The organism is Alteromonas sp. ABV4_150 (assembly GCF_056311745.1).
In genome coordinates this window covers 1,614,803-1,671,958 of sequence record NZ_CM149971.1, presented here as the reverse complement: position 1 = coordinate 1,671,958, position 57,156 = coordinate 1,614,803, and the positions used below count along the sequence as shown (strand labels likewise).

Here is a 57,156-nt window from a genome sequence, read left to right as displayed (position 1 = left end):
ATTGAAGCGTATAAGAACAAGCCGCGTAATACATACGAGTACCGCGACCTTATGAACGATTCAAAGACCGAGCTAAAAACCGACGACGAGGACAAAGATGACGAATAAGTTATCTTTGACCCGCTTGCTGCAGAGCTCTCATGCTCTGCTTGCAAGTGTTGGTGGATTGTCTATTGCGGCTGCGCTAATCGTTAGCGCAATGTCGTTCAGCACAACAGCCCAAGCGCATCAAATAAAAGCAGCGATAACAACGGTACTGTTCAACCCTAGAACGGAAAATATTGAAGTGATGCACCGCTTTAATTTGCATGATGCTGAGCACGCGGTTAAAGCCTTGTTCGATAAGCATGCAGATATTATGGATGACGTTAAAACGCAGCAACAATTTGCTGATTACGTTGCAAAGCATTTTGCGATTTTAAATGCGGCAGGCGAATCGTTAAAGCTTGCTGATGTGGGCTTTGAAGTTGAGGGTAAACATTTTTGGGTTTATCAGGAAACTGCTGAACCGCCCGTGCTAGATGGCATTAAAATTCGCCACGATGCATTACGCGACCTATGGCCGAAGCAAGTAAATACGCTAAATGTAGAAGGCAAGGGCGATATCAAAACCCTCACCTTTGCTGATAGTGTAAACCTACTTGAAGTGAGTTTTAAGGGTCAACATAGCGACCACTATTAGTATTTGGCAGTTTAAAGTTAATAAAAGCCCACCGGCTTTCATTGTTGAATGACTATGAAAAGCCGGTGGGCTTTTTTGTATTTGAGGGTGATCTAAAAATATGTAGCGTGAGACCGAAGTCTTATAGTCATAGCTTAAAGTATGCTCTACCTTATCAGTAGATAAATACGTTACTGACACCTGGTTAATGAGGTATATCATGACTAATAGCGCTGCTGCACCGTTGCCTTCACAGGTCAATAAAAACCAATCAAGAAGCGAGCGTCGCGCAAGAAAAATGCGTACTGCCAAAGCAGCAGAGCGCGCTGAGCGAGAGGCAAATGCAGAACTTACACTAGATACTAACTTATCAAGTGATAAAACTAGCAATGCGTTCGCTGATAAGAAAAATATTATGTGGGTGCTGTTGAGCGGTGCCATGGCACTGACATTTATCGTAATGTTATTTCTGCCCGATACCGGCATGGGCGGGGGCCTAATATCTACTTATTCTGCAATGCTATGGTGCGGATTCTTTGGTGCTGCGCTTTGGCGTTACAGAACAGCAAGCGGATGGGCTGGGTTTGCTTATGGAAGCGTCATAGGTCTAGTGCTTCAATTTATTTCACAGTTCATTTAAGTAATTAGCACTGTATGAGCCGCCCCCATATGCAGTGCTACACCTTACTTCTAAATCTCTGTCTTGCTGTAAACCACTTCGCTTCAACTTTAAGTAGCTTATAGCTATATACCCGATCCAGTCACCCCACTTAAATGTATAAAGGGTCAGAGTACTTTTTTAGTTATGCTTTAAGCGATACAAATTCGTGCCTCTATACGTCTTTAATAAAACAGAGTGAAACTATGGCAGAGAAGCCAAATAAATCCCCTAAATCGCCAATCCGTTTGAGTAAAGCAGTGCCGTCCTCTCGCATATCTCGTATAGGTCGCTTAGGCTCGTTAGCTGGGAGAATTGCAGGCAATGTGGTTTCCCAAGGCGCTGGCCAGCTACTAAAAGGTGAGAAGCCGGTCCTATCTTCACTGCTTTTAACACCAAAGAACATTTCAAATATCGCTGATCAGCTTGCCAGCATGCGTGGCGCAGCAATGAAGCTTGGGCAACTTATTTCTATGGATGCGGGAGATTTTTTACCTGAAGAACTTGCCGCTATTTTAGGGCGGCTGCGAGATGACGCCGACCCTATGCCCAAGGACCAACTAATAACCACGCTAAATCAATCTTGGGGCGAAAAATGGCAGGGTGACTTATTGTATTTTTCTTTTGCCCCCGTTGCCGCAGCTTCTATAGGCCAAGTTCATAAAGTTATTACTATGGACGGTAAAATGTTAGCGGTGAAAGTGCAGTACCCTGGCGTGAAAAAGAGTATTGATAGCGATGTGGATAATGTGGCAACGCTTATAAAGCTTACTGGCTTGGTGCCCAAGTCATTAGACATAGGCCCACTATTGCAGGAAGCGAAAGCGCAGCTTCACCAAGAAGCTGATTACGAACGAGAAGCCGATATGCTAAATCGTTACCGCAACCTAGTTGAGGCCGCTGATATCCAAGGGGAAGAACAAAGCGCGTTTATTATTCCAAAGACCTATGCGCCACTTACCACAAGCACGGTATTAGCCATGGACTATATCGAAGCGAAAGATTTGGATGTGCTAATTGATGAGCCTCAAGAAGTTCGAGATGCCGTGATGACAGCGTTAATGACGTTGTTTTTTAATGAAGTTTTCCACTTTAAGCTGCTGCAAAGCGACCCTAACTTAGCCAACTATCAGTTTAAACCTGATACCAAGGAAATCGTGCTGCTAGATTTTGGCGCTACTCGCGAAGTGCCTGAAAATATATCTCAGCAATACCACACTTTACTTAAGAGCGCCGCAGACAATGATAAAGCACTGATGCAGCAAGCTGCATACAATATCGGGCTTATTGATGACAGTCATTCTAAAATGCAAGTTGATGCAGTCATAGCTATAGGCATGGAAGCCTGCGAAGCTGTTCGTTTTGAGGGTGCTTATGACTTTGGGAAAAGTGATTTAATCGCAAGACTTCACGAAAAAGGAATGGCGCTTACAATGGAACATAACTTTTGGCACACACCACCGGTCGATGCGCTCTTTATACATAGAAAGCTCGGAGGTTTATTTTTGTTAGCGAAGCGGTTGCAAGCTAAAGTGGATATGCGCAAAGCAGCTGGCGACTGGCTTTCCTCTTAACAATGTTGAGTTTCATCTTATAATGGATCCTACCGCGCCCCATGCAATTAGCTTGAGAGTGAGATTATCCCTAAGGGGCGAAAAACCAGCTGGATGCCTTCGCCTTATTGGTGCACCTCTTATGGCACTGAGCTGGTAGTATTGCGATAGATTGCGTTGCGTTTAGTAAGGCAGTTCCATACTAAACGGTAGGGCCATCTGCTCTTTACTTTTCGGCGGGTTGCCTATCATCTCATCGTACGGTGTATCGTGCTTCATTACAGCCTGCTGGACACGACAATGGGCAAATGCTTCACGTATGTGCCCGGCACTAAAAAAGCGCATAGGCTTGTCTGTGTTGTCGTAAAGCATACCGCTTTGGTTATCGATAGTAAGATAAACTAAATACACGTTCATTTCATAAGACTGAACTTCTAAGTAATCGATAACCGTCGGTGACTCTTCAATATTCCGAAAATAAAACTTACGCATTTTTCTACCTCATGAAATCAACGTGCGCATTACGCTCACCCTGCTTTGTAGTATTTGCGTCAAATATAGGCTGGGTGAAGTAATGACTGTTATACGCTATGCGAGGTTTTCAGGTTCATTTACAAGATGAAGCGGAGGACGGTGATTTTTATGTCGAACTGCATTGGCTAAAACCAACAACGAAACAATAGAAGAAACGGTATACACCAGAGCAGCCAACCCCATTCCTGTTGCAATCCATAGGAGTGGAAATACCAGTAATCGAGGCCCTTCTACGGCAAGTGCAACTTTTGCTCTCGATAGAATAAAGCCATTTTGAATGCCCATAACGACCACGGTTACCACAGCAATAAGTTGATGCTCCATTGATAGGCTATGCATATTTAAAAATAGGTAAAACATTACTCCTACTGCAATAATATATTGTATTGCAGTGTACCGTTTAACAGCTCGGTGTAACTTTGGGTGATATGTTCTGAATTTACTCACGCTTACTATCCTACAAGGGCATATCTAGGTAACACTGGGATCTAAGGACTCAAAATGTTAGTTAATTACTGTAAATAGCAGTGCTCTAGCATTTGCTTTTTAATGATTAATCAACACATTAGTACACAAAACCCCAAATGTTAAACAATTGTTTTAAAAATTACTCTCATATTTACATTCTATGGCGACTTGGAAAGTCTAGAAAATGAGGAATTTCCACTAATTTTTGGAGGAAAACAAATCGGAAAGTGTCTTTTCAACGTTAAAATCTGTTCAAAATAAGGAAATTAGATTTTGAGGGAACATTTCTCTTGATTGATTTTCTAATTTTGGGTGTTATCTCTGGTAGTATTACCGAAAGGATATTTTTGTAGCGGAGTCATTATGAGCGAATCGTCAGAAAAGAAATCGTTGGGCCCACATTTTATTATTGTCGGCATTCTTCTTATCGTTATTCTGGCTGTAGTTTTTTGGCCAAGCGAAGAAGAGCCTGAGCCAGTCATTACACCCGAGCCTGAGATGACTGAACCTGAAGTCACAGCGCCGAATGAACCGGAGGTTTTTGAACCCACGCAGCCTGCTCCAACTGTTGAACTTGAAGAAAAAGACGACGTTGAACCATTGCCAGAACCTGTTGAACCAGAACCACTGGATACAAGCGACCCTGCAGTCAAAGCCTCATTAATTGAGAGTTCATCTGCAGACGAAGAAATCGTAAATCGCATGCTGGTTAATGAAGGGCTTATTCAACGCTTTGTTGTCTCCGTAACTAATCTGGCGAACGATGAGATGGCACCAAACCATCAACTACTTACTCCGCCCGAACAAAACTTCCGAGTTTATTCTCAAGCAGGAAAACAGTGGATTGATGCTGCAAGTTATAAACGATATACGCCCTATGTAAATATGCTTGAGTCGTTTGATAACGATGCACTGCTTAATATTTACGGTATATATAAAGACGATATCCAAGCGAAATTTGCAGAAATCGGTGATCCAGACAAAGACTTTAACAGCGTACTTCTAGACGCCATCGACCAACTGCTTAATACGCCAGAAGTACCTGTTCCTGTTGAAGTATATACAGACTCTGTCGCCTATAAGTACGCAGACGATCGTTTAGAGGCCCTCAACGAGCCACAGAAGCAGCTACTGCGTACCGGACCAGACAATATGCGTCGTATTAAAGCAAAACTACGCGAACTAAAAGTCTTGGTTGAAGAACGTGGATCTAACTAGATTTCAACAGCAACTTAAGGGCACGTCTTCAAAAGCGCGCCCTTTGCCCCCCGTTGATCAATGGAACCCAGATTTTTGTGGTGATATTAATCTGACGATATCCCTCGATGGCCGGTGGTTTTACGAAGGCAGCCCTATCGGGCGAGCAAGCTTGGTCGAGCTTTTTGCTTCCGTGCTTAAGCGTGAAGGCGATAAGTACTTCTTAGTGACCCCTGTTGAGAAAGTAGGGATCACTGTCGAAGACACGCCCTTTCTCATCACTCAGTGGCATAAAGAAAAAAGTGAAAGCGGCAAGGCGACTGAAGTAGGGCAAGAAGATGAAACGGCTTGCGACAGCACCTATATATTTACCACGCAAACAGGCGACACTATTCCCTTAGAGCGCGAAGACCAGTTAGAACTTAGGGTTCCACCAAAAGCGATACAGGACCCTGAAGCAACCCCCATTCCTTACATTCGCGTTCGCAGGAACCTTTGGGCAAGGCTACATCAAAACACTTACTATCAGCTGTTAGATCAAGCCGAAGAGTCATCTGAAGGTTCAAGTACGCGATTTACTATTCAATCTAGCGGTGCCACATTTGTGTTGGGTGAAATACTTCAAACACCCTAATTCGCGTTTTTAATTATTATGCTACTTATCGTTACGCTAATAGTGTTACACAGCTATTTTGCTCCTTAAACCTGTACCTAGCATTACATGATTTATCACTATTAAAATATCATTAACAGCACTTTGTTTTGCGTTATCTCGTTGTGTGCATTACATTCGATGTAGTCTATAAAACAATCAAAAGAAGACCTACATCATGAAAAAGCCTCTGATCACCCTTGCGATTACCAGCGCATTAATCTCGTCACCTTTGTCTGCGGTTGCCGATACTCTTATACACGCGGGAAAAGTGTTTACTGGTACCTCAAAATCACTTCAAGAACAAATGACCATTGTTATTGAAGGCAACAAAATAACAGGGATAAAGGAAGGGTTTGCAAAGCCACAAGAAGGTGACACTGTCATCGACTTAAGCACTTCAACGGTTATGCCTGGCCTTATGGATATGCATGTTCATTTATCATCGCAACACGGCGGGCCGCAAACTTATCTTGAACGTTTTTCACTTAACGAAGCTGACTATGCACTACGTGCAGCAAATTACGCAGAAATAACCTTAGATGCAGGTTTTACCACAATACGTAACTTGGGTGATGGCTATAACGAGACAGTGGCTTTAAGGAATGCCATTGCTAAGGGCTATGCTACAGGACCACGCATTTACACGGTAGGTAAGTCTATTGCGACTACAGGCGGGCACGCTGACCCAAGCAATGGCATGTCTCACTTACTTCGACCAGACGTTGGCCCCAAACAAGGTGTTGTTAATGGCGAAGTGGAAGCCCGCGAGGCAGTACGAGCCCGTTACCAAGATGGTGCAGACCTAATCAAAATTACCGCAACTGGCGGCGTACTAAGCGTAGCTAAAAGCGGCCAAAACCCACAATTTATGACCGACGAATTAGAAGCAATTGTCGATACAGCAAAAGATTATGGTATGACGGTCGCTGTGCACGCCCATGGTAAAGAAGGCATGAAACGCGCAATAGAAGCAGGAGTTGACTCTATTGAGCACGGTACCTACATGGACAATGAAATTCGTAAGCTAATGAAGAAAAACGGCACCTATTATGTACCGACTATATTGGCTGGAAAGTTTGTAGCAGATAAAGCCAAGATTGATGGTTTTTTCCCTGAGCTTGTTCGCCCTAAAGCAGCAGCCATCGGTCCCTTAATTCAAAATACCTTTGAACAAGCGCACAAAGCGGGCGTAAAAATTGCTTTTGGTACAGACAGTGGTGTATCGGCCCATGGCGATAATGCACAGGAATTTTCTTTAATGGTCGAAGCGGGAATGAAGCCTGCTGACGCCCTACTCAGTGCTACCGTTAATAGCGCAGATTTACTGGGCATAAGCGACATTTTAGGTACGTTAGAACAAGGCAAGTTAGCAGACATTGTTGCTGTTCAAGGCGACCCGCTTGACGATATATCGCTGATGGAAAGCGTGTCTTTTGTGATGAAAGACGGGGTAGTTTACAAGCAGTAAAATAATAAAAGTGGTAGAGGTTACATGGCACTAGGTAAAAAAGTTAAGCACAAAACCAAAAAGCTTATCGATTCCAAACATATGTTAAAGGGCATTACCTTAGCGTCATTTTTAGAATCGACCATTGTTCCTATACCGCTTGAAGCCGTTATGGTGCCGTTAATGCAGGCTAGACGAGAGTCGCTCTGGAAAATTGCACTAATGGCCACCGTGGGCTGTGTGATTGGCGCTGTTTTTGGTTATGCGCTTGGCTATTACCTTTTCGACCTTGTTGGCCAGTGGGTTATTGATACCTTCTTCAGTCAAGATCAGTTCGACAGCGTTAAACAACAAATGCAAAATCAAGGCTTCTGGTTTGTGATGACGCTAGGCATTGCGCCTATTCCTTTTCAAGTGGCCATGTTAGCTGCTGGCGCCACCCAATACTCACTTCCGCTATTTCTTTTAGCCACGGTTATTGCCCGCGCTATTCGCTACTTTGGCCTTGCGGTAGTGGTGTATTACGCAGGTGACAAAGCCGAGCAACTTATAAAACGCTACAAGATGAAAGCCGTCTTCACTATTACGGTGGTGGTAGTTTTATTGTGGTGGCTTTCTAATATGTTCTCTTAATTGAAGAGCCTTTCGATTTAAGGATGCTAAAACTATCAAAATAGCATCAACCAAACCGTGCGAGCTCTCCGTTAGATTCTGATTTCAAATTACGCTAATAGATTTTTTGAACTTTACATTTGATAATGATTCTTATTTGCACTAATGTTATAGAAAACAGGAGGTGCTTATATGAATGTCCAACGTTTATGCCCAGTTTACAGAAAGTGGCTACAGCTAAACCCTTCAAGCGCACGAGAGCATCGCTTAGCAATGCAGGCACAAACGCAGAAAGCCCATCAACAGGGTAAGTTAGATTATGCCAGAGAGTTAGGGTATCAAACCTTTGAGGCCGCGAAGGCCATTCTTAACGCACTACAGCCTATATCCTCTCAAAGCGTCGACGCTATGCAAGAAGATATACTCGCGTTCGGCACTATGGGCATGTACTTATCTTCTTTACTTGCTCAAGAGCACAAAAAACACGAGTCTCACGCAATTTTGCAGGAGTGCCAACAGCAGCTAATTGCCATATTGCCTTTGCATGCTACTAACCCATCAGCATGCCGACTTATATCCGCCATTCAGTGCGCGCTTGAACAAACCTATGAACCTCAAATTACTAGGCAGGTTGCGTCTGCAGCCCTACATTGAATCAAAAGTTGAAGGAGCAAATGATGATGTCAAAACAAATTCCAACTGAAGACGGCTTTGTCTCTCTGAATGTAAGAGCTTCTGCACTTCAAAAAATGCTTAAAGGTGAAGTTCTGCATATGACAGACGTTCACTGCAATTGTGCTCACAGCAAACGTATGCTTCAAAACTTGCTGTTAAAAGCCGCTGCAGACAGTTCAGAACGTTAGTCTTAAACGCTAGCTAGTAAGCGTAAAATAAAGACGGGAGCAAAGCGGAACATAACTTGATAGAAGATAAGTAACTAAGTCGTTTTTATTTTCCATTTAAGCTATGAGAGGACACCGTGGAACCTTCATCTAAATGGAAAGAGATAACCGCTAGAGCGGGATATAGCGCCAAAACCGTCATGTACGTTATGCTTGGTGTCTTCATTCTTACATCTATATTTACTGTGCTTAACCGTGAAAAAGCCTCTCAGTCCAATGTCTTTCTTACACTTAAAGAGCAACCACTCGGGCAAATTTTATTGGGCATTCTTGTCCTTGGACTAGCTTGTTATGCCTGTTGGCGTTGGCTGCAGATTTTTATTACTGATAAATCGGACGACGAAAACACGTTCGTTTACATCATCAATCAGCTTTTCTATTTTGTATCGGGCGCATTTTATTTTATAGCTGCTTATGCAGGGGGTAAAACCTTATTAGAAGTACAAAGTAGCTCCTCATCTCAAGGAAGTGGAAAGAAGGTGAGTGAATTTCTAATGCAATACGAGTGGGGACTGTGGCTTGTAGCCGCGATCGGGCTTTGCATCATTATATTTGCCGTTGTGCAGTTCAAACATGCTTACACTGCAGATTTTTTAAAGAAATTTTCACTACACGCTTTAAATCAGCGCATTAGAAAGAGTGTGAAAGTAACCGGTCGCCTAGGGTATACCGCAAGAGGGGTCGTTTATTCCTTAGTAGGTGGCTTTTTTATCCTTGCCGCCATATTAAGTAATCCATCACAAGCAGGTGGATTACAAAAAGCACTAGAAACCTTAATGAAGCAGCCCTTCGGCCCTTATCTAATTGCCGCCGTCGGCGCTGGCTTTGTTATGTTTGGCCTTTATTGTGCGCTAGAAGCGAAGTACAGAAAGGTCGAGTAGGGAATGGAGGCGCTAAGAGCCGAAATTTGAATGATAGAAGGGCGTTTAAGCGCGCCCTTTTTTAATAACATATTGGTAAGGCAAGATCTCTGTTTGAGACGCTACCAACGTATGGTCCATAAAACGGCAAAAGCTGGGAATATCTCTTGCCGTTGAGGGATCATCAGCGGTGACCGATAAGGTTTCTCCATCCGCCAGCTTGCGAATATTCAAACGTACCATCATCACCGGCTCTGGGCAACGTAAGCCAAGTGCGTCTAAATGCTGACTTGCTGCGCTAAAGGCGCTATCAAAATCAGATGCCATAGCTTTCACGGTAGGCGTTGATGGCATTGATTTCATTACCAAAACCGCCTTTCTCAGTCAGATAAGCCACCACATCGGCAAGCGACACGATAGAAATTACCTGAGTACCAAAATCACGCTCCACTTCTTGAATAGCTGACAGTTCGCCATTACCGCGCTCTTGTCTGTCTAACGCGATCAACACCCCAGACAAACTGGCCTGCTGCTGTTCAATTAATGTCATCGATTCGCGAATAGCCGTACCCGCAGTGATCACATCATCCACCAGCATCACCTTGCCTTCTAGTGGGCTTCCCACCAAATTGCCACCTTCGCCATGCGTCTTCGCTTCTTTGCGGTTGAAGCAGTAAGGCACATCTAGGTTATGGCTATCGGCCAGAGCGACTGCGGTAGTTGTCGCAATAGGAATGCCTTTATAAGCGGGACCAAACAGCACGTCGAATTCCACGCCAGCATCCATTAGCGCGTCAGCGTAAAAACGCCCCAGCTTAGCCAAATCGCCGCCGCGATTAAACAAGCCTGCGTTAAAAAAGTAAGGGCTAACGCGGCCAGACTTTAAAGTAAATTCGCCAAACTTTAGTACGCCACGTTCAATGGCGAACTCGATAAAATCACGCTGAAACGCTTTCATGATGACCTCTTAAATACTAACTAATACGTAGGCGTTAAATACGCTTAATTGCCTCGCTTACGCAAGCGCCGCTTTTTGAATATCGAATAGTTCGCGTAAGCCGTGCTTACCAATTTTCAATAATTCATCAAGTTCTTCAAACGAGAAGGGTTCACCCTCAGCCGTACCTTGAACTTCAATCAGTTTACCGGTTTCGGTCATCACAATGTTCATGTCTGTTTCTGCTTCAGAGTCTTCAGTATACTCAAGATCAGCGATTGGCGTACCTTCATAAATACCCACCGAAAGTGCAGCAATCATGTGCTTAAGCGGGTTAGTTTTGATAATGCCTTTTGCACGCATATAGGTAAGCGCATCAACAAGAGCAACACATGCACCGGTAATAGATGCCGTGCGCGTACCGCCGTCAGCCTGAATGACATCACAATCTAGCGTAATTGTGTTTTCACCTAGAAGCTTTTAAATCAATTGCCGCGCGAAGTGAGCGCGCAATTAGACGTTGAATCTCTAGCGTACGACCGCCTTGCTTACCGCGGGCCGCTTCACGACCGCTACGCGTATGGGTTGCACGTGGAAGCATGCTGTACTCTGCGGTAACCCAACCTTTACCTTGGCCTTTCATAAAGCGTGGTACACCTTCTTCCACAGTCGCGTTACACAACACTTTAGTGTTACCAAACTCTACTAAAACAGAGCCTTCTGCATGGCAAGTGTACTGGCGAGTAATAGTAACAGGGCGAATTTGACTGGCGGTTCTGCCGCTTGGGCGCATAGTGTTCTCCACAACGTAAGTGCTTAAAAAAGGGTAGCGTTTAACAGTTTTTTTGCGCAATAAAGAAGCAAAAAGCTCAATTCGCGGTCAAATCCTGTCAATTCAATGTAGCTACGAAATTGCGCTTAAGTATAACGCATTACACGTGACCGTTAAAAACGAACTTTACATGTTTGCTTATTGAATTACGTAAATGTGCGCTAATATACAAAATACAAGAAAACCTGCTTTTGATATTCACGTATACAACACGACGCTCGGGTTGTTTTTGCAGGCGTTCAGTTAAATTTAAAGGATATTTATGATTTACAGCATGACAGCGTTTGCGCGCGTAGAAGCGAAAAAAGAATGGGGCTCGGCAGTATGGGAAATACGCTCAGTTAACCAACGCTTTTTAGAAACCTATTTTCGGCTACCGGAACAGTTCCGCTCACTAGAGCCGGTTTTACGTGAGCGTTTTCGTAAAAAGTTGGCGCGGGGCAAAGTAGAATGTGCACTTCGCTTTACCGCTAACGATGCTGCTGTAACCAAGTTAAGCCTAAACGAAGAATTAGCTAAGCAGGTGCTTCACGCTGCCGACTGGGTGCAGTCGCATGGTCAATCTACCGGCGTTAATCCCCTTGATGTTTTACGCTGGCCAGGAGTAATTGCTGCAGAAGAAACTGATATGGATACCATACACAGTGACGTAATGGCGGCGTTCGATCAAGCATTAAACGACTTCATTAGTGCCCGCGCTACAGAAGGCGAAGCCCTTAAAGATATGATCACGCAGCGCCTAGACGCCATTGAAGTTGAAGCGGAAAAAGTAGCCGCACGCATGCCTGAAATTATGGTGTGGCAGCGAGAAAAAGTGCAATCCCGCTTTGAAGAGGCAAAAGTAGAGCTTGATGCAGGCCGTTTTGAACAAGAAATGATCATGCTTGCGCAAAAAGTGGATGTTGCCGAAGAGCTAGATCGCCTAAACGCTCACGTTAAAGAAACGCGCAATATCCTTAAAAAGGGTGGGGCAGTGGGTCGCCGTTTAGATTTCATGATGCAGGAATTTAACCGCGAGTCGAATACCTTGGGTTCAAAATCTATCAGTACTGACATCACGCAATCGGCCGTTGAACTTAAGGTATTAATTGAGCAGATGCGTGAGCAAATTCAGAATATTGAGTAGATTTCTAAACAAAAGATTACTCATTTGGTAATGTCTAGAAAGCCCCATAATTTGTTTAAAGGTATGGGGCTTTATTTCTTCTGGAAGTAACAATATAGCTTTAGTGTCAACCACAAAGAATTCGCGTTTTAGTGTCCTTGTTTATCGGACTCTTTCGCTGGTTTTGAACTAGCTAAACACCTCAAACTGAAGAACCTTTAGTACAAAGAGGACATATTACTGTTCACTCACCCATACAATCGAGAAAGCCCTTTCTTGAAACTAGCACTATTTCTAAACTGCATTAGAAACCGCTTTCTCATAATGCATTTTAAGATTCATTTATGTACAAAGCTCGTTTGCTGGTATAAATAAAACTAAAAATAACGTGTCACAAAAGTAAACTTCCCGTCCTTTTCATAGCGAACCCTTATAGATGCCGGCATAATACAAAAACGGTGAGCGATTGCTTTAATAAACGAGGTTTTTTCACGTGCCAACCATTTACCAAGTTGCCGAGCGCGCAGGTGTTTCTCTATCAACGGTATCCCGCGTTTTAAACGGAAAAGCCTCGGTAAATAAGGTGTTGCGAGAGCGGGTGGAAAAAGCGGTTAGAGAGTTAAATTACCGTCCAAATTCCGTCGCCCGCTCATTGGCTAATAGCCGTACAGATAGTGTCGGCGTGCTTGTATCTGAGTTGAATGCTCCTTTTTTTGGCGACCTGATGCAAGCAATAGAGTTAAGGTTACGCGCTGCAGGTAAGCACGTCATTATTACGGTAGGACGTGACTGCTTAGAAACTGAAAAAGATGCGGTAGAATTCTTAATAGGCCGTAATTGCGATGCACTCATCATGTACGCCGAAGCACTGTCAGATGAATACTTATTGAAACTTAATCAGTCCAAACTTCCTATTGCTTTAGTTAACAGGCAAGTCGAGGGGCTTTCTGAAGCGTGCACTACGTTAGATAATGAAAAAGGGGGGTACCTTGCCACCCGCCACTTACTCGAATTAGGCCATAAAAACATAGCGTATATATCAGGCCCAATCGGAAAGCGCGACGCAAAGCTTCGTTTGAAAGGACACAAACGTGCGCTGTCCGAAGCTGGACTTCCAGCAAACTCCGAACTCATCTTTGAGGGAAATTACACTGAAGAAGATGGAAAGCTTGGTTTATTAGAGCTTATGGCTCGCGACCTACCATTTTCAGCATTGGTCTGTGCCAACGACTTGATTGCATCAGGCGCAATAAGCTGCGCCCGAGATTTGGGCATGAGCCTTCCTCACGACCTCTCAATTGTTGGGTTCGATGACGTTGTATTTGCACATCATGTGTACCCCCGACTTACGACGGTAAGTAACCCAGTTGCTAACATGGCCGAAATGTCAGCGAAATACATCTTGAACAAAGTCTATGGGCAATCTAGCGAAATTACGCTGAACTTTGAGCCCGAACTTATAGTTCGAGAGTCTACGATACAATATGAAGGTTAGCGTAAGCGCTTATTCATAGCAGTTTCCAAATGACAAACGGGAGTCTTTATATGTTTAGTAAGTGAAACTAACCAATGAAGCACCTTAGAAATGAAAAACTAAAATATTGAGGCTGTTCCATGTGGAACATCGCCAAATGGTGGTCTTAACCACACTACATCGAATACAGGATAAGAAAGTACTATGAAAAGTGTATTATTAAGTTGGCTGTTGCTTTGGGTCAGCGTAGGAATAGCGACAAGCGTTAGTGCCAATACAGATAGAATTCTGGTTAATCACGCTCTTGATGCGCTTCATCATAATGCCTCTATAGCTAACTTTGAATCGTATTTCAGCTTGTATCACGAAAGCGCCATCTTCATAGGCACTGATGCGTCGGAAGTTTGGAATAAAGAAACGTTTAAAGCCTATGCGAAACCTCATTTCGATAAAGGTACAGGGTGGACATATCACCCTAGAGATAGACACATCTATTTTTCGCCAGAAGGCAATACAGCTTGGTTCGATGAGTTGCTGGATAATAAAAGTTTAGGCGAAACGAGGGGGACTGGCGTTCTTATAAAAGTTGGCGATGATTGGAAGTTAACCCAATACCATCTAGCTATACCCATTCCTAATTCACTAGCTGACAGTGTTGCCGAGCAAATTAAAACCTCGAATAACGAAAAAGCCCCGCTTTAAAACGGGGCTTTCTGTTCTTTTACTTACCTATTAATTATTAGGTATTAGATTGGGTAAGCGGCTGAATCTCCATCTCAACACGACGGTTCATAGAGCGATTTGCTGCACTGTTGTTAGGCACTTTTGGCGAGTATTCACCCATGCCTACTGTTGTAATACGTGTTGGATTTACCGAATAGTTAATCAGTAAGTTTTTAACCGCACCTGCTCGACGCTCAGATAAAGACTGGTTGTACTGCTCTGAGCCCGTATCGTCAGTGTGACCTTTTATCATCAATACCGTTTTTTCATAGTTGTTTACGACTTTCGCAACATCTTGCAGGACTGGGTTGAAGTTAGGGCTAATACTAGAGCTATCGGTAGCAAAAGTAATATCACCTGGCATGATTAATCGCAGGTTATCACCCTCACGAACCACTTGAACACCAGTGTCAGAAAGCTCGCTTCGAAGTTCTTCTTCCTGTTTATCCATGTAATTACCAATTGCACCACCAGCAATAGCACCTACCGCAGCGCCCCATGCGTAGCGACTTTTATCGTTATCGCCGGTAGCTTTACCTAGCAATGCGCCTACGACTGCACCGATAGCGGCACCTTTTTGCGTATTGTTAGGGTCAGTTGCACAACCTGCCACGGTTAATGATGCAGCAATCAAACTTACAGCAAGAGTCTTTTTCATAACTTCCTCTTATTCCAATTAAAAGCCTTGTATTGAAAAGCGACAAATGTCCCTTGCCACTCTCAACAAGCTCTGTACAAAAACTTTTGTTAATTACTCAACTTATACACAAATACAGCAATTAACGTTCCACTCATAAGTTGCGAGATAGCCAATACTGTATTGATACCACTATTCATATTTTAACTTAAAAAATATTACTGTTAGATCAGTGATAAACGTCGCTACTGTCGTATCATTATTTGTTGTTCTCATTAAATTCTAAACTACACATGCTGAACGTAAGCTAAACGAAACGGTCTATTTTTGCAGAATGGGGAAAGAAAGGCGTTACAACACAGTGTAAACTCTACACTGTGTTGCCAATAAGTAACGTTTTAACCAACTGAAACAGAACGCTCAAAGAATGCATTTACATCTATTTTGTAATCTGAAGCAATGACAGCTTTCGTGATACTGACAGTTTTATCAACAGACAAGTCAATATCTTTCGGGGTTAAGTAGTGACTGTTACGAACCGAATAGAAAACCTTCACTACTGGTGTGAGAGGTGAATCTTTCTGTTCGAGCACCATGGCTAACCTTTCGTTAGAGAGTAAAACTAAGCTGCCTACAGGGTATACCCCTAGGCATTTAATAAATTGCTGAACAAGCAATTTATCAAGTCGGTCGGGCGCATCACTCATCAAGATAGAAAAGGCTTTTTGACTCGACATACCGGCCTTGTAAACTCTATCAGCAGTAAGTGCATCGTACATATCGGCGATCGCCAACATGCGTCCTGCTTGGCTAATATCATTACCTTTCGTTCCGGCAGGGTAGCCTAGTCCGTCTAAGCGTTCATGGTGCTCACTAATAGCCTGGATAAGCGGTGGCGCTATGTCAGTCTCTTTTAAGTAGTCTACGCCGTATTTCACATGTCCTTTCATAATATCCATTTCGCTATCTGTTAAACGACCTGGTTTATGAAGAATTTCATCTGGAATTTTTATCTTGCCTAGATCATGCAGAAAACCGGCGTAGGAAAGATCTTGAACCTCTTCATCTGACATGCCTAAGAATTTGCCAAAATTCGCTAGGAGGATAGCAACATTGAGGGAGTGCTCTAATAAATAATCGTCTTTTTCGCGAATTTTAGTTAAGCAAAGCAGCGCATCAGGATTTCTATCAACCGACTCCACCAGCTTGTTTGAAAATGCTTTGGGAATACTTGCATCAAAAGGCGTTTCCTTTTGAACATTTTCAAGCAAAAGCTTTTGAATCGCTTTTCCTTGTTCATGCAGTTTAGACGCCCTTGTTAATTCTTTTTCGAGGGGGACTGGATGGGGCTTCGCTGCCTCACTTGGGCTTGCTAAATAGTCTTTAACAATAGAAGAAGATGCGCGATCGCCAATTTTGAACGCTTTTTCGGTATCTATGGCAAGAGTTTTAACGCCTTGTTTTTTCAGTGTATTGACTAAATCATTTGATGTTACGCGCCCTTGGCTTTTTACCGACAAGGTACCTTTTTGCTCTAATATTTGATGAACAAACATACCCGGTATTAGCTGATCTATCGTAATTTTTTTTATCATTTCAAATGCACAACACTGTTTTCCAAACGCTATTATATTGCTGTTGGGCAACTCTTGAACTCGCAGAAGAATTAATACTCTAATTCTACCAGTATAGTGTGTAAATCTGGTATCCAACCAAATTCATTCATATTCACTCGGTAATTTTTTACTACAACGCCTTCTGCAGTTAAACGCTGTCGCTGCTCTTCTGCTTTTTCCGAACCCGCAGGAAAGGCAATCTTTCCGTCACTGCGCAATACTCTATGCCAATTACAATCTACACTTAATTCCCTTAAACACTTTCCCATCATTCTTGCTCTGCCTGGCAACCCGCACAAATCAGCAAGTAAACCGTAACTGACTACATGCCCTAAGGGGACGAAAGAAAGCGTTTTTTCTACGCGGGATTGTACTGCTTCATCTGGCATGTTGTATATTATCCTATCAGGTAAAGTTGCATGGTTAGATAAGCGATTGCGATAAATGAACGCAGTTAATATTGTAAAATAAGAGTAGAGAAATCAGGTAATGCGTCTTTATTGCCAAAAATGTAGATACCCCGAAACGACGTGTATTTGCGCCCATATTAACACTGTAGATACGTTGTTAAACATCATCATTCTCCAGCATGAAAAAGAAGCGTATCACGCGAAAAATACAGCAAGGCTAATCTCTTTGTGTATTCCAACAAGTCGTATTGTTCTTACAAGCGATGTGCAGGCCATGCAACACTTGGAAAAGGAGTGCTCGTTCGAGCATACGGCGCTGGTTTACCCCAGCGATAAAAGTATGCCGATAGAAAATACCGCCCTTACAAGGTTACACCAATTCTCTACCTTGTTGTTAATTGACGGCAGTTGGAAACAAGCTTTTGGTATGGTTAAGCAGAACCCATGGCTTACCAACTTACCCGCCTTTCACTTTACTGCGGCGCCTACGTCTAATTATGCAATCCGCCATACAAAGCTAGAGCACGCGCTCTCGACACTAGAGGCGACTGCCTATGCGATAAGTTGCTTAGAAAAAACTGACGTCTCTGCACTTCACGAAGCACAGTGTGCCTTACAAAAACATTGGAAAGGGCCAAAGTCGCATAGAAGACAAACCTAACGCTCAGAAGGCTACAGGCTTTTCTAAGGGTTCATTGGTATAAAGCCTTTGTGCTCTTTAATTAAACTTATCCAATGGCGAATAGCAGGGTATGCCGACAAGTCGAAGCCGCCTTCATGAGCGAGATGGGTATAAGCAAACAGTGAAATATCAGCGAGGCTAATGGTGTCGCCTATTAAATAAGGTGTCTTGTTAAGTTGATGCTCCATTACCTCAAGCGCTCGGTATCCACCCGCTTGCTTAGACTCATATTCCGCTTTTCTATCATCAGGTAACCCTAAATAAATATTGATGTAGCGGGCAACGGCGATATAGGGTTCGTGGCTGTACTGTTCGAAGAACTGCCACTGCAACAGTTGCGCAAAGTGGTAGGGCGAAGAGGGAATGAAGGGCGTATTAGAAGCAAGGTAATGCATGATAGCGTTCGACTCTGACAACACCCTTCCGTCATCGAGCTCAAGTATCGGAATCTTACCGTTAGGCGTCTTTTCAAGAAAGGACGGCGATCTGGTCTCTCCCTTCATAATATCAACATCAACCCATTCACAGGTTTTGCCTAACAAAGAAAGAAGGAACTCGAGTTTGTAGCAGTTTCCAGAACGTCTATCGCCATATATTCGCACAGTGGTAATCTCTTTGACTCAACTTTTCTTACCTTATCAATGCATAGCTCAAGCGACAAACATTAAAATTTCGGGGGGCTTTTAAAGTAATTCCTTTTGTAGTGTTTATTTACAATCCACCCTTAATGAAAATATGGTGAACATGACACCTAGTGATATTTCGGTAGTCGAATTATCCATTCTATTAAGAACAATAACATCCACGAGAATGGTATTAAGGCAAGGCAAGCTGCAACTCTCACTTTATCTCGCGGCGCAAATACGTGAGCTCCCATTTTAAGTACGCGCTCTTTTTCACTTTCTAGCTGCTCTATCGAAACTGCCGTTTCAGACTCTTGTAGTTTTGCGTAACGTTTTATTCCATCCTCTATGCTATCTTCAAGGTGTAAAATGGCGTCTTCTCGCTCTTTTTCCAACATATTTTTAAGCTTAATTACGGGCCAAAACAAATAAAAACCGACAACGCCGGTGAAAAAAGTGACCATTAGAACGTCAATAGAAGGGATGTCTTTTTTCAACCAGAAAATAGGAAAGATAGTGAGCGCGCCCATTGCGAATATGCTGTTAGTCGTACCCAGCTTCAGGATTGTGAGTATTGATTTTAAATGATCAATGTTAGAACCAGCATGTGGTAATACTTTGCTTGTAAGATACTTAATGTTAGACGAAATCTGGAACAAGAATAAGATTGCCAAGAACCAAAAAGGCACGGCTGTCGCGGTTAAAAATAAAACATGAATTTCTTGTTTTACCGTAATAAGACCTTCAAACATGCAATACACAATCGTGATCATGATAGAAATGATAATGGCATTAAAAATGTGATGTTTAAACTCAACAGCAAGGTCATTACGGTGCGATGAAAACTGACTGAGCTGGTTCGTTTTCACAAGGAGTGAAATCAACGTGCTTGCGACATTTTGATGCATAAGACGTAGAGCAAACCAGAAATAGCCGGTCAACAGCGACATACCAATTGCAGAATTAAAGTCTCGCTGAGCTCTCACTTCTCCCGCGTTAGGCCATTCTAAAGCTCCCGTAAAGTAATGTACTAAAAGAAGGAGCAGTGTGGCCAGTAAAGGAAAGAAACCAATAGAGGCTCCCTTGTGCATGTTAGAGTAAGGGTTGAGCTTCATTTATACAATTCGTAGAGTGCGGCAGCATTGCTATAGTAACCGCATGCTACGTTTTAATTTAATATCTTTAAAACGCATTAACGATAAGCTTTGTATGGCGGGATAGCAATAAAAATAAACGTAAGAGAATGTGAACGTTCACTTTTCGTTCGGCAATAAAAAACCCGCCAGTTGGCGGGTTTTTTTCAAAGCTGTGCTTTTTACTTGCGTAACTTCTGGATAAGACGAAGTTGTGCAATTGCTTCTGCAAGCTCGTGAGCTGCTTCTGCATAGTTAAAGTCAGCGCCTGGATTGGCGATGTGCTCTTCTGCACGTCGTTTGGCTTCTTGTGCTGCCTGCTCGTCAAGATCTTCAGCTCGAACCGCGGTATCAGCCAGTACGGTAACGTTGTCAGGTTGTACTTCTAGTACACCACCAGCAACATAAATTACTTCTTCTTCACCGTGCTGTTTAACCAAACGCACCATACCAGGTTTAATAGCAGAGATAAGTGGCGCGTGCCCTGGGTTAATACCCAATTCACCTTCGCTACCTGTCACCTGAATCGATTCAACGCGCCCTGAGAAAATCGCTTTCTCCGCGCTTACTACGTCCAAATGTACTGTCATTGCCATGTGAACCTCCTGATTAGGTACGTTAGCATGATGCTAGGCTAGCTAGTGCTAGCCCTGTCATTATGCTTTCTTGGCTTTCTCTAGCGCTTCTTCGATAGAACCAACCATGTAGAAGGCCTGCTCTGGAAGGTGATCGTACTCACCGTCTAGAATGCCTTTAAAGCCACTGATTGTGTCTTTTAGCGATACATATTTACCAGGTGCACCGGTAAATACTTCTGCCACGAAGAACGGCTGAGATAGGAAACGCTGAATCTTACGAGCACGTGATACTACTTGCTTGTCTTCTTCAGATAGTTCGTCCATACCTAGGATCGCGATGATGTCTTTCAGCTCTTTATAGCGCTGAAGAACAGTCTGTACGCCACGTGCTACGTCATAGTGCTCTTGACCGATTACTAGTGGGTCTAGCTGACGAGACGTTGAATCTAGAGGGTCTACCGCAGGGTAGATACCTAGAGACGCGATATCACGAGAAAGTACTACCGTTGCATCCAAGTGAGCAAAGGTTGTCGCTGGAGATGGATCAGTCAAGTCATCCGCAGGTACGTATACCGCTTGGATTGAAGTGATTGAACCAGTCTTCGTTGACGTAATACGTTCCTGAAGTACACCCATCTCTTCTGCAAGAGTTGGCTGGTAACCTACCGCAGACGGCATACGACCTAGAAGTGCTGATACCTCAGTACCTGCTAGGGTATAACGATAGATGTTATCCACGAAGAAAAGAACGTCACGACCTTCGTCACGGAACTTCTCAGCCATAGTTAGACCGGTTAGTGCAACACGTAGACGGTTACCCGGTGGCTCGTTCATCTGACCGTATACAAGCGATACTTTATCAAGTACGTTTGATTCGTTCATTTCGTGATAGAAGTCGTTACCCTCACGCGTACGCTCACCGACACCAGCGAATACTGAGAAACCGCTGTGCTCGATTGCGATGTTACGGATAAGTTCCATCATGTTTACGGTTTTACCTACACCCGCACCACCGAATAGACCAACTTTACCACCCTTAGCGAATGGGCAAACCAAGTCGATTACTTTGATACCAGTTTCTAGTAGTTCTACCGAGCTAGACTGATCTTCGTAGCTAGGCGCTTCACGGTGAATAGACATACGCTCTTCTTCACCAATTGGGCCTGCTTCGTCGATTGGGTTACCCAATACGTCCATGATACGACCTAGTGTCTTCGTACCAACTGGAACCATGATTGGGTTACCGGTATTTTCTACTGTAAGACCACGTTTTAGTCCGTCAGTAGTACCTAGTGCGATGCCACGAACTACACCGCCACCTAATTGCTGTTGCACTTCCAGGGTTAGACCTGACAAGTCACCTTCGGTAACTCGTAGTGCGTCATAAACTCTTGGTACCGCATCTTGTGGAAACTCAATGTCCACAACGGCGCCAATGATTTGGACGACCTTACCTTGACTCATAATTTGTCCTCGTTATCTCTTTTAAACCTTTGCCTACACCGCTGCGGCACCGCTAACAATCTCACTGATTTCTTGTGTGATTGCAGCCTGACGCGCTTTGTTATATACCAGTTGTAACTCATCAATAAGGTTACCGGCGTTGTCGGTTGCTGCCTTCATGGCAACCATTCGCGCAGCTTGTTCTGACGCCGCGTTTTCTACAACACCCTGATACACCTGAGACTCAATGTAACGAACCATTAATGCTTCCAAAATTTCTTTTGGATCTGGCTCGTAGATGTAGTCCCAACGATGTTGATATTCTTCGTCTTCTGACTTTGGCAAAGGCAATAACTGATTGATCACAGGTTTCTGTGTCATGGTGTTAACGAAGTCATTGAATACCAAGAATACTCGGTCAATTTGTCCTTCGTCGTACGCTTTAAGCATAACGCGTACAACACCCACTACATCGCTCACAGACGGCTTGTCACCTAAACCAAATTCAGCAGCAAGCAACTTGCCACCAAAGCGGTTGAAGAAACTGCACGCTTTAGAACCTAATGCAGCGAAATCCACTTCTACACCCTGTTCACGCCATTTTTTGACATCTTGGGTGACGAGCTTAAATTCATTGGTGTTCAAGCCACCACATAAGCCTCGGTCAGTGGAAATCACAATGTAACCGACGCGCTTGACTTCACGCTCTTCCAAATATGGATGGCGATATTCAAGGTTACCGTTTGCAATGTGACCAATCACTTTAAGCATATTTTGTGCATATGGACGGCCAGAAGCCATGCGTTCCTGCGCCTTTTTCATTTTAGACGCAGCAACCATTTCCATCGCACTGGTAATCTTCTGAGTATTTTTGATACTCCCAATCTTACCTTTTATTTCTTTACCGCTGGCCATGACTATCTCTCCGATTACTCAACGAAATGCGCTGGTGGTTAAACACCAGCACCATTGATTACCAAGTTTGTGTCGCTTTAAAGTTTGTTAAAGCGTCGTTCAACTTAGAGGCAATCTCGTCGTTGTAGTTACCTGATTCGTTGATAGTCTTCATAAGGTCAGCGTGTTCGCTGTTCATGTAAGAGTGAAGAGCAGCTTCAAAATCTAGGATTTTGTTAAGCTCGATACCCTTAAGGAAACCTTTTTCTACCGCGAACAGAGATACACCCATATCAGCAATTGAAAGTGGTGCGTACTGCTTCTGCTTCATTAGCTCAGTTACGCGCTCACCGTGCTCAAGTTGCTCACGAGTTGCGTCATCAAGGTCAGAAGCAAACTGCGAGAACGCCGCAAGTTCACGATACTGAGCTAGGGCTAGACGGATACCGCCACCCAACTTCTTGATGATTTTAGTCTGTGCAGCACCACCAACACGAGATACCGAGATACCAGCGTTAACCGCTGGACGGATACCTGCGTTAAACAAGTCAGTTTCTAGGAAGATCTGACCGTCGGTAATTGAGATTACGTTAGTTGGTACGAATGCAGATACGTCACCAGCTTGCGTTTCGATAATTGGAAGCGCAGTCAATGAACCTGTCTTACCTTTCACTTCGCCGTTTGTGTAACGCTCAACGTATTGTTCGTTTACACGTGCAGCACGCTCTAGTAGACGTGAGTGAAGATAGAATACGTCACCTGGGTAAGCTTCACGGCCTGGTGGACGCTTAAGTAGTAGTGAGATTTGACGATAAGCAACAGCTTGCTTAGACAAATCATCATATACGATTAGCGCGTCTTCACCGCGGTCACGGAAGAATTCACCCATAGTACAACCAGAGTAAGGCGCTAGGTATTGAAGCGCAGCAGACTCAGATGCAGACGCTGCAACCACGATAGTGTGGTCAAGTGCACCGTGCTCTTCTAGTTTACGTACTACGTTAGCGATAGTAGATGCTTTCTGACCAACCGCAACGTACACACATTTAATGCCTGTACCTTTTTGGTTGATGATAGCGTCAACAGCCATTGCTGTTTTACCACACTGACGGTCACCGATGATAAGCTCACGCTGACCACGACCTACTGGGATCATAGCGTCAACTGACTTATAACCAGTTTGTACTGGCTGGTCTACCGATTGACGCTCGATTACGCCAGGTGCAATTTTTTCAACTGGCTCGAAACCAGCTGCGTCAATTGCGCCTTTACCATCAATAGGCTCACCTAGTGTGTTTACAACACGACCAAGAAGTGCGTTACCTACTGGTACTTCAAGAATACGGCCAGTAGATTGTACTTTATCGCCTTCTTTAAGGTCCGCATAAGGACCCATAACAACTGCACCTACAGAGTCTCGCTCAAGGTTTAGTGCAATTGCGTAACGGCTTCCAGGAAGCTCAATCATTTCACCCTGCATTACATCTGCAAGGCCATGAATGCGGATAATACCGTCAGTTACTGCGACGATAGTACCTTCATTACGTGCTTCACTGCTTACATTGAACTGTTCAATTCTTTTCTTGATCAGTTCAGCAATTTCAGTGGAATTAAGTTGCATGCTCTTATCCCCGTTATGCTTGCAACGCGTCTGCTAGACGGTTCAATTTCGACTTTACGGAACCATCAATTACTGTATCGCCGGCATTTATTACCATTCCAGCGATCAGGGCAGGGTCCACGTTACAATTAAGCTTCACTTTACGTGCCAAACGTTTTTCCAAAGATGCTACCAATTCATTTGTTTGGGCATCGGTCAGCGTAGATGCTGAGGTTACGTCCACTTCTACTTCTTTGTCGTAATCTGCTTTAAATGCATCGAACAAAGTAGAAATTTCAGGCAACGCGGCTAAACGTTTATTTTCAGCCAAAACCTTTACTAGATTTTGGCCGTGTTCGTCGAGTTGCTCACCGCACACATTATTAAAAATGTCGGCAAGTGAATCAGCGGCAACAGCACCAGTTAACAACTGGTGCATGTCTTCATTCGCAGCTACTTCACCTGCAAAGGCGAGCATTTCCTGCCATTTCGCAACAGCATTTTTCTCGACAGCAAAATCGAAAGCAGCTTTAGCATAAGGACGAGCAACGGTAGTCAATTCAGACATGGCTCATCTCCCAATTAAAGCTCAGCGACAAGTTTTTCAACAATGTCGTTTTGTGCGTTAGCATCGATTTCACGTTGTAAGATTTGCTGTGCGCCAGCTACTGCAAGTGCAGAAACCTGCTTGCGCAAATCTTCTTTGGCACGATTGCGTTCAGCTTCAATCTCGGCATAACCAGAAGCGATAATTTTTTCGCGTTCCGCATGGCCTTTTTGCGTTTCTTCGTCAACCAATTGGTTGGCACGCTTTTTAGCCTGCTCGATAATTTCAGCTGCTTGCGCTTTCGCATCTTTCAATTGCTCAGTAGCTTTCGCTTGAGCAAGCTCTAGGTCTTTCTCTGCACGTTCAGAAGCTTCAAGCCCATCGGCAATTTTCTTCTGACGTTCTTCAATCGCTGCCATTAGTGGAGGCCATACATATTTCATGCAGAACACCACGAACACAGCGAAGGCGATTAATTGACCAATAAAAGTGGCGTTAAAATTCACAATCGCCCCTCCTCTTAAAGTTCGCTAAAAAAGTGTTTAGTAAAATTAGGCACCAACAGCGAACAATAGGTATAGAGCGATACCAACACCGATCATCGCGATGGCGTCGATAAGACCCGCTACGATGAACATTTTAACTTGTAGTTGAGGTGCTAGTTCAGGCTGACGAGCAGCAGATTCAAGGAATTTACCACCTAGTAGACCGAAACCAATAGCGGTACCAAGGGCACCAAGACCAATCAGTAGTGCAACAGCGATGTATAACATTTACGTCTCCGATTTAAGTTAAATTTAAAGTTAATGTTTAAAAGTCAAACTCTGTAAAAAACGGTGTTGATAACAGCGTTTATCAACACCCGTTAATGCTTAGTGGTCTTCACACGCCAAGCTTAGATACACGATGGTAAGCATCATGAAAATAAACGCTTGAAGCGGAAGAACCAGAATATGGAATACAGCCCACATAAAGTGCAGTGGAAGCTGGAAGTAACCAATGGTCGCAATCAAAATGAAGATTAGCTCACTGGCGTATAAGTTACCGAACAAACGCAGTGCTAGTGAAAGCGGACGCGCAAGCAGTGTAACCGTCTCAAGAATGAAGTTCACCGGAATAAAGATTGGGTGACCGAAAGGCTGCATAGTAAGCTCTTTCGCAAAACCGCCGATACCTTTCATCTTGATTGAATAGAAAAGAATAAGGATAAACACGCCTGAAGCCAGTGCGAACGTTAGGTTAAGGTCAGTAGTTGGCACTGCCTTGTTGTAAACATCGTGCGGATCCATACCAAAAGCAGCTTGGCCAATAAGACCAGAAACCCATGGAATAAGATCAACCGGCACAAGGTCCATAAGGTTCATAAGCAATACCCATACGAAAATGGTTAATGCTAATGGCGCGATCAGAGCGCTTTTGCCATGGAAGGTGCTTTTCACGTTGTCGTCAACAAACTCAACAACAAGCTCAACAAACGCCTGCATCTTGCCAGGTACGCCGGTTGTCGCTTTTGAAGCAACGCTTCTAAAGATGATTAGGAAAAGAAGACCAAGACCGATAGACCATGCCAGTGTATCAACATGCCATGCCCAAAAACCAGCATCAGAACACGCTTTGTTAAAAGCAATTCCGTTGTCAGTTGAGCACATGGTGGCATTGGTCAAGTGGTGCTTGATGTATTCTGAGGTAGTATATTCAGATGCCATTGTTTAACCCAAGTTGTAAAGTGTAAAAATTTGGTGACTGGTTCTTATATCTCATCCGGTCGACACGTAGTTCTCGTTATCGCAATGCCTTGCGCTGTATTTATTCTTTCGTACCGTAATGAAACATAGCTAGCCCGTGGCTAGCGGTTGTAATCACAAATGCCATGAAAATTTCTAATGGCGTGGCGTTTAAACCTTTAAAAGCAATTACAAATAAAATGATTGTCAGTGCCAGCTTCAATTTTGAGCCTTGGCTAAAACTCCGTGCAACAAGGTCGTTTTTACTCGCACCTGCGTATCGAAACGCAAAAGCCATAAAAACACTATTGGGCAGGATACTGATTAAAGCGCCTGCTGCCGCCGACATAGCGGAATGACTTCCACCTGCGGCGCCTGCGATGATCGTAACGAATAGGGCCGTGACAGCCTGAAAAAGTAGCCCTTTTTTTGCGAGGTCTAACCCGCGCTTTGCTAACTTGTTCGTCACTTTTACTCGCAGCTTGTTCACGTCTTACAAAAAGCGTCAGAAGTATACTGTTTTACCGACAATTTTCAACAGTACAACGCTTTTTGAAAGTTATTCTGAAAATTTTCTATTGCTATAACCGGAAAGGAGAGTGTCCGGTGTTTGCACCGAACAGCGTATCAATTGCGGGTTGGCAAAGGGAGATTCTCTACTAATTTTATTTTAAACTATTGAATTTTAGAGATAATTCCATCTAATTGTTCAAGGTCGCTAAAGCTAATTGTCAGCTTGCCTTTGCCTTTCGCATTGTGGTCAATACTCACAGGCGTGCCTAAATTTTCTGAAAGTCGTGTCATAAGGTTTTGCACATCGGGATCAACTTTCTTCTCAGGCTTAGGTTTAGCTGGCTCCAAAAGCTTTTTAACAAGCTTTTCTGTATCGCGCACAGTAAGGCCTTTGCCCGATACTACTTGCGCAGTTTCCGACTGAGTTTCGCCTTCTAAAGCCAAAAGGGCGCGGGCGTGTCCCATCTCAATATCACCGTGTTCTACTAGCAATTTTACATCGTCGTTTAGATTGTTCAGACGTAGTAGGTTAGTTACGGTTGTACGCGATTTACCCACCGCTTCTGCTACTTCTTGATGAGTTAGCGCAAATTCGCTCATTAAGCGGTCTAACGCCTGTGCTTCTTCCATTGCGTTAAGGTCTTCGCGCTGGATATTCTCGATAAGGGCAATGGCCACTGCCGCTTCATCAGGCACGTTCTTAACCAAACAAGGCACTTCGTCTAGCTGTGCCAGTTGTGAAGCACGCCAGCGACGTTCACCGGCAATGATTTCATAACGGTGCTCGTCGACTTTTCTCACTACGATAGGTTGAATGATACCTTGCGCACGAATGGACGATGCCAATTCTTCTAATGCCTCAGGTGACATGTCTTTACGAGGCTGATATTTGCCTGGCACTAAGTATTCAATAGGCAGTTTGCTTAACTCACCATTGGTTGAATTTACCTCGGCGACATCTTGTTCTTTCTGAGCAGATGATTGGCTGGTTGCGAGTAGCGCATCTAAACCGCGGCCAAGGCCTCTTTTACGTGCTGACATAGTGTCCTCTATGGCATGTGCTGATGGTATTCAGCTTATTGTGTTTAACTAGCTTTTGCCTGTTTAGGCGATATTTTGTCCCTACGGCGCAGTATTTCACCTGCTAGCGCTAGATAAGCTTTAGCACCTGTCGATGACTTATCATAGTACATCGCTGGCGTACCGAAGCTTGGCGCTTCAGCTAAGCGAACATTACGCGGAATAACCGTGCGATAAACCTGTTCACCAAAATGGCGCTTCAACTGTTCTGAAACGTCGTTAGCAAGGCGATTGCGCGGGTCGTACATAGTACGCAATACGCCTTCAATCTTCAATTCTGGATTCACTACGGATGCCAATTTTTGAATGGTATCCATAAGGGCAGTGAGGCCTTCTAGTGCGTAATATTCACACTGCATAGGCACCATTACCGAATCGGCAGCCGCTAAGGCGTTCACAGTTAACTGGTTTAGCGAAGGCGGGCAGTCGATAAAGACAAAATCGTAGTAATCCATAACGGGCTTCAGCGCGTTGCGAAGCCTTACTTCACGGGCAAACATTTCCATCAGCTTAATTTCTGCCGCGGTTACGTCACCGTTCGCCGCGATGAGGTCATACTTGCCGCTTGTCGCTTTAACGATAACATCGTTAATTGGCTTTTCTTCAATCAACAATTCAAATGCCGTAGATTCAACGTCGTATTTATCAACGCCGCTTCCCATGGTCGCATTACCTTGTGGATCGAGATCAATGAGCAACACCTTGCGTTTGGTTGCTGCCATTGACGCTGCCACGTTAACTGCGGTGGTTGTCTTTCCAACACCACCTTTTTGATTCGCGATCGCGATTACCTTAGCCACGTTAGATCCTGTTCTCGTCTATTTCTATTTTTCGGCTATTTCTTTTTAAGCCAAACCAGATGTCGTTCGCCTACTAAATTTGGCACTGTGAGGTTTTCCGTTTTGCTCACATGGAAGTGATCACTCACTTCGTCTATCTCATCTTGTGGAAACTGACCTTTAAGCGCCAAAAATTGACCTTCTGAATCTACCAGATGCTGACACCAGTGCAACATATCTTTTAGCGAAGCGAAAGCTCGGCTTAGCACAATATCGTAAGGCGTATCGCCATTGTGCTCTTCAACGCGGCTTTGCACAGGAGTTACGTTAGTTAATCCAAACGTGTGCACACATTGGGTCATAAACCGTACACGCTTGCCCAATGAGTCAAGCAATGTAAATGATTTTTCTGGGAAAGCGATAGCCAAGGGCATACCTGGAAGACCAGGGCCTGTCCCAACATCAATGATATTGTCGCCATCAAGAAAAGGGACAATCGCTAACGAATCCAGAATGTGTTTTACCATCATTTGCTTTGGATCGCGCACAGAAGTCAGGTTGTACGCCTTATTCCATTTGTCCATAAGCAGCACATAGTCAACTAACTGCTGCTGTTGCTTGTCACTCAAATCAAGTGAAAGCGCGCCAAGTCCAGAAACCAAAATGGTGTGCAATTCTTGCTGTATCGTCATTGAAAAATCTGTCTGTTCACGTTGAAATCTTTAGCTTAAATCAGTTTTTAACATAGACATTTTCGGCGAACCGCAATCTGTTCTATGCATTTGTCACACTTTTTCCATTGTTAATCAACGCGACCTCTTCACGTACAAAACAAATGTACGTTGAGTAGAGCCCGCAAAATGCTAGTAAAAGTGAACAATTGAACTGTATGAAAAGCGCCTAGTTTTTCTAGTTTTCGCATAGTTTAGGCTAATATGACTAGCATAATACGCGAATAAATAAGAAAAACTAAGCGCTGCGAGTAGCCGATGAGTCAAGCGCGTGTTTTACGCACTAATTTTCTCTTGCTTGCGCAACATGCCGTGTTTTTTAAGATAAACCAGCAGCAAAGAAATGGCCGCAGGAGTAATACCCGAAATGCGCGATGCTTTACCGATAGTTTCCGGTCTAGCTTCGGTTAACTTTGCTACAACCTCGTTCGACAAGCCAGAAATCTTGCTGAAGTCCATATCAATCGGCAACAAGGTATTTTCGTGTCGCTGCGTTTTCGCGATTTCATCCATTTGACGGGCAATGTAGCCGGCGTACTTAATTTGAATTTCCACTTGCTCTGCAGCAATCGGATCTTCGAGACCTGGGCCAACACTTTCAATTTCCATTAACTGACCGTAAGTCATTTCAGGTCGACGGATCAGCTCTTCAAGAGAATGTTCACGACTCACCGGATTTTTCAGCATGGTATTAAGTTCCGGCGTTGCCGCGTGATCAGGGTGGATCCACTGACCGCGTAAACGCTGTAGCTCACTTTCTACCGCTTCCATCTTGTCGTTAAATTTCGCCCAGCGCGCATCATCAACAAGACCAATCTCTCGGCCCATCGCGGTTAAACGGCTATCGGCATTGTCTTCACGAAGCAGTAGTCTGTATTCAGCACGGCTAGTGAACATGCGGTACGGCTCTTTCGTACCCATGGTGGCTAAGTCGTCGATAAGTACGCCCATGTATGCTTGATCGCGGCGTAAAATCATTGGGTCTTTTTCTTGAACTTGTAGCGCTGCGTTTGCGCCTGCTACTAACCCTTGCGCACCCGCTTCTTCATAGCCAGTGGTACCGTTAATTTGGCCAGCAAAGAACAAACCTCGAATAAACTTCGTTTCCAGTGTTTGTTTCAGATCGCGTGGATCAAAGAAATCATATTCAATCGCATAACCCGGGCGAACAATGTGCGCGTTTTCAAAACCTTTGATCGAGCGGACAAGGTTCATCTGTACGTCAAATGGCAAACTGGTTGAAATACCATTTGGATAAACTTCAATGCTGTTTAAGCCCTCTGGCTCAACAAAAATTTGATGCGAAGACTTGTCAGCAAAGCGTGTGATCTTATCTTCGATACTTGGGCAATAGCGCGGTCCGATACCTTCGATAACACCCGTAAACATGGGTGAGCGATCTAACCCACCGCGAATGATATCGTGGGTTTTTTCGTTAGTGTGAGTGATATAGCACGGGATCTGTGTAGGGTGCATGGTTCTATCACCCATGAACGAAAATACCGGCGTAGGATTGTCACCAGGTTGAGGCTGCATTACAGAAAAATCTAACGAGCGAGCATCAAGTCTTGCTGGTGTCCCAGTTTTTAAACGGTCAACACGAAACGGAAGGGCACGTAGTCTATCTGCAAGTGCGATAGACGGTGGATCGCCGGCACGACCGCCGCGATAGTTTTCAAGGCCAATGTGTATAGTGCCACCAAGGAAAGTCCCCACAGTCAGTACCACCGACTTGGCTTTAAACTTCAGCCCCATTTGCGTAACAACGCCGCATACCTGATCGTTTTCAACAATCAGATCGTCAACGCTCTGTTGAAACAAGGTTAGGTTTTCTTGATTTTCAACAATGTCACGAATGGCGTTTTTATAAAGCGTACGGTCAGCTTGTGCACGGGTCGCGCGTACCGCTGGACCCTTTGATGAATTCAATGTTCTAAATTGAATTCCACCTTTGTCGATGGCTAGTGCCATAGCACCACCTAGAGCATCGATTTCTTTTACAAGATGGCCTTTACCGATCCCGCCAATTGCAGGGTTACAGGACATCTGGCCGATCGTTTCGATGTTGTGAGTAAGCAAAAGGGTATTTGCTCCCATGCGAGCAGCTGCAAGCGCTGCCTCTGTACCTGCATGTCCACCACCTACAACGATGACATCAAATGCTTCAGCATAAAACATGGTTAAACCTCACTATTAACTTACGATAAGCCGATTAAAAAACTAATTTTTTTAAAGTAAAGACTGTTGAAAAAAGGGCGCGTATTTTATCTGACTTATTGCATAAAGAAAATGATTAAATTTTCCTCAAAACTTGTTTTTGAAAAGGTGTGATCGAATTATAAGATCTTAAGATCTCTTTTAGATCTGTTTATTTTTACTTTTATTAGGATCATCAAGATCTGTGGGTAACCGATCAAAGCACATAAAGATCATCAAGTTACGCGATCAATAACATTGGGAAACCCCGATCCATAACCCTACCTCAAACTTGTGTATAAATGGCCTTTTTATCCACACCCCGAATCGTTTGAAAAGTTATTCTTTTTTCGATCAAAGCTTATGCACAGTGGTTTGTAGGATCCTATCCACAGGGGTGATCAAGATGTGATCCAACTGGGGATAAAATGTTTGCTATTTATGTATCGCGATCAAAAGATCGTGTAGGTACGTGCGTTATAGCGTGATCACATTGTGGAGGAGATCTTTTCCAAAAGCTGTGATTAGATCGCCCGATCGCATTTATCAACACCTTCAAAAAAAGTGCACGTTTTTATGAACGACAAGATTATTTTTTCAAAACAGCCCATTTTTCAGGAGAAAAACATAGGAGATGACCAAAATTCAGTCACTTTTACAAGGAAGAAGTCAGTCTGTAAGAATGGTTATTTGTTTGACTGAAGGAGATCGTTGAGTGTATCTATGAATTAAAACCGTATTGTTTTGGTAAAAGCGTGATCAATAGGCTAAGTGATTCGCTGTTACCTGGCACAACAGGAACATGCAATAAGGTTTAATGAAGGAAAAGACCTAGCAGAAAAAGGGCTAGGTTTCGAGAGAGAGGAAACCAGGTGCTATTAGCGCACCTGGTTGGGTTGATAGCGTGGCTGTGAAACAGAGCCTTGCATGTCTTCTTGTTCAATGGTTAAGCCTTCACGGCGGCTTGGGCCTTGGAACCTAACCTTGTAAGTGTCGTACTCTTTAATCGACTCAAAACAATAGGGGCCAAGGGCATTTTCAAGTTCGGCTAAGTTGTGATTAGTGATTAAGATACAGTTTTTCTTATTCACTAAGCGCTGTCTGAGTAAGTTCCCAAACCAGCTCTGTGCGTTTTTCTTAAGTGCAGACTCGTTGACACAGACCTCATCTAAAATAAGTAAATCTACGTCTAAAAGCTCTTGGTTAATTTCTCTGAAACGCTGACTAGCATTATCGGTAGCAGAGAAATCAAAAGAAAAGTTGCGCATTTCGAGCAAAGTGGAAAGCTGACGATATAGCACAGAGATCTCATATTGCTCGATAAGTTGATGGGCAATAGCGCCCGCAATATGAGATTTACCGCGACCATAGTCACCGTAGAAAATCATCATATGGGAGCCACTCTGGCGCCACGCTGGATCATCGTGAGCAGCAATAAAAGACTGTGCAATAGAAACAGCTTCTATAACATCGTCACTGTCTTCCACTAAGTTGGCAAACGTCCACTTCGGGTTTAAGTCGGAACGGCCATGGATAGCTTCTACACGCGCTTTCTTACTGCGCTGCTGTAGTTGTGACACTTCCTCGTTAGCTTTCGCTTCATACTGCTTACGCAGCGTTTTATAGTCGATGTACTCACCATTGGGATCGACGTCTTTGTTGAGCGCTCTCGCTAAATTAGCAATTTTGTCTGTTATACGATCCATAACGAATTAACTCTTCTTAGTTGCGGCATACTTTTCCACCAGCTTTCTAGCATTATCATCTGCTTCTATGCCGGCTGCAACTTTCACTTGCTGCGTCCCTACTACTTTTGTTGGAGCATAGCCTGAAGCCAAGCGCTTTCGCTTGATATTATTGGCAAATTTTTGTGTCCATTGAAACTCGCTAAACACCGAACTTGGCCTTCCCAACCAATAAGCAATGAATTCACCCACTTCGTTGTCATCAAATGTTTTATCGATAATACCCAGTAGCGAGGCCATTTCTTCAAACAGCGCTTTATTAGGCGTCCAATTTGGGCTCATAGCACTATGACGTGAATGGAGTTGTTCAAAGTCTGACTGCGGCTCGCTTAAAAGCGGAAGAAGAAGCGTTTTTCCATTAATCGTGTGTTCAAGATCAAGATCAAGGGGCAGGGCAACTAAACCTACTTGTTCAAGCTGCTTCACCAAGCTATTGATTTGACGACCGCGTTGGTAAGGCTCGTCTTTGCTGTCGCCGTTTAGCAAGTTCAATAATTGCTTATAATCAATAGGTGCTGACGATGTAGTTGCCGAATTTGCACCTGTTCGAAGCCCAAGTAAATAAAGTACCCGGCAATCGTTAGAAAGGGGAGATTGCAACGCCGCTAGCTCAGCTTGGGTAAGGTTGCTGTTCATCGCATTGGTTCCACGTAAAAACGCTTGTTAAGCATTGGCCAGCTTTTCGTCAAACCATTCTACGGCGGCATCTTCAGGGATAGGGTGTTCTAGCACATCGATGTATAGCGCGTCGGTAATTAACGTGCCACCTGCGTTTTTAATATGCTTTTCCATTTCTTTTGCGCCGAAACAAAAAGTGTCGTAACTTGTGTCACCCAGACCAATCACGTAGGCGTTAACTGAGCTTAAATCGGCATTTTCTAGCTGTTTTGCAAATGGTTGTATATTGTCAGGTAGTTCGCCTGCACCATGGGTTGACGTACATACGATCCACGTTGAGTCTGTTTTAATCGCTTCCAGATTAGGTTCTACGTGAATAGTGTGAGTATGACCGCTTGCATCAAGTTTTTCCGCAATGGCATCTGCCACGTATTCTGCGGCGCCTAACATGGTGCCAACGATGATTTCAAAATGCTTGCTCATTATTGGGTTGCTTCTCTATTTACAATTGTCGTCTTAACGTAAGTACGGCTTATCCGTTACGTTATTCACCATCTTACTTATAACTTTATCGGTTGCGCTACTTACCAATACAGAACGATGAAAAAATCTTACCAAGTAGATCGTCTGACGTGAATTCACCGGTTATCTCACATAGTGCCTGGTGCCCCAAGCGCAATTCTTCAGCCAATAATTCACCGGCCATGGCGTCATGTAGCTGCTGTTCACCAGTGCTTACATAGCTGTAGGCTTGATCAAGTGCATCTATGTGTCTTCTTCGCGCAATAAACTGACCTTCGGTGGTCGTATCGAAGCCCATGGTTTTGGCCAAATGTGCTTTTAGCGTGTCGACGCCGCTACCTTCTTTGGCTGATAGATTAATAACTGAGATATCACCTTGCTCGGTGGCAACTGTGCTTTGTCCAATACCTAAGGTACTAAGGTCGGCCTTGTTGCGAACTACGGTAACAGGGATGCCTTGAGGCAATCGGGCCATAAATTCTGGCCATATTTCATAAGGGTCGATAACAGCAGTTGCGGTAGAGTCTACAACGAATAATACGTGGTCAGCTTCATTGATAGCTTGCCACGCGCGCTCAATACCAATTTGTTCAACTTTATCTGGGCTTTCTCGAAGTCCTGCAGTATCGATAATATGCACCGGCATACCATCAATGTGAATATGCTCTTTAAGCACGTCTCGCGTGGTACCAGCGATATCAGTAACAATGGCGCTATCTCGTCCTGCCAGGGCGTTTAATAAGCTCGATTTACCGGCGTTAGGTCGCCCCGCAATCACTACCTGCATACCTTCGCGCAACAAGGTGCCTTGTTTAGCCTGTTCGCGCACTTTGGTTAAGCTTTGCATAATTGCGCTTAAGTCACCTGATACTTTCCCGTCAGATAAGAAATCAATTTCTTCTTCAGGAAAATCGATGGCCGCCTCTACGTACATACGCAGGTGCACGATTTGGTCTGATAGCGTTTGAATTTGTGTAGAAAACTCACCCTGTAGCGAGCGCAGCGCACTTTTTGCTGCCTGTTTAGAACTTGCATCAATCAAGTCGGCAATCGCCTCTGCTTGCGCAAGGTCTAATTTATCATTTAAAAAGGCTTGTTCACTGAATTCACCTGGATTGGCAAGCCGGGCATCGCCCGTTGCAAGTACGGCATCAATCAGCATGTCCATGACAACTTGACCGCCATGGCCCTGCAGTTCAAGTACATCTTCACCGGTAAATGAATTAGGCCCTTTAAAAAACAGTGCTATGCCCTGGTCTATTACGCTGTTGTTAGCATCAACAAACGGCGTATAGGTCGCAAGACGTGGTGTTAGTGCGCTTGGTACTAACGCCTCTGCGATGGCTTTAGCCTTAGGACCTGAAACGCGTACAATACCTACGCCGCCACGACCGGGCGCTGTCGCTTGTGCGGTAATAGTGTCGGTAGAAAGGGTGAGTGATTCCATAATTAGTCGCGGAAGTTCTTAAATTGGAAAGGTTGGCCTAAGTTCGACTCTTTAACCAGCGAAATCACTTGCTGCAAATCATCACGCTTTTTACCTGTTACGCGAAGTTCTTCGCCTTGAATAGCCGTTTGCACTTTGATTTTGGCGTCTTTAACCAGCTTTACAATTTTCTTTGCCGTGGGCTGTTCAATTCCTTCCTTAAACGCAATGGTTTGGCGATAGGTTTTACCGTGAGCGTCATAAGGCTTCACATCCATTGATGAGGTATCTACATTGCGCTTAGACATCGCCGTTCTAAACATACTTTCCATTTGCTGAAGTTGGAATTCAGCCTCGGCTTTCATAACCACGGTTTTATCTTTGTATTCAAAGCTGGCATCAATGCCGCGAAAATCGAAACGCGTAGATAGCTCACGGCTTGCGTTTTCAGTGGCGTTGCGTACTTCTTCCATGTTGATTTCTGAAACAATATCAAATGATGGCACAGGTTAATCCTCTATCTTTTAAGACAAAACAGCCCGCATAGGCGGGCTGTATAATTAATTGATCAGCGTGTTATTTACTGCTGATGCCCCGCTTCTCCATGGAAGCATAAATCATTTTGGCTTGAACCAAGGTAATCACGTTACTTACTAGCCAGTATAGTACCAGACCTGCAGGGAACCACAGGAAGAATACACTCATTGCTACTGGCATCCATTGCATGATTTTCTGCTGCATTGGATCAGTAATGGTGGTCGGCTGAAGTTTTTGCAATAGATACATACTTGCGCCAGTTAGAATTGGCAGCACAAAGTATGGGTCTTTTGTAGAAAGGTCAGTGATCCAAAGCACAAAGTCTGCATGACGTAGTTCAACACTTTCCATCAGTACCCAGTAAAGCGCAAGGAAGATAGGCATTTGCAGAAGAAGAGGTAAGCAACCGCCCATTGGGTTTACTTTCTCTTTGCGGTAAAGCTCCATCATAGCTTGAGACATTTTTTGTCTGTCGTCGCCAAAACGGTCTTTTAGCTGCTGCATCTTAGGTGCTAAGTTGCGCATACGTGCCATTGACTCGTATTGCTTCTTAGTTAGCCAGTACATCGCGCCTTTTACTACAATAGTGATAAGGATAATTGCCACACCCCAGTTATTAACTAGGCTATGAAGGAAGGTAAGAAGGGCGAACAACGGCTGTGAAATCCAGAAAAGAATACCGTAATCAACGGTTAGGTCTAATCCGCGCGCAATCTTCGCTAGGCTTTCTTGATCTTTAGGACCCATGTAAAGGGTAGATGCAAGGGTTTTGGTTTCACCAGGCGCTACGCTTTCAGACGGAGACAATACACCAATTACCGCATACTGATTTTTCAGGTTACGAGAATAAAGCGTGTTAGTTTGCTCTTGTGAAGGTACCCATGCTGATACAAAGTAATGTTCAAGCATGCCAACCCAACCCGCTTTCGTGGTTTCGCGTAGGTTGTCATCTTCAATCTCGTCAAACGAGTACTTCTGGTAGCGGTCATCTTCTGTTGAATAGGCAGCACCACGGTACGTTGGCATAAACATGTTGCTGTCGTCTTCAAACTCCATCACTTGTTTAAGCTGTGCATACGGCTGAACCGTTGCTGCGCTGCCAGTACCATTTTCCACGCTATAGCTTACGTTTACGTCGTACTGACCTTTAGTGAAAGTGAAAGTTTTGGTAACTGACAAGCCTTGGTTGTTTTTCCATGTAAGAGGAATAACAAGGGTGTCGCCAGTCATTTCATAATAGTCACTTTGTGCATTATACACCGGGCGGCCACTGCTGCTTGCATCAGGCCCTTGAGCACCGATTAAGCCACTTTGCGCTACATAAAGACCGTTGCCAGAGCGAAGTAGGCTGTAAGGAATATCCGAACCTTGCTCTACCGGAAACTTAAGTAAGTCTGCTGATACTACATCGCCGCCTAGCAAATCGATGCGTAAATCAAGCGTATCGGTTTTTACTTCAATAATGCGGTTTGAGCTTTGCGCCGCTGCGATAGGTTGTGCAGCAGGAACGCTATCACTACTAGGTACATCTTCGCTGCCATTGTCGTCAAATGACGGTACGCCTTGTGATGTCTCTTGCGTTTGTTGTTGCTCAACAGGCACAACTGGCTGTGGCCCATAATCTTTTTGCCATGATTGCCAAAGCAAAAAGCTAACTAGCGCAAGGCCAATTATCAGAAAACTACGTTGCGATTCCATAGAGGTCTCTTTATTTTGAGTGTTTATCTTGTTGTTTTTCCGGCACTGGATCATATCCGCCGGCATGCAAAGGGTGGCATTTTAATATGCGTTTAATAGATAACCAACCGCCTTTTACTAATCCGTGCGTTTTTAATGCGTCTATAGCATACCAAGAACAAGAAGGATGAAAACGACATCGTTGCCCTAACATAGGGGAAATGAACCATTGATAAAATTTTATCAAGGCCAAAGGCACAGCAATTAAGAGTTGCCGCAACGCTTGTTTAATTTTTTCCATAGCTTGTCCAATGTAGCGAAAACTTCTTGGTTGCTAAGGTTGTCAGCGCCTGACTTGCCAATAACGATAATATCAACATTGGGTAAGTTGTGCTGCTTATGCCGAAAACTTTCTCTGACTAATCGTTTCAATCGATTTCTATCGTGCGCTTTACGAATACGTTTTTTAGCGAGCGTAATACCCAAACGAGGATTAGAGAGTGTATTTTTTCTAGCTAGAACAGTAAAAGAGGGGGATACAGCAGGGGTTGCGTCATCAAACACATAGGTAAAGTGGGTGGGAGTTAACAGACGTAACTCCCTAGAAAAATTATTCTCACCCACTTTTGGCGTCTTTCTAATTAAGCAGAAAGACGAGCGCGGCCTTTTGCACGGCGAGCTGCTAGTACTTTACGACCATTTTTAGTCGCCATACGAGCACGAAAACCGTGAGAACGCTTGCGCTTTAGATTGCTCGGTTGAAATGTTCTTTTCATGACCAAAGTCTCACTTATATTTAGTTAAACATAGGCGTTTTTGGTAACACATTATACTGTTGCCAGAACAATGTGGTGTTTTCACCAGAAAAGCCCATCGAAAAAGGACGCTGAATTCTAGAGATCTCGGGGCCTGCTGTCAATGGATATTCTTGCTTTTCGGACGAATAAGTGAACAATTTATGCCGTTTTTTGAACGATAACATTGTTTTTTACACAATTTAGTTGTGAATAACGCATAAATTTGACTCAGGTTATCCACAGCGGATTGTGAAAAACAAGACATTAGATGTAAATTGCAAGGTGATCTAACGGTTTTCTTAGTGAAATTTAGAATGATTTTTTCTTCTTATAGTTACATTTGATCTAAAGGTTAATGTCCTTAAATTCAATAGCTTAATATTTTGATCGAAAAGAACGATCGGGATCACCATTTACATTGTGTTGATAACGTAAGATAATCCACAGCGATTAAAACGAAAACTTAAATTTCTCGCTGCTACTCTACACCTCCAACGCTATTTTCTTCTAATGGCGCGCTTCAGTGCCTGCTATTCTATGCTTGGCTTTCAAAAGAGGGTGGTTTTTAGCGAGTAACCGGAGCTAACAACGTACCATGTCCTTGTGGAACCAATGTCTTGAAAGACTGCGTCAAGAACTACCTACGCAGCAATTTAGTATGTGGATACGACCGCTTGTTTGTGAAGAGCAGGGCGGTGTTGTAGCACTATACGCTCCTAATCGTTTTGTGCTTGATTGGGTAAGAGACAAGTACCTGAATAATATTACTGCTCTGCTAAGGGAATTTGCTGGAGCCGATGCACCTCAGTTGCGTTTAGAGGTAATGAGTCGCAATAGCGTAAACCGTTCTCAGCCGGCTACGGGTAATGCTGCTGGTTCAGTACATAGTTCAAACGGTGATAGCTACACCAACAGTTCTACTACTGTAAATTCTCCGAATCACGGACATAATTCAAATTACAGCGCGCCACAATTTACTAACCACAACGACGAGAGCCAGGTTCAGCATTCATCGTATCAGCGACAGCCCACCATATCTCAAAACAGTAATGTTGCTAGCGGTAGCGATCACTTTAATAATAAAGAGCAAAGCCAGGATCTAGGTGCTTATTCACAGCAAGCTGATCGCAATAATGCGGTTTCAAAAAATGTAGATCCTAATGGTCAGAGTCATTACGGAAATCATGCGCCAAGATCGTCAACGCCGCCAAAGGTGATCCCGATCCCTGAAGCGATGAAACATAAAAGCAATATTAATCCGACTTATCAGTTTGATAATTTTGTTGAGGGTAAATCTAACCAACTGGCACGCGCAGCGGCAACTCAGGTGGCGAACAATCCCGGCGGTTCATATAACCCATTGTTTATCTATGGTGGAACAGGTTTAGGTAAAACTCACTTATTGCATGCGGTGGGCAATGGTATTGTTGCAAACAATGGCGATGCCAAAATTGTTTATATGCATTCTGAGCGCTTTGTACAAGATATGGTTAAGGCGCTTCAAAATAATGCGATAGAAGATTTCAAGCGTTTCTATCGAAGCGTCGATGCCCTTCTTATCGATGATATCCAATTCTTTGCAAACAAAGAGCGTTCACAGGAAGAGTTTTTCCACACGTTTAATGCGCTTTTAGAAGGGAACCAGCAAATTATATTAACCTCTGATAGGTATCCCAAAGAGATTGATGGGGTAGAGGATAGATTGAAGTCGCGCTTTGGTTGGGGCTTAACTATTGCTATCGAACCACCAGAACTTGAAACCCGTGTCGCAATTTTGATGCGTAAAGCAGCTGAAAACCGTATTCACTTACCCAACGAAGTTGCATTCTTCATCGCTAAACGTTTGCGTTCAAATGTACGTGAGCTAGAGGGTGCACTAAACCGAGTTATTGCAAATGCAAATTTCACGGGCCGACCTATTACCATTGATTTTGTACGTGAAGCCCTACGCGATTTATTAGCGCTTCAAGAAAAGTTGGTAACTGTTGATAATATTCAGAAAACTGTCGCTGATTATTATAAGATAAAAGTAGCTGATATTTTGTCTAAACGCCGTAGTCGTAGCGTAGCACGCCCTCGCCAAGTAGCGATGGCGCTGGCTAAAGAGCTAACTAATCACAGCTTACCTGAATTAGGTAATGCGTTTGGTGGGCGAGACCATACTACCGTTTTGCATGCGTGCAGAAAAATAGAGCAGCTAAGAGAAGAAAGTCATGATATAAAAGAGGACTATAAGAACCTCATTAGGACTTTGTCTTCCTAACAACACGACTTTAGAGGCGAGATAGCACTGCGATGAAATTTTCTATAAGCCGCGAACAATTTTTACAACCCCTACAATTAGTGTCAGGTGCTGTTGAGCGTCGACATACACTGCCAATTCTTTCTAACGTTCTCATTAAAGTTAGTGAGGACGCACTTTGGCTTACCGGCACAGATTTAGAGGTCGAGCTAATTTCTAGCATAAAGCTAGAGGGAGAATTTACCGAGGGTGAAATTACTGTTCCAGCTAAAAAGCTATTTGATATCATCCGCGGTATTTCTGAAGGTACAGACATTCACTTCTCATTAGATGGAAGCAAGGCGCTTATTCGCGCCGGTCGAGGTCGCTATACGCTCTCTACCTTATCTGCTAACGATTATCCTAACCTTGAGGATTGGGAAGGTGAGGTTGAGTTTGAATTATCTTGCAGTGACTTAAAACGCCTTATCGACGCAACTAGTTTTTCTATGGCGCAACAAGATGTGCGCTACTACCTAAACGGTATGTCGCTTGAAACGGAAGAGAATATCATTCGTACCGTTGCCACTGACGGTCACCGTTTAGCACTTTGCCGTTTGAACTATGAAACTGCGTTACCGTCTCGTCAGGTGATTATTCCTCGAAAAGGGGTATTAGAAATATCTCGTCTTATTAGCGAAGATGACAAATCGCTAAAAGTACAAATTGGCGCCAATCATCTACGTATATTCTCAAACGATTTTATTTTCACTTCAAAACTAGTGGATGGTAGGTTCCCAGACTATCGCCGTGTTTTACCCCAAAACGGCGACAAGGAAATTATTGCCAGTAAGGCGGTTCTCAAAGAAGCATTTTCGCGAGCTGCCATCTTATCTAATGAAAAGTTCAGAGGCGTACGTTTAAACCTCTCTTCAGGTGAACTCAAAATAACAGCTAATAACCCAGAGCAAGAAGAGGCTGAAGAAATCGTTGATGTTCAATATCAGGGCGATGATTTAGAAATAGGTTTCAATGTTGCCTATCTTATAGATGTATTGAATGCGTTAGGCTCCGATGGCGTAAAAGTCAGTCTGTCTGATTCAAATGCGAGTGCGCTCATCGAGGATGATGCAGATGACGCTGCGTTGTATGTAATTATGCCAATGCGACTATAGTTTTCTTTATAAAAGTATTTGCACCTTTTCTTATAACGATTTTTATTTTGTTATTTACATATCTAATCCAAGAAGCGATAAGTTTAGTTATTTATCGCTTCTTTTTTATTTTTAGTGTGGCCTCATGAAACTGGATCGCGTCCAGATTACTCAGTTTCGTAATCTTACCTCCGTAACGCTTTCCCCTTCACCATCCTTAACGATAATAAAAGGTGCGAATGGCAGTGGGAAATCATCACTAATTGAAGCGCTTTACTATCTAGGTTTTGGTCGTTCTTTTAGAACGAATAAACACGGCTCAGTAATTCAGAATGAGAAAGACAGTTTTAGCGTTTTTGCTTCCTGTAAATCTGAGGCAGGTGAAATGCTGAAGCTAGGCTTTCAAAGAAGTAGAAACGAAACATTTACCTGTAGTATTGACGGCGAGCATTCAAATAAATTGTCTGATTTAGTTAGTTTAGTTCCCATTCAACTTTTCACACCTCAAAGTACAGACCTCATCATAGGCTCGCCATCTGAACGTCGGCGTTTTTGTGATTGGGGTTTGTTTCACGTGGAACACCAATTTCAGTCTATTGCTAATCAGTATGGTAAGTTTCTTAAACACAGAAATGCACTACTTAAACAGCAAGCAAACTTGTCCGCTCCACAAAACCAGTACTGGGAAACACAGTTCGCTGAGCTTGGCGAGACTTTAACTCTAACGCGCCAAGAATATGTCGATAGACTTACACCAATTTTTAAACAGTATGCAGAGGAATTTCTTCCGAACTTTGACGTGGAATTAAGTTACTATAAAGGGTGGGAAAAAGATGTCGCTTTATCAGAAAGCTTAGTTAAAAAACGCGAGTATGATGGTAAAATAGGACATACCTCTTCTGGGCCTCACAAAGCTGATTTAAGGCTTAAAGTGAATGGTGTTAACGCCCAAGAGCTTTTATCGAGAGGACAGCTTAGAATGGCTGTGGCAGCACTACAAATGTCACAGACAAAGCTATTCAACTCGGCAACACAACGAAAAAGTATATTTCTACTTGATGATGTAGGTGCTGAGTTAGACGCAGATAAAAGAGAACAATTTATTGATGGGTTGCTCGAAATGGATACGCAGGTTTTCGTTACTGCAATTGAGTCCTCGCAACTCGCATTTATACAAAAATACAACGAAAAGAAAATGTTTCACGTGGAACATGGAAGCGTGAAAGAGGAGTAAAAGCTAGTATGTCAGAAGAGAACAACTACGACTCGTCCAGTATTAAAGTACTTAAAGGATTAGATGCAGTAAGAAAGCGTCCGGGCATGTATATCGGTGATACTGATGATGGCACCGGATTACACCACATGGTATTTGAGGTGGTCGATAACTCTATCGATGAAGCACTGGCGGGACACTGTTCTGAAATAACTGTGCAAATCCATAGTGATGGATCAGTCTCTGTGTCTGACGATGGACGAGGTATCCCTACAGAATTGCACCCTGAAGAGGGCGTGTCTGCAGCCGAAGTCATAATGACCGTGCTTCACGCAGGCGGTAAATTTGATGACAACTCATACAAAGTTTCTGGCGGTCTTCACGGCGTAGGTGTATCGGTAGTAAATGCACTTTCTAGTCGCCTAAAGCTGCGTATTCGTCGTGCTGGTAAAGCCCATGAACAAGAATATCAACATGGTGTTCCACAGGCGCCACTTGCAGTTACTGGCGATACAGATAAAACGGGAACAATGATTCGTTTCTGGCCAAGTTCTGATACCTTCACAGATACACTGTACCATTACGATATTCTTGCTAAGCGCCTTCGCGAACTTTCATTCCTAAACTCCGGCGTTTCAATTCGTTTGAAAGACGAACGCGACGGTAAAGAAGACCACTTCATGTACGAAGGTGGTATTCAAGCTTTCGTCGAATATTTGAATGAAAAGAAAACACCAGTACATCAAAAAGTATTTCATTTCGCGAGCGAGCAAGAAGATGGCATTGCTGTAGAAGTTGCAATGCAGTGGAACGATAGTTTCCAAGAAAACGTATTCTGTTTTACCAACAATATTCCACAGCGAGATGGCGGTACTCACTTAGCAGGTTTCCGTGGAGCATTGACGCGTACACTGAACAACTATATGGAAAAGGAAGGCCTGAATAAAAAGGCTAAAACCAATGCCAGTGGTGATGATGCTCGTGAAGGTCTTACGGCTGTAATTTCAGTAAAAGTACCCGACCCAAAATTTAGTTCACAGACAAAAGACAAGCTTGTATCTTCTGAAGTTCGTCCTGCAGTTGAATCTGCGATGAATGAAAAACTTGCTGATTTCTTATTAGAAAACCCAGCTGAAAGTAAGATTATTGCGGGTAAAATCATTGATGCTGCGAGAGCGCGTGAAGCAGCCCGTAAAGCTCGCGAAATGACACGCCGTAAGGGCGCGCTAGATTTAGCCGGTCTGCCAGGTAAGCTTGCTGATTGTCAGGAAAAAGATCCTGCACTGAGCGAACTATACATAGTGGAGGGTGACTCGGCGGGCGGTTCAGCCAAGCAGGGTCGTAATCGTAAGAACCAAGCTATTTTGCCGCTTAAAGGTAAGATCCTTAACGTTGAGAAAGCACGCTTTGACAAGATGCTTTCTTCACAAGAAGTTGCAACGCTTATCACAGCATTAGGCTGTGGTATCGGCCGTGACGAATATGACCCAGAAAAGCTACGCTATCACAGCATCATTATCATGACCGATGCTGATGTGGATGGCTCTCACATTCGTACGCTTCTACTAACGTTCTTCTATCGTCAAATGCCTGAAATCATCGAACGTGGTTATGTTTATATTGCTCAACCTCCACTTTATAAGGTGAAGAAAGGTAAGCAAGAACAATATCTAAAAGACGATGATGCTTTGACTAATTATCTTACAGGTATCGCTATTGATGGGGCATCATTGCACACTAGTGATGACGATCCAGGCATCAGCGGTGTAGGGCTAGAAAACCTAGTTAAGCAATATCAGTCAGTAGAGAAAATGATTGCCCGTATGAAGCGCAAAATGCCTTCAGCGATTCTTTACCGCATGCTGTACACGCCTACGCTTAACCTTGAAGATCTGAAAGATGAATCAGCACTAGAGCACGTAGCGAAACACTTCGTAGAGCAGCTTACAGAGCGCGAAAACGATGGTGCAACGTACCGTTATGAAATTCGTACTGACGCTGAGTTAAGCGAATACTACATTACGATTATCATGCGTATGCACGGTATCGATTATGAGTACATTATCGACCATGAATTCATTGAGTCGTCTGAGTACCAGCGTCTGAAAGAACTTAACTTAGCTATCAATGATATGATGGGTGTAGACGCTTACATTAAGCGTGGTGAACGTAAACAACCTGTAGAGTCTTTCAAAGACGCTTTAGATTGGTTAATGAATGAAGCGAAACGTGGTCAATACATTCAGCGCTATAAAGGGTTAGGCGAGATGAACCCGGAGCAGCTTTGGGAAACGACCATGGACCCTGAAAGCCGTCGTATGCTTCAAGTTACTATTGAAGATGCTATCGGTTGTGACCAGTTATTTACAACGTTAATGGGCGACCAAGTAGAGCCGCGTAGAGAATTCATCGAAGCGAATGCGCTTAAAGTGGAAAACTTAGATGTTTAGATAAACGTTTATCGAGTCTAAGAAACTGTTTAAAAGCGGCCAAACTTATGAAGTGACCCCCAATAGTTGGACTATCCAATTACTGGGGGTCTTTTTATTACAGTTAAGCAAAAGTATGCAATGATGAAATATCAATGAGTTTCTAACACTTCATTAGTTGCTATATAAAGAAAGGATGTCTTATGCGCTTACTTCTCACATTGTTATTCTTATCAGTTATTGCCGGCTGTTCAGAGCGTAACGATATTACCGATTCTCAAATTCGATATAACACGGCGATTAACGAACATAATGGTATTGTTTCGAAAGCGCACAACTATTTAGACAAAAATTTAGTTGGCGATTTACGGCTCGATATTGTTCACCTCATATATGCAAAGGAACTTGTTCACCATGCAGCAAAAGTATTTGAGCATGCGAAAATCACCGGTGTTGAATCAGAAAAATTAAAAGCCCTTACTACACGGCTAAGCAAATACGATAAAGATGCGCAGGTCCTTGCTATTGAATTACTTAACGCTTCTTTAAAAAAAACGCTTGAATTCAAACAGACGGTAAACAACATGCCCTTATTACCTGTAGGCGGCGCATCACTTCACAGCAAATCGATGATTGATTATTTGGGTGTAGAGTACAACAACTCACTGGATAAATGTTGTTTAAAACCGTTGAAAAATATTGAGGTTTTATTGAGAGGGGTGAAAGATGAGACTGCTTGGGCGATAAGGAAAAAAATAGTAAACATTGAAAACCAGCTGTCTTATGTTTTAACTAATAATGAATACCAAAAAGATTATGCTAACCAGCTTATGGCCCTAAACGAGGCTTTAGCTGTTAACTAATAAAAGGATTTAACATGAAGAAATTTCGTCTAAGTATCATTCTTGCCACGGGGTTTATAATATCTCAGGCTAGCTCTGCGCAATCAAATCTTACTAAGTCCGAGGTAGCGTATGAAAAAGATTGGCGTACTCTCGAGCATAAAGTAATTTTGACCCAAGAATTTAAAACAAGAATCAAGACGAAATCATTGCAGTTTGATTTCTCTGGTTTGTGGGGGACAGCTGGAAGCCACCTCCCTGAACAGCCTGAAATAGCGTCCTATAATATTTCTCTAGAAGAGGGTGTATTTGGCGTTAAAGCCGGTATGAAAACTATAGATGCATTTAAGATACTTGGTGTGCCGACGTCGGAAGTGGCTTTAAATGATAGTGATGTGCTCTATTCGTTTGGAAGAAACCTTTGGCTTGTTGCAAAAAATGACAAAGTACATATTGTCACTAATAAAAATAATTGGATATCAAGCACATTAAAAAGCTTAATTGCTTTTGATGAACGCAATCTAAACAGTTGGAAAATAGACGGACATATTGAGAGGGGGGCGACAAAACAACAAGTATTAGCGTCCTTAGATGGAGAATTTATCGAAGATATGAAATTCCGACTCAATGCAGATTCAAATGATAAAGGTCTCGAAATAGATTTTGTGAGAGACAGCTTTTCAGAAGGTGCTATGTTGATTGTGAATGAATTTCGTTATGGAAACCTCACCGATAATGTCACGATAGATACGAACTACATCAACGACAATACTCAGGGGCATTACGATACGATTGACCATATGGTGCGTGAAAATACAAAAAATAAAAAGCCAACGTTAATTTCAGACTTATCTTATTATCCAATTTTTACAGCGTATGGGACGGAAAAACAGAAAATCTATGCTTACGATAATCATTTAATTTTGATAGCTGATGATGAGGAAATAAAAAAAATCTATATTGCAGAAACACTTTTTTATAGCACAAATTCGCACGCTAAGTGGAAATTTGGAAATATTTATGCCAATCAAGTGAGTGATGAACTCGCCGATAAATTCGAAGGTGAGGTGTTTGGCGTAGATGATTATTGGGAAGTGTATACGGATGCTTTTAAATATGATTTCTACTTTAAGAAGGACGATAACACGCTAGTATTAGACGAATTAGCGATAGAGATATATTAAGCGACATCTAGTAAATCTCTAACCACTGGTAACTTTACTGCTGGGTAACACTATGTAATACCTTAAAAAGTAATAGGCATTGCACCTGAGGCAATAGTGCTACCCCTAGCAGGTTATATCTTACTAACAACCAAGGCAACTTCCCCCGCGCTCGCTGGCGTTGCAGTGAAGCGATAGGTTCCCGTGGAAGAGGGTGTGAACTGTAGGTTCTCTGAGCCCTGCTCACAAACTAAATAAACGGTAGAGCCTAACATTACAGGCTGACCTTTATATTTGCCGCCACAGCTCTGTGAAGGCGTCCATTTTGCATCTGATAACCTGAAATCGTAAGGTTGACCATCAGCAATGAGTTCTACGTCTACTGTCCAACCTGAATCTGAGCGTTTAAACTTATAAGCTGCATCGGCTTCCCACCAGTTAAAGACGCCTCTTAGAAACATGTTTTCAAACTGAATACGTGGTACTTCCGGTGCTATTTCTGGGATCTTAAAGCTTCCACTGCTTGAGCACGCCGACAGGGCTATGCACATAGAAGCTATAGTTAGTAACTTTTTCACAGTTTCTCCCTTTATAAAAAAGCCCAACGTAAAGGTTGGGCTTTCATTTATTGCAGTATTAAACCGCATTAACGTTGACTAGCCTTATGACTTCGCAAGAATTGAAATATCCGCGGTAGTAAGGAAAAGTTGCCTTAAAAGTGATAGTAGAGCAAGTCGGTTATTCTTCACTGCTTCGTCATCTGCCATAACCATTACGTTATCGAAGAAGTTATCGATTACATCACGTAAGGTTGCAAGTGCCGAAAGAATGCGTGTGTAGTCATGCGAAGGTAGCGCGCTATCCACGTCTTTTTGTGCAGCTTTTAACTGAACATAAAGCGCTTTTTCAGCATCTTCAGTTAACAGTGACTCATCAATGTTAACTGAATTAGTCACATCTACTTTTTGCTTAGCAAGAATGTTTGCTACGCGCTTATTAGCAGCAGCTAACGCTTCTGCCTCTTCTAATGCTTTGAATTTATCTACCGCATGAATACGGGCAAGGTAATCAGATGGCTTAGTAGGGCGACGAGCTGATACGGCTTGTATAACGTCAATGGCGATAGCCTGATCTTGTAGGAGGGCGTTGAAGCGTCCTAATACAAAATCAACGACCAAAGTTTGTGTTTCAGCATTTGTTAATTTATCGCCATATACCTCTACTGCTTTGCTCACAAGTGTTTCAAGGTCTAAAGGCAACGATAGCTCGGTAACAATGCGCAAAACACCGATAGCTGCACGACGAAGCGCAAACGGGTCTTTATCGCCCTTTGGCAACTGACCAATACCAAAGATACCGACTAACGTATCGAGCTTGTCAGCAAGGGCTACCGATGCGCTTACGCCAGAGCTAGGAAGTGCATCACCTGCAAAGCGCGGCATGTACTGCTCGTATAAGGCTTCAGCTACAGGCGCGTCTTCGCCGTCATTAAGCGCATAATATTTGCCCATAACGCCCTGAACATCTGGAAATTCCATTACCATATTGGACATTAAGTCTGTTTTAGCTAGAAGGCCTGCGCGGGCTGCCTGTGCTTCATTCGCATCAATTTGTGATGCAATGAATGCCGAAAGAGAAGATATGCGCTCTGACTTTTCTTTAAGCGTACCAAGTTGCTTTTGAAACAAAACAGTTTCTAAGCTCTCAAGGCGACTTTCTAACGTTGTCTTTTTATCGCTGTTAAAGAAGAACTCAGCGTCTGCTAGGCGAGGGCGGATAACCTTCTCATTACCTGAGATAACTTGAGATGCGTCATGGCTTTCGATATTGGTTACAAACAAGAAGGTATTAGAAAGTGCGCCATCACTGTCAAGCAGCGGCACATACTTCTGGTCGTCCTTCATAGTGTAGATTAGTGCTTCTTTCGGCACTTCTAAGAAGCCCTTATCGAATCCTGCTTGCAGTACTACAGGCCACTCTACAAGAGAAGCAATTTCTTCAAGCAGCTCTTCATTATAATCTGGCTTAAGAGATAAGTTTTTGGCTGCGTCTTCAAGTTGCTGACGAACTTTATCTTTACGCGCTTCAAAATCTGCTAGTACATATTGTTGCTCTAAGGCTGAGGCGTAGTTGTCAGCATGATCAAGCTCAAATCGACCTTCGCCGTGGAATCGGTGACCTTGAACAACGCGATCGCTTGTTAGGCCCAACACTGAAACGTTAACCACTTCACTACCGTAAAGTACACAGAGAGTATGAACGGGGCGAATAAACTGAGTATTATAGTTACCCCAGCGCATAGGCTTTGGAATAGGTAGCTTGCTTACGGCTTGATTAATCAAACCTTCTAACAACTCAGCAATTGTTTGACCAGGCACATGTGCTTTATGAAGTAGCCACTCACCTTTATCAGTAACCAAACGTTCCGCATCAGAAACGTCTATACCGTTACCGCGTGCCCAACCTTGTGCTGCTTTGGTGGGGTTACCGTCAGCATCAAATGCGGCGGATACAGCGGGGCCTCGTTTCTCTACCACTTTATCAGCCTGACCTTCAGCAAGGCCTGAAACGTAAACCGCTAAGCGGCGAGGTGCTGCAAACCAGCTAACTGAGTCAAAACTTAAGTCGGCTTGGCTGAGCGCTGCTTCAAATTGTGTGGCGAAGGCTTCGCCCAAAGACTTAAGCGCTTTTGGTGGTAACTCTTCAGTACCTAATTCAACTAAACAATTTTCTGTACGCACGCTTATGCCTCCTTGTTACATAGCGGGAAGCCTAATGCTTCACGTGCTTGGTAATAGCTCTCTGCACACGCTTTGGCAAGCGTACGAACGCGAAGAATATAGCGCTGGCGTTCTGTTACTGAAATAGCATGACGTGCATCAAGCAAATTAAATGCGTGTGAGGCCTTCATGACCTGCTCATAAGCAGGAAGTGGAAGGTTGTTTTCGATAAGCTTCTTACTTTCTGCTTCACACTCATCAAAGGTTCTAAATAGCGCTTCAACATTGGCGTGTTCAAAGTTATAAGTAGACTGCTCCACTTCGTTTTGATGGAATACATCACCATAGGTGACTTTGCCCATTGGGCCATCAGTCCAAACAAGGTCATAGATACTATCTACACCTTGAACGTACATAGCCAGTCGCTCTAAGCCGTAAGTAATCTCACCAGTAACAGGCTTACATTCAAGGCCGCCTACCTGTTGGAAGTAAGTGAACTGAGTCACTTCCATGCCGTTTAACCATACTTCCCAACCTAGACCCCACGCACCAAGCGTTGGTGATTCCCAGTTGTCTTCTACGAAACGAATGTCGTGAACCAGCGGATCAAAGCCTAACTCTTTTAAAGAGCCCAAGTACAACTCCTGAATATTGTCAGGTGAAGGCTTAAGCATTACTTGGAATTGATAGTAGTGCTGTAAGCGATTTGGGTTCTCACCGTAACGACCGTCGGTGGGTCTACGGCATGGTTGAACATAGGCGCTACTCATTGGCTCTGGACCTAAAGAACGTAGGAACGTCATCGGGTGAAAAGTACCTGCACCCACTTCCATATCCAGAGGCTGAATAATAACGCAGCCCTGACGCGCCCAATAATCTTGAAGCGCAAGGATCAACCCTTGAAAGGTCTTAATATCGTATTTCTGCATACATCCGCTGCTTATTAGTTAACTGACTTAAAATTAAGGTGGGATAGTATACAATTTGTGAGGCATAGTATGTAGGTGTAAAGGGTGAAAAAACGTCACGAATACAGGCAATATGCCACTTCACAACAAGGATTTAATCTTTAGCCATGTCCAATCATATAAAAACAGAACAGAACACGCCATTACACCGTTGCGGTTGGGTGAGCAACGACCCTGTTTATTTGGCTTATCATGACAATGAATGGGGTGTGCCTGAACTAAATAGTCGAGCGCTGTTTGCTAAATTATGCCTAGATGGTCAACAAGCAGGCTTATCTTGGTTAACTATCCTTAAAAAACAACAGAATTTTGAGCGGGCATTTCATCAGTTTAACCCTGAGAAAATCGCGATGATGGGCCCCGCTGATGTGGAGAGGCTAATGCAGAACAGCGGTATAATCAGAAACAAACTTAAAATAGAGTCTGTTATAAAAAACGCTAAAGGGTACCTGGCTATAGAGGAAACACAGCCATTTAGCGAGTTTATTTGGCAATTTACAGGCGGACGTACTGTGATAAATGCATGGGACGACTTTAAGCAAGCCCCCACCTCTACGGACGCATCGAAAGCAATGTCCAAAGCATTGAAAAAGCAGGGATTTAATTTTGTTGGTGAAACAATTTGCTACGCTTTCATGCAAGCAGTGGGAATGGTTAATGATCACGAAGTAGGGTGTCACTGCTATCAGCGTACCTGTGACTTGGCAATAAAGTGATATGGAAAGCGACACAAATGCGAATATAGAAAGAAAAAAAGACCGAGCACCGAATGATGTTCGATCTTTTTTATATATGCCTGACGCTTAAGCTTTTGTTTTGAAAAAAACGTTTCTTTTTATTGAGCGCTCATCAGAGTTTCACAGTAGGCTTTAAGCGGCGTTAATTCATCCAGTACTTTAGACTCGTATTCAGACTCAATTTGTTCTCGGGCAATATCCTGCTTTCTTCGCTCATTCTTAGGAAGTTGCTGTCTTGCTTCTAAAATAGCAAAGCCACTGACCTCGGTGAAAAGTGCATGAACTTGCGGATACTGCGCTTTAAAGTCAGGTGGTGAATTAATAGGAAGGGCGTTAAGCAAGTTAACGATGCGAATAACACCTTCTGATAAATCACACTGCTGTTGCTCCATCGCTTTAGCAATCACTATGATGCTTTCAGTGATATTAGCAATGCGAGATTGCCTTGCTGCTTCCTGTCGAGCTTTCTGCTGCTTTAGCATAAACAGCAACTTACCTGCGTAAAAGCCAAGTCCAACAATGATTAGTAGCGCAATGCCTGAAAGTACTGCCCAAAGCATAACGTTTTCCTGTTTCTATTAATGCTTAAAGTCGTCGATGTTAATAGCGTCTAAATCGTTGAACGGATCCATATCGTCATCTTCATCATCGTCTTCCACTATACCTAACAGGTCACAAAGGATGCGATGGCGCGCCATTTTTTCATCTACGTATGCTTGTTGCTCGCGAGTAAGCGGCTTGTCATCATCAAGCTTATCAAGTAAATCTGTTAAGCGTTGGTCTGCTTCTAAGGCTGCTAACTCTTGGGCTGGAGTAGCGTACTTTTTCTTTTGAGCAGGGGTTGGTGTTACCGTTTTCACAAGCTGAACAGGCTTCTTACTGCCGTGACGAGGATCTTTGTTCTCAGCACTCTTTTTGCCAGTTACTTTTTTCTGTTCAACATTGTGACGACTACCTGCAGGCTTACCCTTGTGCTTTTTAGGGCGAGGCGAATCTGATTTACGGTTTTCGCTAGGTTTAAAGTCAGGGTCTTTACGAACGCCGATTTGACCGACTTTACGTGATTTCTTTGAACGTGCCATAATTTCCAAATAACAAAGAGAGTGAAAAAACAGCGCTATTATAGCGCGAATTAGTGTCTGCGTATTGATCTTTGGGTGTGCGGTTAAAAATCAATGCGCATAAAGGTAGTGATAGATAATCTATTTTAGTGCTTCTTCAATAGCACAACGTCATTTGCTGGAAAACTTACATCATAGCCGTCTTTTTGTGCTAGGTAATGAAAAGTTTTTTCGCTGAAAAAGCTTACATGTGTAATGTCGTTTTTATAATGCCAATTTGCAAAGCGAGCCTTATCGAGTACGCGCTTTGTCATGATGGCAAGAACTCCACCAGGCGCAACTAGTTTGTTAAACAGTGCCCATTCCACGTGCGGTGTGTGGAAGTGTTCGATAGCTTCTGTACAGGTTACAATGTCGTAACTTCTCTCAAGTACCTTTAAGGACGGGGAATAAAAAGGGTCGAAGGTACACATATTCACCCCTTCTTCTAAAAGCATACTTGCCAAGACAGGCGCGGGACCGCAGCCAAAGTCTAATCCGGATAGCTCTTCTGCGTTAGTCGCTTTTATAAAAGGTGAAAGTGGCGTTAAAACCTTTCCTAAAAACTTTCGATATCCTTCATCTTCAAAGTTGTTTTCGTGAAGGTCATATTCCTGCTTTTCTATCTCTTTTGAGGGCAGGTATTTAGGAGATACATAAACTAGGTCGCATTCACAACACTGCAGGTATTCTCGCTTTTTGTCAGTGTGGTAGTGAGTCGATGTATTAGTGCTTTGACATAAAGGACAGAACATAAAAGGTGGATATTTACAAAGGGACTAAGAAAAGAAAAAGGTGATGGCTTTCACCATCACCTTACATTGTATGAGTGTCAGACGACACCTCTCCCGTTATACACATCTATGTGTAGCTGGCTTCCCTAGCTGTGCTCCCCTTATTTTTATTGTTAGCAGAGCTGTATTGTTGTTTTTGGCCCTCGTGGCTCTTTATCCCGTCTTCCATGCTGCATTTTTATTATTATTCTTGTTATTTAGTTTGTAGCTTTTCAAAGGCACCTACAAACTACGCCGTTAGATTACACGAATAATTTTAAAATACAACTTTTATGGTAACAAAATTTTAACAACAGTGTGTGAAAACGGTAAGGCTTAGTGTAAGCCTGCGATATAGTTAGATAAAATTTCGATATCTTCATCGGTTAATTTCATCGCAATATCGCGCATCATGCCATTCATGTCATTGTGACGTTGACCAGAACGGAAAGCTTTTAGCTGAGATGCAGTGTAAGTTGCGTGCTGCCCGCTGATGTCAGGGAAGCCTGCTAGTGCCATACCGTTGCCTTTCGGTCCATGGCAAGCGATACATGCCGTTACGCCACGTGACTCGTCACCACCTTGATAGAGTGCACGTCCAGCTTCAACATATTGCTCAGGCGTTTCGCCCGCTTTAGGCTCTTGGCTTGAAAAATAAGCAGCTAGGTCTTTCATGTCTTGCTCTGATAGGGGAGCAGCCATGCCGTTCATCACGGCATTATTACGACCTTCTTCGCCACCCGTTTGAGAGGCAAGTTTAAATTCGGTTAATTGCTTAACAATGTACTTCTCATGCTGGCCAGCAAGTTTCGGGTTCATGTCAATCATGCTGTTGCCATCAGGGCCATGACAGGCTGCACATACTGCAGATTTCGCTTTACCTGCCTCGGCGTCGCCTTCTGCCATAGCAGTTGCGCTCAAACCTAAAGACATACACACCAACAAACACAGTTTTTTCATAATAAATCTCTTAAATGGATCCAACGGCTCGCGTGATATACGTGATATCATGCGTATTTTACACATTTAACGCGTCAGAAAAACCTATTCCATGATAAAACTATGGTTTTTAGCTGGTTTATTCATTAAAAAACTGTAAACCGAAGGTTGAGACGCATGTGGAGGTAAGTCTAGATGTCGTATTACACCAAAGCAAAATTCTTTACGAGTGCACCTGACATTCGTCACTTAAAAAATGATAGCGGTATTGAAGTTGCGTTTGCGGGGCGCTCGAATGCGGGTAAATCGAGTGCGCTTAACACATTAACCCGTCAAAGGAACTTGGCGAGAACCAGTAAAACACCAGGTCGTACTCAATTAATCAATGTATTTGAACTAGAGGAAAGTTTGCGTCTTGTCGATTTGCCGGGGTACGGTTTTGCAAAAGTGCCGGTTGCAATGAAAAAGAAATGGCAAGCGTCACTAGGAGAATACCTTCAAAAGCGCAAGTCGCTTAAAGGTCTAGTGGTACTAATGGATATTCGTCATCCTTTTAAAGATTTAGACCAAGACCTTATTCATTGGGCTGTGGCGTCAGACATCCCAGTACTCGCGCTTCTTACTAAAGCCGATAAGCTTAAAAGCGGAAAGCGTAAAGCACAACTGTTAATGGCCCGTGAAGCTGCTATGGCATTTATGGGTGATGTAACGGTACAAACCTTTTCGTCATTAAATAAACATGGTTTACCAGAACTTGAGCGTATCTTAGATTCATGGTTCGGGTTAGATAAACCGGCCGATGAAGATACATCTGATGGTGTAGTCCAATAACGTAAACGGCGTATTTCACTTGTGTTGACGTTAGTGCATCTGAAGGGAAAGCTCGAGTCGCTAGAAAAAAGAACGCCCCGCATAGAGCGAGGCGTAAACTGAGAGAAAACACATAAAAACCGTAGATATAGAGTAGTAAGAATTAAAGAAGTTCAGAAAAAATAGAAAGAAAAATTAATTCAATCTCTATGTACCTGATATTTAGAGGTTATCTATTTTCTACAGGCATAAAAAAACCCCGACAAACTGTCGGGGTTAAAGCAAAGGTTTGAAAACAGCTTTCTCACCTCTGTACCCTACATGCGTAATATTACAACAAAGCACAGAAAAGGCAAGGGCGTTATGTAATTAAATTACCAAATTCAATGAAAGCAACCGGTCTTTTAATGTGAAAACTGTAATCTAATTACCAAACTAATGCGCTTCATCCCAGTTTTCGCCCACTCCGGCCTCAACAACCAGTGGTACATTAAGTGTAGCTGCGCTTTCCATAAGTGCAGTAATAGTAGAGACATAGGTCTCAACCTTATCTTCTTTTATTTCGAAAACCAGTTCATCATGCACTTGCATCATCATGGTTACATCGTCAGATGCATTTTTTCTGATCCAGTCATCCACTTTAATCATGGCCATCTTAATAATGTCTGCTGCTGTTCCCTGCATTGGCGCATTGATAGCCGCGCGCTCTGCACCTTTTCTACGAGCGCCATTACTGGCTTTAATATCAGGCAGGTATAGCCTGCGACCAAATACAGTTTCTACATAACCCTTTTCCTTGGCGCTCTCACGAGTAGAGTCCATATATTCAAGCACACCAGGGTAGCGCTCAAAATAAAGGTCCATGTATTTTTGAGCTTCATTACGCGGAATATTAAGCTGCTTAGATAATCCAAACGCACTCATACCGTAAATTAAGCCGAAGTTAATCGCTTTCGCGCTG

At 43.4% G+C, this 57,156-nt stretch carries 62 protein-coding genes and 1 pseudogene (2 of these 63 only partly in view); 23 read left to right on the top strand and 40 right to left on the bottom strand.

The genetic code is table 11. From position 1 onward, the window contains the following. The 4 genes from ACYX4M_RS07345 to ACYX4M_RS07330 form a co-directional block, all read left to right on the top strand. A protein-coding gene (locus ACYX4M_RS07345; protein WP_476082481.1) for a M1 family aminopeptidase crosses the window boundary here: on the top strand, positions 1-108 show its 3' portion. The gene continues 2,355 nt to the left of window position 1, outside the view; 108 of the gene's 2,463 nt are visible here — the last part of the coding sequence; the start codon falls outside the window, past its left edge; its stop codon occupies positions 106-108. Next, positions 98-682, top strand: coding sequence for a DUF6702 family protein (locus ACYX4M_RS07340; protein WP_476082480.1), 585 nt, complete (start codon positions 98-100; stop codon positions 680-682). The genes ACYX4M_RS07345 and ACYX4M_RS07340 overlap by 11 nt, the downstream gene beginning before the upstream one ends. A 199-nt stretch (positions 683-881) precedes the next feature. Next, positions 882-1,301, top strand: a complete 420-nt coding sequence (locus ACYX4M_RS07335; protein ID WP_476082479.1) for a hypothetical protein — start codon at positions 882-884, stop codon at positions 1,299-1,301. A 224-nt stretch (positions 1,302-1,525) separates the two neighbouring features. Then, positions 1,526-2,893 carry an ABC1 kinase family protein gene (locus ACYX4M_RS07330; protein ID WP_476082478.1) on the top strand — a complete coding sequence of 456 codons (1,368 nt, stop codon included), beginning with the start codon at positions 1,526-1,528 and terminating at the stop codon, positions 2,891-2,893. 162 nt (positions 2,894-3,055) lie between these two features. Here ACYX4M_RS07330 and ACYX4M_RS07325 read toward each other — a convergent pair whose 3' ends face one another. Further along, the gene (locus ACYX4M_RS07325) at positions 3,056-3,364 is read right to left on the bottom strand and encodes a DUF6482 family protein (protein WP_476082477.1); all 309 of its coding nucleotides are present in this window, start codon (positions 3,362-3,364) and stop codon (positions 3,056-3,058) included. A 96-nt stretch (positions 3,365-3,460) separates the two neighbouring features. After that, the gene (locus tag ACYX4M_RS07320; protein WP_476082476.1) at positions 3,461-3,766 is read right to left on the bottom strand and encodes a hypothetical protein; all 306 of its coding nucleotides are present in this window, start codon (positions 3,764-3,766) and stop codon (positions 3,461-3,463) included. Between the two features lie 471 nt (positions 3,767-4,237). Between ACYX4M_RS07320 and ACYX4M_RS07315 the strand changes: the two genes are divergently transcribed. The 7 genes from ACYX4M_RS07315 (at position 4,238) to ACYX4M_RS07285 (ending at position 9,568) form a co-directional block, all read left to right on the top strand. After that, complete coding sequence (locus ACYX4M_RS07315) at positions 4,238-5,092, top strand: DUF3014 domain-containing protein (protein WP_476082475.1); 855 nt, start codon at positions 4,238-4,240, stop codon at positions 5,090-5,092. Beyond that, the gene (locus tag ACYX4M_RS07310) at positions 5,079-5,705 is read left to right on the top strand and encodes a DUF1285 domain-containing protein (RefSeq protein ID WP_476082474.1); all 627 of its coding nucleotides are present in this window, start codon (positions 5,079-5,081) and stop codon (positions 5,703-5,705) included. The genes ACYX4M_RS07315 and ACYX4M_RS07310 overlap by 14 nt, the downstream gene beginning before the upstream one ends. Positions 5,706-5,901: 196 nt before the next feature. Continuing rightward, complete coding sequence (locus ACYX4M_RS07305; protein WP_476082473.1) at positions 5,902-7,194, top strand: amidohydrolase family protein; 1,293 nt, start codon at positions 5,902-5,904, stop codon at positions 7,192-7,194. Between the two features lie 24 nt (positions 7,195-7,218). Continuing rightward, positions 7,219-7,806: a YqaA family protein gene (locus ACYX4M_RS07300; RefSeq protein WP_476082472.1), complete on the top strand. Its 588-nt coding sequence runs from the start codon at positions 7,219-7,221 to the stop codon at positions 7,804-7,806. Positions 7,807-7,977: 171 nt separating this feature from the next. Beyond that, positions 7,978-8,439 (top strand): hypothetical protein, encoded by a 462-nt coding sequence (locus tag ACYX4M_RS07295; RefSeq protein ID WP_476082471.1) that lies wholly within the window; start codon positions 7,978-7,980, stop codon positions 8,437-8,439. 20 nt (positions 8,440-8,459) lie between these two features. Then, a complete protein-coding gene (locus ACYX4M_RS07290; protein ID WP_476082470.1) occupies positions 8,460-8,648 on the top strand; it encodes a hypothetical protein in 189 nt (62 codons plus the stop codon). Positions 8,649-8,764: 116 nt separating this feature from the next. Then, entirely contained in the window at positions 8,765-9,568 is an 804-nt protein-coding gene (locus tag ACYX4M_RS07285) for a DUF1206 domain-containing protein (RefSeq protein ID WP_476082469.1), read from the top strand. Between the two features lie 45 nt (positions 9,569-9,613). On the opposite strand, the gene tusA is transcribed toward ACYX4M_RS07285, so the two are convergent. From tusA to rph, 3 genes and pseudogenes are all read right to left on the bottom strand, one after another. Then, a complete protein-coding gene (gene tusA, locus ACYX4M_RS07280) occupies positions 9,614-9,874 on the bottom strand; it encodes a sulfurtransferase TusA (RefSeq protein ID WP_476082855.1) in 261 nt (86 codons plus the stop codon). Beyond that, positions 9,864-10,505: an orotate phosphoribosyltransferase gene (gene pyrE, locus ACYX4M_RS07275; RefSeq protein ID WP_476082468.1), complete on the bottom strand. Its 642-nt coding sequence runs from the start codon at positions 10,503-10,505 to the stop codon at positions 9,864-9,866. Before pyrE ends, tusA begins: the two co-directional genes overlap by 11 nt. A gap of 57 nt (positions 10,506-10,562) precedes the next feature. Further along, positions 10,563-11,277 (bottom strand): annotated as a pseudogene (rph, locus tag ACYX4M_RS07270) (ribonuclease PH). 301 nt (positions 11,278-11,578) lie between these two features. Between rph and ACYX4M_RS07265 the strand changes: the two are divergent. From ACYX4M_RS07265 to ACYX4M_RS07255, 3 genes are all read left to right on the top strand, one after another. Further along, complete coding sequence (locus ACYX4M_RS07265; RefSeq protein ID WP_476082467.1) at positions 11,579-12,442, top strand: YicC/YloC family endoribonuclease; 864 nt, start codon at positions 11,579-11,581, stop codon at positions 12,440-12,442. A 472-nt stretch (positions 12,443-12,914) separates the two neighbouring features. Next, entirely contained in the window at positions 12,915-13,916 is a 1,002-nt protein-coding gene (locus ACYX4M_RS07260) for a LacI family DNA-binding transcriptional regulator (protein WP_476082466.1), read from the top strand. A 183-nt stretch (positions 13,917-14,099) separates the two neighbouring features. After that, entirely contained in the window at positions 14,100-14,597 is a 498-nt protein-coding gene (locus ACYX4M_RS07255; RefSeq protein WP_476082465.1) for a nuclear transport factor 2 family protein, read from the top strand. A gap of 37 nt (positions 14,598-14,634) precedes the next feature. Here ACYX4M_RS07255 and ACYX4M_RS07250 read toward each other — a convergent pair whose 3' ends face one another. The 3 genes from ACYX4M_RS07250 to ACYX4M_RS07240 form a co-directional block, all read right to left on the bottom strand. Further along, positions 14,635-15,276: a YiaD family glycine zipper/OmpA-like lipoprotein gene (locus tag ACYX4M_RS07250; RefSeq protein ID WP_334059806.1), complete on the bottom strand. Its 642-nt coding sequence runs from the start codon at positions 15,274-15,276 to the stop codon at positions 14,635-14,637. 377 nt (positions 15,277-15,653) lie between these two features. Continuing rightward, positions 15,654-16,850 carry an HD-GYP domain-containing protein gene (locus tag ACYX4M_RS07245; RefSeq protein ID WP_476082464.1) on the bottom strand — a complete coding sequence of 399 codons (1,197 nt, stop codon included), beginning with the start codon at positions 16,848-16,850 and terminating at the stop codon, positions 15,654-15,656. A 71-nt stretch (positions 16,851-16,921) separates the two neighbouring features. Then, a complete protein-coding gene (locus ACYX4M_RS07240) occupies positions 16,922-17,260 on the bottom strand; it encodes an MGMT family protein (RefSeq protein ID WP_476082463.1) in 339 nt (112 codons plus the stop codon). A 100-nt stretch (positions 17,261-17,360) separates the two neighbouring features. On the opposite strand from ACYX4M_RS07240, the gene ACYX4M_RS07235 reads away from it, so the two are divergent. After that, positions 17,361-17,942 carry a tRNA-uridine aminocarboxypropyltransferase gene (locus ACYX4M_RS07235; RefSeq protein WP_476082462.1) on the top strand — a complete coding sequence of 194 codons (582 nt, stop codon included), beginning with the start codon at positions 17,361-17,363 and terminating at the stop codon, positions 17,940-17,942. A gap of 23 nt (positions 17,943-17,965) precedes the next feature. Here the strand turns inward: ACYX4M_RS07235 and ACYX4M_RS07230 are convergent, their stop codons facing one another. The 24 genes from ACYX4M_RS07230 to rpmH all read right to left on the bottom strand — a co-directional run bounded on the left by ACYX4M_RS07230 (position 17,966) and on the right by rpmH (position 39,105). Further along, entirely contained in the window at positions 17,966-18,565 is a 600-nt protein-coding gene (locus tag ACYX4M_RS07230; RefSeq protein ID WP_476082461.1) for a glutathione S-transferase family protein, read from the bottom strand. A gap of 149 nt (positions 18,566-18,714) precedes the next feature. Further along, a complete protein-coding gene (locus tag ACYX4M_RS07225) occupies positions 18,715-19,701 on the bottom strand; it encodes a hypothetical protein (protein WP_476082460.1) in 987 nt (328 codons plus the stop codon). A gap of 200 nt (positions 19,702-19,901) precedes the next feature. After that, positions 19,902-20,315 carry a F0F1 ATP synthase subunit epsilon gene (locus ACYX4M_RS07220; protein WP_474834332.1) on the bottom strand — a complete coding sequence of 138 codons (414 nt, stop codon included), beginning with the start codon at positions 20,313-20,315 and terminating at the stop codon, positions 19,902-19,904. A 60-nt stretch (positions 20,316-20,375) separates the two neighbouring features. Continuing rightward, positions 20,376-21,761, bottom strand: a complete 1,386-nt coding sequence (gene atpD, locus ACYX4M_RS07215) for a F0F1 ATP synthase subunit beta (protein WP_476082459.1) — start codon at positions 21,759-21,761, stop codon at positions 20,376-20,378. Positions 21,762-21,794: 33 nt separating this feature from the next. Next, positions 21,795-22,655, bottom strand: coding sequence for a F0F1 ATP synthase subunit gamma (gene atpG, locus ACYX4M_RS07210; protein WP_476082458.1), 861 nt, complete (start codon positions 22,653-22,655; stop codon positions 21,795-21,797). 58 nt (positions 22,656-22,713) lie between these two features. Beyond that, positions 22,714-24,255 (bottom strand): F0F1 ATP synthase subunit alpha, encoded by a 1,542-nt coding sequence (gene atpA, locus ACYX4M_RS07205; RefSeq protein ID WP_014951450.1) that lies wholly within the window; start codon positions 24,253-24,255, stop codon positions 22,714-22,716. Positions 24,256-24,268: 13 nt separating this feature from the next. Then, entirely contained in the window at positions 24,269-24,802 is a 534-nt protein-coding gene (gene atpH / locus ACYX4M_RS07200) for a F0F1 ATP synthase subunit delta (protein ID WP_476082457.1), read from the bottom strand. A gap of 14 nt (positions 24,803-24,816) precedes the next feature. Further along, the gene (atpF, locus tag ACYX4M_RS07195; RefSeq protein ID WP_014951452.1) at positions 24,817-25,287 is read right to left on the bottom strand and encodes a F0F1 ATP synthase subunit B; all 471 of its coding nucleotides are present in this window, start codon (positions 25,285-25,287) and stop codon (positions 24,817-24,819) included. Between the two features lie 45 nt (positions 25,288-25,332). After that, positions 25,333-25,554, bottom strand: a complete 222-nt coding sequence (gene atpE, locus ACYX4M_RS07190) for a F0F1 ATP synthase subunit C (RefSeq protein WP_012520222.1) — start codon at positions 25,552-25,554, stop codon at positions 25,333-25,335. Positions 25,555-25,653: 99 nt separating this feature from the next. Beyond that, on the bottom strand, positions 25,654-26,487 hold the full coding sequence (gene atpB, locus ACYX4M_RS07185) for a F0F1 ATP synthase subunit A (protein ID WP_012520223.1): 834 nt from the start codon (positions 26,485-26,487) through the stop codon (positions 25,654-25,656). A gap of 100 nt (positions 26,488-26,587) precedes the next feature. Beyond that, positions 26,588-26,974: an ATP synthase subunit I gene (locus ACYX4M_RS07180; protein WP_476082456.1), complete on the bottom strand. Its 387-nt coding sequence runs from the start codon at positions 26,972-26,974 to the stop codon at positions 26,588-26,590. 206 nt (positions 26,975-27,180) lie between these two features. Next, positions 27,181-28,059 carry a ParB/RepB/Spo0J family partition protein gene (locus ACYX4M_RS07175; protein WP_476082455.1) on the bottom strand — a complete coding sequence of 293 codons (879 nt, stop codon included), beginning with the start codon at positions 28,057-28,059 and terminating at the stop codon, positions 27,181-27,183. 44 nt (positions 28,060-28,103) lie between these two features. Further along, positions 28,104-28,898, bottom strand: coding sequence for a ParA family protein (locus tag ACYX4M_RS07170; RefSeq protein WP_476082454.1), 795 nt, complete (start codon positions 28,896-28,898; stop codon positions 28,104-28,106). Between the two features lie 35 nt (positions 28,899-28,933). After that, on the bottom strand, positions 28,934-29,569 hold the full coding sequence (gene rsmG / locus ACYX4M_RS07165) for a 16S rRNA (guanine(527)-N(7))-methyltransferase RsmG (RefSeq protein ID WP_476082453.1): 636 nt from the start codon (positions 29,567-29,569) through the stop codon (positions 28,934-28,936). A 315-nt stretch (positions 29,570-29,884) separates the two neighbouring features. Then, a complete protein-coding gene (gene mnmG, locus ACYX4M_RS07160; RefSeq protein WP_476082452.1) occupies positions 29,885-31,786 on the bottom strand; it encodes a tRNA uridine-5-carboxymethylaminomethyl(34) synthesis enzyme MnmG in 1,902 nt (633 codons plus the stop codon). An 896-nt stretch (positions 31,787-32,682) separates the two neighbouring features. After that, the gene (locus ACYX4M_RS07155; protein WP_476082451.1) at positions 32,683-33,510 is read right to left on the bottom strand and encodes an ATP-binding protein; all 828 of its coding nucleotides are present in this window, start codon (positions 33,508-33,510) and stop codon (positions 32,683-32,685) included. A 6-nt stretch (positions 33,511-33,516) separates the two neighbouring features. After that, positions 33,517-34,185 carry a DnaT-like ssDNA-binding domain-containing protein gene (locus ACYX4M_RS07150; protein ID WP_474871969.1) on the bottom strand — a complete coding sequence of 223 codons (669 nt, stop codon included), beginning with the start codon at positions 34,183-34,185 and terminating at the stop codon, positions 33,517-33,519. Positions 34,186-34,212: 27 nt separating this feature from the next. Continuing rightward, positions 34,213-34,650 (bottom strand): FMN-binding protein MioC, encoded by a 438-nt coding sequence (gene mioC / locus ACYX4M_RS07145; RefSeq protein WP_474871967.1) that lies wholly within the window; start codon positions 34,648-34,650, stop codon positions 34,213-34,215. A gap of 97 nt (positions 34,651-34,747) precedes the next feature. Then, the gene (mnmE, locus tag ACYX4M_RS07140; RefSeq protein WP_476082450.1) at positions 34,748-36,136 is read right to left on the bottom strand and encodes a tRNA uridine-5-carboxymethylaminomethyl(34) synthesis GTPase MnmE; all 1,389 of its coding nucleotides are present in this window, start codon (positions 36,134-36,136) and stop codon (positions 34,748-34,750) included. 2 nt (positions 36,137-36,138) lie between these two features. Beyond that, a complete protein-coding gene (locus ACYX4M_RS07135) occupies positions 36,139-36,621 on the bottom strand; it encodes a YajQ family cyclic di-GMP-binding protein (RefSeq protein WP_334014123.1) in 483 nt (160 codons plus the stop codon). A gap of 70 nt (positions 36,622-36,691) precedes the next feature. Further along, the gene (yidC, locus tag ACYX4M_RS07130; protein WP_476082449.1) at positions 36,692-38,350 is read right to left on the bottom strand and encodes a membrane protein insertase YidC; all 1,659 of its coding nucleotides are present in this window, start codon (positions 38,348-38,350) and stop codon (positions 36,692-36,694) included. 10 nt (positions 38,351-38,360) lie between these two features. Beyond that, positions 38,361-38,609: a membrane protein insertion efficiency factor YidD gene (gene yidD, locus ACYX4M_RS07125; protein ID WP_014951464.1), complete on the bottom strand. Its 249-nt coding sequence runs from the start codon at positions 38,607-38,609 to the stop codon at positions 38,361-38,363. Beyond that, a complete protein-coding gene (gene rnpA, locus ACYX4M_RS07120) occupies positions 38,594-38,953 on the bottom strand; it encodes a ribonuclease P protein component (protein ID WP_334059820.1) in 360 nt (119 codons plus the stop codon). Before rnpA ends, yidD begins: the two co-directional genes overlap by 16 nt. 17 nt (positions 38,954-38,970) lie before the next feature. Beyond that, positions 38,971-39,105: a 50S ribosomal protein L34 gene (gene rpmH, locus ACYX4M_RS07115; RefSeq protein ID WP_014290886.1), complete on the bottom strand. Its 135-nt coding sequence runs from the start codon at positions 39,103-39,105 to the stop codon at positions 38,971-38,973. Positions 39,106-39,721: 616 nt separating this feature from the next. On the opposite strand from rpmH, the gene dnaA reads away from it, so the two are divergent. The 6 genes from dnaA to ACYX4M_RS07085 all read left to right on the top strand — a co-directional run bounded on the left by dnaA (position 39,722) and on the right by ACYX4M_RS07085 (position 48,169). Beyond that, the gene (gene dnaA / locus ACYX4M_RS07110; RefSeq protein WP_476082448.1) at positions 39,722-41,389 is read left to right on the top strand and encodes a chromosomal replication initiator protein DnaA; all 1,668 of its coding nucleotides are present in this window, start codon (positions 39,722-39,724) and stop codon (positions 41,387-41,389) included. Positions 41,390-41,421: 32 nt separating this feature from the next. Then, complete coding sequence (dnaN, locus tag ACYX4M_RS07105; RefSeq protein WP_476082447.1) at positions 41,422-42,522, top strand: DNA polymerase III subunit beta; 1,101 nt, start codon at positions 41,422-41,424, stop codon at positions 42,520-42,522. Between the two features lie 124 nt (positions 42,523-42,646). Continuing rightward, complete coding sequence (recF, locus tag ACYX4M_RS07100; RefSeq protein ID WP_476082446.1) at positions 42,647-43,735, top strand: DNA replication/repair protein RecF; 1,089 nt, start codon at positions 42,647-42,649, stop codon at positions 43,733-43,735. An 8-nt stretch (positions 43,736-43,743) separates the two neighbouring features. Continuing rightward, complete coding sequence (gene gyrB / locus ACYX4M_RS07095) at positions 43,744-46,164, top strand: DNA topoisomerase (ATP-hydrolyzing) subunit B (RefSeq protein WP_476082445.1); 2,421 nt, start codon at positions 43,744-43,746, stop codon at positions 46,162-46,164. Between the two features lie 182 nt (positions 46,165-46,346). Then, on the top strand, positions 46,347-47,006 hold the full coding sequence (locus tag ACYX4M_RS07090; RefSeq protein WP_476082444.1) for a hypothetical protein: 660 nt from the start codon (positions 46,347-46,349) through the stop codon (positions 47,004-47,006). A 14-nt stretch (positions 47,007-47,020) separates the two neighbouring features. Beyond that, on the top strand, positions 47,021-48,169 hold the full coding sequence (locus tag ACYX4M_RS07085; RefSeq protein WP_476082443.1) for a hypothetical protein: 1,149 nt from the start codon (positions 47,021-47,023) through the stop codon (positions 48,167-48,169). A gap of 113 nt (positions 48,170-48,282) precedes the next feature. Here the strand turns inward: ACYX4M_RS07085 and ACYX4M_RS07080 are convergent, their stop codons facing one another. From ACYX4M_RS07080 to glyQ, 3 genes are all read right to left on the bottom strand, one after another. Next, the gene (locus ACYX4M_RS07080; RefSeq protein WP_476082442.1) at positions 48,283-48,726 is read right to left on the bottom strand and encodes a hypothetical protein; all 444 of its coding nucleotides are present in this window, start codon (positions 48,724-48,726) and stop codon (positions 48,283-48,285) included. Between the two features lie 84 nt (positions 48,727-48,810). Then, complete coding sequence (gene glyS, locus ACYX4M_RS07075) at positions 48,811-50,889, bottom strand: glycine--tRNA ligase subunit beta (protein ID WP_476082441.1); 2,079 nt, start codon at positions 50,887-50,889, stop codon at positions 48,811-48,813. A gap of 2 nt (positions 50,890-50,891) precedes the next feature. Next, the gene (gene glyQ / locus ACYX4M_RS07070; protein ID WP_014947716.1) at positions 50,892-51,797 is read right to left on the bottom strand and encodes a glycine--tRNA ligase subunit alpha; all 906 of its coding nucleotides are present in this window, start codon (positions 51,795-51,797) and stop codon (positions 50,892-50,894) included. A 146-nt stretch (positions 51,798-51,943) separates the two neighbouring features. Here glyQ and ACYX4M_RS07065 point away from each other — a divergent pair, with 146 nt between their 5' ends. Beyond that, the gene (locus ACYX4M_RS07065) at positions 51,944-52,552 is read left to right on the top strand and encodes a DNA-3-methyladenine glycosylase I (protein WP_476082440.1); all 609 of its coding nucleotides are present in this window, start codon (positions 51,944-51,946) and stop codon (positions 52,550-52,552) included. 119 nt (positions 52,553-52,671) lie between these two features. On the opposite strand, the gene ACYX4M_RS07060 is transcribed toward ACYX4M_RS07065, so the two are convergent. The 4 genes from ACYX4M_RS07060 to ACYX4M_RS07045 all read right to left on the bottom strand — a co-directional run bounded on the left by ACYX4M_RS07060 (position 52,672) and on the right by ACYX4M_RS07045 (position 55,406). Beyond that, positions 52,672-53,133 carry a DUF2489 domain-containing protein gene (locus tag ACYX4M_RS07060; protein WP_476082439.1) on the bottom strand — a complete coding sequence of 154 codons (462 nt, stop codon included), beginning with the start codon at positions 53,131-53,133 and terminating at the stop codon, positions 52,672-52,674. Positions 53,134-53,151: 18 nt separating this feature from the next. Then, on the bottom strand, positions 53,152-53,655 hold the full coding sequence (gene yihI, locus ACYX4M_RS07055; RefSeq protein ID WP_474828884.1) for a Der GTPase-activating protein YihI: 504 nt from the start codon (positions 53,653-53,655) through the stop codon (positions 53,152-53,154). Positions 53,656-53,780: 125 nt separating this feature from the next. Beyond that, a complete protein-coding gene (locus ACYX4M_RS07050) occupies positions 53,781-54,428 on the bottom strand; it encodes a class I SAM-dependent methyltransferase (protein ID WP_476082438.1) in 648 nt (215 codons plus the stop codon). Between the two features lie 354 nt (positions 54,429-54,782). Further along, the gene (locus tag ACYX4M_RS07045; RefSeq protein WP_179981871.1) at positions 54,783-55,406 is read right to left on the bottom strand and encodes a c-type cytochrome; all 624 of its coding nucleotides are present in this window, start codon (positions 55,404-55,406) and stop codon (positions 54,783-54,785) included. Positions 55,407-55,580: 174 nt separating this feature from the next. Between ACYX4M_RS07045 and yihA the strand changes: the two genes are divergently transcribed. Continuing rightward, entirely contained in the window at positions 55,581-56,216 is a 636-nt protein-coding gene (yihA, locus tag ACYX4M_RS07040) for a ribosome biogenesis GTP-binding protein YihA/YsxC (protein ID WP_476082437.1), read from the top strand. Positions 56,217-56,630: 414 nt separating this feature from the next. On the opposite strand, the gene polA is transcribed toward yihA, so the two are convergent. Beyond that, positions 56,631-57,156 carry the final stretch of a DNA polymerase I gene (polA, locus tag ACYX4M_RS07035; RefSeq protein ID WP_476082436.1) on the bottom strand. 2,264 nt of this gene lie beyond the right edge of the window, so 526 of the gene's 2,790 nt are visible here — the last part of the coding sequence; its start codon lies off the right edge, out of view; it ends in the stop codon at positions 56,631-56,633.

Excerpts from the sequence above, each read along its gene's own strand:
- ACYX4M_RS07340 (WP_476082480.1), top strand. The coding sequence starts at position 98 with ATGACGAATAAGTTATCTTTGACCCGCTTGCTGCAGAGCTCTCATGCT.
- ACYX4M_RS07335 (WP_476082479.1), top strand. The coding sequence starts at position 882 with ATGACTAATAGCGCTGCTGCACCGTTGCCTTCACAGGTCAATAAAAAC.
- ACYX4M_RS07330 (WP_476082478.1), top strand. The coding sequence starts at position 1,526 with ATGGCAGAGAAGCCAAATAAATCCCCTAAATCGCCAATCCGTTTGAGT.
- ACYX4M_RS07325 (WP_476082477.1), bottom strand. The coding sequence starts at position 3,364 with ATGCGTAAGTTTTATTTTCGGAATATTGAAGAGTCACCGACGGTTATC.
- ACYX4M_RS07320 (WP_476082476.1), bottom strand. The coding sequence starts at position 3,766 with ATGTTTTACCTATTTTTAAATATGCATAGCCTATCAATGGAGCATCAA.
- ACYX4M_RS07315 (WP_476082475.1), top strand. The coding sequence starts at position 4,238 with ATGAGCGAATCGTCAGAAAAGAAATCGTTGGGCCCACATTTTATTATT.
- ACYX4M_RS07305 (WP_476082473.1), top strand. The coding sequence starts at position 5,902 with ATGAAAAAGCCTCTGATCACCCTTGCGATTACCAGCGCATTAATCTCG.
- ACYX4M_RS07300 (WP_476082472.1), top strand. The coding sequence starts at position 7,219 with ATGGCACTAGGTAAAAAAGTTAAGCACAAAACCAAAAAGCTTATCGAT.
- ACYX4M_RS07295 (WP_476082471.1), top strand. The coding sequence starts at position 7,978 with ATGAATGTCCAACGTTTATGCCCAGTTTACAGAAAGTGGCTACAGCTA.
- ACYX4M_RS07290 (WP_476082470.1), top strand. The coding sequence starts at position 8,460 with ATGATGATGTCAAAACAAATTCCAACTGAAGACGGCTTTGTCTCTCTG.
- tusA (WP_476082855.1), bottom strand. The coding sequence starts at position 9,874 with ATGGCATCTGATTTTGATAGCGCCTTTAGCGCAGCAAGTCAGCATTTA.
- pyrE (WP_476082468.1), bottom strand. The coding sequence starts at position 10,505 with ATGAAAGCGTTTCAGCGTGATTTTATCGAGTTCGCCATTGAACGTGGC.
- ACYX4M_RS07265 (WP_476082467.1), top strand. The coding sequence starts at position 11,579 with ATGATTTACAGCATGACAGCGTTTGCGCGCGTAGAAGCGAAAAAAGAA.
- ACYX4M_RS07255 (WP_476082465.1), top strand. The coding sequence starts at position 14,100 with ATGAAAAGTGTATTATTAAGTTGGCTGTTGCTTTGGGTCAGCGTAGGA.
- ACYX4M_RS07250 (WP_334059806.1), bottom strand. The coding sequence starts at position 15,276 with ATGAAAAAGACTCTTGCTGTAAGTTTGATTGCTGCATCATTAACCGTG.
- ACYX4M_RS07245 (WP_476082464.1), bottom strand. The coding sequence starts at position 16,850 with ATGATAAAAAAAATTACGATAGATCAGCTAATACCGGGTATGTTTGTT.
- ACYX4M_RS07240 (WP_476082463.1), bottom strand. The coding sequence starts at position 17,260 with ATGCCAGATGAAGCAGTACAATCCCGCGTAGAAAAAACGCTTTCTTTC.
- ACYX4M_RS07235 (WP_476082462.1), top strand. The coding sequence starts at position 17,361 with ATGCGTCTTTATTGCCAAAAATGTAGATACCCCGAAACGACGTGTATT.
- ACYX4M_RS07225 (WP_476082460.1), bottom strand. The coding sequence starts at position 19,701 with ATGAAGCTCAACCCTTACTCTAACATGCACAAGGGAGCCTCTATTGGT.
- ACYX4M_RS07220 (WP_474834332.1), bottom strand. The coding sequence starts at position 20,315 with ATGGCAATGACAGTACATTTGGACGTAGTAAGCGCGGAGAAAGCGATT.
- atpD (WP_476082459.1), bottom strand. The coding sequence starts at position 21,761 with ATGAGTCAAGGTAAGGTCGTCCAAATCATTGGCGCCGTTGTGGACATT.
- atpG (WP_476082458.1), bottom strand. The coding sequence starts at position 22,655 with ATGGCCAGCGGTAAAGAAATAAAAGGTAAGATTGGGAGTATCAAAAAT.
- atpA (WP_014951450.1), bottom strand. The coding sequence starts at position 24,255 with ATGCAACTTAATTCCACTGAAATTGCTGAACTGATCAAGAAAAGAATT.
- atpH (WP_476082457.1), bottom strand. The coding sequence starts at position 24,802 with ATGTCTGAATTGACTACCGTTGCTCGTCCTTATGCTAAAGCTGCTTTC.
- atpE (WP_012520222.1), bottom strand. The coding sequence starts at position 25,554 with ATGTTATACATCGCTGTTGCACTACTGATTGGTCTTGGTGCCCTTGGT.
- atpB (WP_012520223.1), bottom strand. The coding sequence starts at position 26,487 with ATGGCATCTGAATATACTACCTCAGAATACATCAAGCACCACTTGACC.
- ACYX4M_RS07175 (WP_476082455.1), bottom strand. The coding sequence starts at position 28,059 with ATGTCAGCACGTAAAAGAGGCCTTGGCCGCGGTTTAGATGCGCTACTC.
- rsmG (WP_476082453.1), bottom strand. The coding sequence starts at position 29,569 with ATGACGATACAGCAAGAATTGCACACCATTTTGGTTTCTGGACTTGGC.
- mnmG (WP_476082452.1), bottom strand. The coding sequence starts at position 31,786 with ATGTTTTATGCTGAAGCATTTGATGTCATCGTTGTAGGTGGTGGACAT.
- ACYX4M_RS07155 (WP_476082451.1), bottom strand. The coding sequence starts at position 33,510 with ATGGATCGTATAACAGACAAAATTGCTAATTTAGCGAGAGCGCTCAAC.
- ACYX4M_RS07150 (WP_474871969.1), bottom strand. The coding sequence starts at position 34,185 with ATGAACAGCAACCTTACCCAAGCTGAGCTAGCGGCGTTGCAATCTCCC.
- mioC (WP_474871967.1), bottom strand. The coding sequence starts at position 34,650 with ATGAGCAAGCATTTTGAAATCATCGTTGGCACCATGTTAGGCGCCGCA.
- mnmE (WP_476082450.1), bottom strand. The coding sequence starts at position 36,136 with ATGGAATCACTCACCCTTTCTACCGACACTATTACCGCACAAGCGACA.
- yidC (WP_476082449.1), bottom strand. The coding sequence starts at position 38,350 with ATGGAATCGCAACGTAGTTTTCTGATAATTGGCCTTGCGCTAGTTAGC.
- rpmH (WP_014290886.1), bottom strand. The coding sequence starts at position 39,105 with ATGAAAAGAACATTTCAACCGAGCAATCTAAAGCGCAAGCGTTCTCAC.
- dnaA (WP_476082448.1), top strand. The coding sequence starts at position 39,722 with ATGTCCTTGTGGAACCAATGTCTTGAAAGACTGCGTCAAGAACTACCT.
- dnaN (WP_476082447.1), top strand. The coding sequence starts at position 41,422 with ATGAAATTTTCTATAAGCCGCGAACAATTTTTACAACCCCTACAATTA.
- recF (WP_476082446.1), top strand. The coding sequence starts at position 42,647 with ATGAAACTGGATCGCGTCCAGATTACTCAGTTTCGTAATCTTACCTCC.
- gyrB (WP_476082445.1), top strand. The coding sequence starts at position 43,744 with ATGTCAGAAGAGAACAACTACGACTCGTCCAGTATTAAAGTACTTAAA.
- ACYX4M_RS07090 (WP_476082444.1), top strand. The coding sequence starts at position 46,347 with ATGCGCTTACTTCTCACATTGTTATTCTTATCAGTTATTGCCGGCTGT.
- ACYX4M_RS07085 (WP_476082443.1), top strand. The coding sequence starts at position 47,021 with ATGAAGAAATTTCGTCTAAGTATCATTCTTGCCACGGGGTTTATAATA.
- glyQ (WP_014947716.1), bottom strand. The coding sequence starts at position 51,797 with ATGCAGAAATACGATATTAAGACCTTTCAAGGGTTGATCCTTGCGCTT.
- ACYX4M_RS07065 (WP_476082440.1), top strand. The coding sequence starts at position 51,944 with ATGTCCAATCATATAAAAACAGAACAGAACACGCCATTACACCGTTGC.
- ACYX4M_RS07060 (WP_476082439.1), bottom strand. The coding sequence starts at position 53,133 with ATGCTTTGGGCAGTACTTTCAGGCATTGCGCTACTAATCATTGTTGGA.
- yihI (WP_474828884.1), bottom strand. The coding sequence starts at position 53,655 with ATGGCACGTTCAAAGAAATCACGTAAAGTCGGTCAAATCGGCGTTCGT.
- ACYX4M_RS07050 (WP_476082438.1), bottom strand. The coding sequence starts at position 54,428 with ATGTTCTGTCCTTTATGTCAAAGCACTAATACATCGACTCACTACCAC.
- ACYX4M_RS07045 (WP_179981871.1), bottom strand. The coding sequence starts at position 55,406 with ATGAAAAAACTGTGTTTGTTGGTGTGTATGTCTTTAGGTTTGAGCGCA.
- yihA (WP_476082437.1), top strand. The coding sequence starts at position 55,581 with ATGTCGTATTACACCAAAGCAAAATTCTTTACGAGTGCACCTGACATT.